Annotated in this window: 51 protein-coding genes (2 of these 51 cut by a window edge); 25 read left to right on the forward strand and 26 right to left on the reverse strand. The window is 48.3% G+C overall.

Features of this window, described 5'->3' with window-relative positions; translation table 11 throughout:
- From IAQ59_RS16970 to IAQ59_RS16985, 4 genes are all read left to right on the forward strand, one after another.
- On the forward strand, positions 1-109 hold the 3' portion of the coding sequence (locus tag IAQ59_RS16970; protein ID WP_209332034.1) for a Rossmann-like and DUF2520 domain-containing protein. 680 nt of this gene lie to the left of the window's left edge; the window shows 109 of its 789 coding nt (coding positions 681-789); the start codon falls outside the window, past its left edge; the stop codon is at positions 107-109.
- 70 nt (positions 110-179) lie between these two features.
- The gene (locus tag IAQ59_RS16975) at positions 180-668 is read left to right on the forward strand and encodes a cytidine deaminase (RefSeq protein WP_209332035.1); all 489 of its coding nucleotides are present in this window, start codon (positions 180-182) and stop codon (positions 666-668) included.
- Between the two features lie 359 nt (positions 669-1,027).
- Complete coding sequence (locus tag IAQ59_RS16980; RefSeq protein ID WP_245189674.1) at positions 1,028-2,233, forward strand: CehA/McbA family metallohydrolase domain-containing protein; 1,206 nt, start codon at positions 1,028-1,030, stop codon at positions 2,231-2,233.
- Between the two features lie 123 nt (positions 2,234-2,356).
- Positions 2,357-3,406, forward strand: coding sequence for an amidohydrolase family protein (locus IAQ59_RS16985; protein ID WP_425342619.1), 1,050 nt, complete (start codon positions 2,357-2,359; stop codon positions 3,404-3,406).
- 84 nt (positions 3,407-3,490) lie between these two features.
- Here IAQ59_RS16985 and IAQ59_RS16990 read toward each other — a convergent pair whose 3' ends face one another.
- The 6 genes from IAQ59_RS16990 to ubiE all read right to left on the reverse strand — a co-directional run bounded on the left by IAQ59_RS16990 (position 3,491) and on the right by ubiE (position 8,421).
- Entirely contained in the window at positions 3,491-4,069 is a 579-nt protein-coding gene (locus IAQ59_RS16990) for a flagellar hook assembly protein FlgD (protein WP_209332037.1), read from the reverse strand.
- Positions 4,070-4,567: 498 nt separating this feature from the next.
- Complete coding sequence (locus IAQ59_RS16995) at positions 4,568-5,338, reverse strand: ThuA domain-containing protein (protein ID WP_209332038.1); 771 nt, start codon at positions 5,336-5,338, stop codon at positions 4,568-4,570.
- A 39-nt stretch (positions 5,339-5,377) separates the two neighbouring features.
- Positions 5,378-6,046: a M15 family metallopeptidase gene (locus IAQ59_RS17000; RefSeq protein ID WP_425342620.1), complete on the reverse strand. Its 669-nt coding sequence runs from the start codon at positions 6,044-6,046 to the stop codon at positions 5,378-5,380.
- 98 nt (positions 6,047-6,144) lie between these two features.
- Entirely contained in the window at positions 6,145-6,906 is a 762-nt protein-coding gene (locus IAQ59_RS17005; protein ID WP_209332039.1) for an SDR family NAD(P)-dependent oxidoreductase, read from the reverse strand.
- Positions 6,907-6,973: 67 nt separating this feature from the next.
- Positions 6,974-7,750 (reverse strand): type IX secretion/gliding motility protein PorT/SprT, encoded by a 777-nt coding sequence (gene porT, locus IAQ59_RS17010; RefSeq protein ID WP_209332040.1) that lies wholly within the window; start codon positions 7,748-7,750, stop codon positions 6,974-6,976.
- The gene (gene ubiE / locus IAQ59_RS17015; protein ID WP_209332041.1) at positions 7,699-8,421 is read right to left on the reverse strand and encodes a bifunctional demethylmenaquinone methyltransferase/2-methoxy-6-polyprenyl-1,4-benzoquinol methylase UbiE; all 723 of its coding nucleotides are present in this window, start codon (positions 8,419-8,421) and stop codon (positions 7,699-7,701) included. The genes porT and ubiE overlap by 52 nt, the downstream gene beginning before the upstream one ends.
- A 118-nt stretch (positions 8,422-8,539) precedes the next feature.
- Here ubiE and yihA point away from each other — a divergent pair, with 118 nt between their 5' ends.
- From yihA to IAQ59_RS17030, 3 genes are all read left to right on the forward strand, one after another.
- Positions 8,540-9,142, forward strand: coding sequence for a ribosome biogenesis GTP-binding protein YihA/YsxC (yihA, locus tag IAQ59_RS17020; RefSeq protein ID WP_209332042.1), 603 nt, complete (start codon positions 8,540-8,542; stop codon positions 9,140-9,142).
- A 67-nt stretch (positions 9,143-9,209) separates the two neighbouring features.
- Complete coding sequence (locus IAQ59_RS17025; RefSeq protein WP_209332043.1) at positions 9,210-9,653, forward strand: DUF5606 family protein; 444 nt, start codon at positions 9,210-9,212, stop codon at positions 9,651-9,653.
- An 8-nt stretch (positions 9,654-9,661) separates the two neighbouring features.
- On the forward strand, positions 9,662-9,979 hold the full coding sequence (locus IAQ59_RS17030; protein WP_209332044.1) for a hypothetical protein: 318 nt from the start codon (positions 9,662-9,664) through the stop codon (positions 9,977-9,979).
- Positions 9,980-10,025: 46 nt separating this feature from the next.
- Here IAQ59_RS17030 and fbp read toward each other — a convergent pair whose 3' ends face one another.
- Entirely contained in the window at positions 10,026-11,036 is a 1,011-nt protein-coding gene (gene fbp / locus IAQ59_RS17035) for a class 1 fructose-bisphosphatase (RefSeq protein WP_209332045.1), read from the reverse strand.
- A gap of 51 nt (positions 11,037-11,087) precedes the next feature.
- On the opposite strand from fbp, the gene IAQ59_RS17040 reads away from it, so the two are divergent.
- A complete protein-coding gene (locus IAQ59_RS17040; protein ID WP_209332046.1) occupies positions 11,088-12,353 on the forward strand; it encodes an aspartate kinase in 1,266 nt (421 codons plus the stop codon).
- A gap of 5 nt (positions 12,354-12,358) precedes the next feature.
- Here the strand turns inward: IAQ59_RS17040 and IAQ59_RS17045 are convergent, their stop codons facing one another.
- Both IAQ59_RS17045 and IAQ59_RS17050 read right to left on the reverse strand, forming a co-directional pair.
- On the reverse strand, positions 12,359-13,231 hold the full coding sequence (locus tag IAQ59_RS17045) for a fructosamine kinase family protein (RefSeq protein WP_209332047.1): 873 nt from the start codon (positions 13,229-13,231) through the stop codon (positions 12,359-12,361).
- Positions 13,215-13,709 (reverse strand): low molecular weight protein-tyrosine-phosphatase, encoded by a 495-nt coding sequence (locus IAQ59_RS17050; RefSeq protein ID WP_209332048.1) that lies wholly within the window; start codon positions 13,707-13,709, stop codon positions 13,215-13,217. Before IAQ59_RS17050 ends, IAQ59_RS17045 begins: the two co-directional genes overlap by 17 nt.
- 395 nt (positions 13,710-14,104) lie before the next feature.
- Between IAQ59_RS17050 and IAQ59_RS17055 the strand changes: the two genes are divergently transcribed.
- Complete coding sequence (locus IAQ59_RS17055) at positions 14,105-14,314, forward strand: YgaP family membrane protein (protein ID WP_209332049.1); 210 nt, start codon at positions 14,105-14,107, stop codon at positions 14,312-14,314.
- 13 nt (positions 14,315-14,327) lie between these two features.
- Positions 14,328-15,053, forward strand: coding sequence for a thioredoxin domain-containing protein (locus IAQ59_RS17060; RefSeq protein ID WP_209332050.1), 726 nt, complete (start codon positions 14,328-14,330; stop codon positions 15,051-15,053).
- 56 nt (positions 15,054-15,109) lie between these two features.
- On the opposite strand, the gene IAQ59_RS17065 is transcribed toward IAQ59_RS17060, so the two are convergent.
- From IAQ59_RS17065 to IAQ59_RS17110, 10 genes are all read right to left on the reverse strand, one after another.
- The gene (locus IAQ59_RS17065) at positions 15,110-16,153 is read right to left on the reverse strand and encodes an aldo/keto reductase (protein WP_209332051.1); all 1,044 of its coding nucleotides are present in this window, start codon (positions 16,151-16,153) and stop codon (positions 15,110-15,112) included.
- 273 nt (positions 16,154-16,426) lie between these two features.
- On the reverse strand, positions 16,427-16,708 hold the full coding sequence (locus IAQ59_RS17070) for a four helix bundle protein (RefSeq protein WP_209332052.1): 282 nt from the start codon (positions 16,706-16,708) through the stop codon (positions 16,427-16,429).
- Between the two features lie 6 nt (positions 16,709-16,714).
- Positions 16,715-17,119 (reverse strand): hypothetical protein, encoded by a 405-nt coding sequence (locus IAQ59_RS17075; RefSeq protein WP_209332053.1) that lies wholly within the window; start codon positions 17,117-17,119, stop codon positions 16,715-16,717.
- Between the two features lie 180 nt (positions 17,120-17,299).
- The gene (locus tag IAQ59_RS17080) at positions 17,300-20,656 is read right to left on the reverse strand and encodes an Eco57I restriction-modification methylase domain-containing protein (protein WP_209332054.1); all 3,357 of its coding nucleotides are present in this window, start codon (positions 20,654-20,656) and stop codon (positions 17,300-17,302) included.
- A complete protein-coding gene (locus tag IAQ59_RS17085; protein WP_209332055.1) occupies positions 20,653-21,669 on the reverse strand; it encodes a hypothetical protein in 1,017 nt (338 codons plus the stop codon). The genes IAQ59_RS17080 and IAQ59_RS17085 overlap by 4 nt, the downstream gene beginning before the upstream one ends.
- Positions 21,670-21,673: 4 nt before the next feature.
- On the reverse strand, positions 21,674-21,871 hold the full coding sequence (locus tag IAQ59_RS17090; protein ID WP_209332056.1) for a helix-turn-helix domain-containing protein: 198 nt from the start codon (positions 21,869-21,871) through the stop codon (positions 21,674-21,676).
- A gap of 279 nt (positions 21,872-22,150) precedes the next feature.
- Positions 22,151-23,209 carry a magnesium/cobalt transporter CorA gene (corA, locus tag IAQ59_RS17095; protein ID WP_245189675.1) on the reverse strand — a complete coding sequence of 353 codons (1,059 nt, stop codon included), beginning with the start codon at positions 23,207-23,209 and terminating at the stop codon, positions 22,151-22,153.
- A gap of 65 nt (positions 23,210-23,274) precedes the next feature.
- Positions 23,275-23,682, reverse strand: coding sequence for a YciI family protein (locus IAQ59_RS17100; protein WP_245189676.1), 408 nt, complete (start codon positions 23,680-23,682; stop codon positions 23,275-23,277).
- 89 nt (positions 23,683-23,771) lie between these two features.
- Positions 23,772-24,641: an alpha/beta hydrolase gene (locus IAQ59_RS17105; RefSeq protein ID WP_209332059.1), complete on the reverse strand. Its 870-nt coding sequence runs from the start codon at positions 24,639-24,641 to the stop codon at positions 23,772-23,774.
- A 203-nt stretch (positions 24,642-24,844) separates the two neighbouring features.
- Positions 24,845-27,007, reverse strand: a complete 2,163-nt coding sequence (locus tag IAQ59_RS17110; RefSeq protein WP_209332060.1) for a glutamine synthetase III family protein — start codon at positions 27,005-27,007, stop codon at positions 24,845-24,847.
- A gap of 359 nt (positions 27,008-27,366) precedes the next feature.
- Between IAQ59_RS17110 and mtaB the strand changes: the two genes are divergently transcribed.
- The gene (gene mtaB / locus IAQ59_RS17115; RefSeq protein ID WP_209332061.1) at positions 27,367-28,686 is read left to right on the forward strand and encodes a tRNA (N(6)-L-threonylcarbamoyladenosine(37)-C(2))-methylthiotransferase MtaB; all 1,320 of its coding nucleotides are present in this window, start codon (positions 27,367-27,369) and stop codon (positions 28,684-28,686) included.
- Positions 28,687-28,755: 69 nt separating this feature from the next.
- Here the strand turns inward: mtaB and IAQ59_RS17120 are convergent, their stop codons facing one another.
- Entirely contained in the window at positions 28,756-30,075 is a 1,320-nt protein-coding gene (locus IAQ59_RS17120) for an amidohydrolase (RefSeq protein WP_209332062.1), read from the reverse strand.
- Between the two features lie 139 nt (positions 30,076-30,214).
- Between IAQ59_RS17120 and IAQ59_RS17125 the strand changes: the two genes are divergently transcribed.
- Entirely contained in the window at positions 30,215-30,637 is a 423-nt protein-coding gene (locus tag IAQ59_RS17125) for a c-type cytochrome (protein WP_209332063.1), read from the forward strand.
- A 95-nt stretch (positions 30,638-30,732) separates the two neighbouring features.
- Here the strand turns inward: IAQ59_RS17125 and IAQ59_RS17130 are convergent, their stop codons facing one another.
- The gene (locus IAQ59_RS17130; protein ID WP_209332064.1) at positions 30,733-31,605 is read right to left on the reverse strand and encodes a helix-turn-helix domain-containing protein; all 873 of its coding nucleotides are present in this window, start codon (positions 31,603-31,605) and stop codon (positions 30,733-30,735) included.
- A 342-nt stretch (positions 31,606-31,947) separates the two neighbouring features.
- On the opposite strand from IAQ59_RS17130, the gene IAQ59_RS17135 reads away from it, so the two are divergent.
- The gene (locus IAQ59_RS17135; protein WP_209332065.1) at positions 31,948-32,118 is read left to right on the forward strand and encodes a hypothetical protein; all 171 of its coding nucleotides are present in this window, start codon (positions 31,948-31,950) and stop codon (positions 32,116-32,118) included.
- Positions 32,119-32,142: 24 nt separating this feature from the next.
- On the opposite strand, the gene IAQ59_RS17140 is transcribed toward IAQ59_RS17135, so the two are convergent.
- The 3 genes from IAQ59_RS17140 to IAQ59_RS17150 form a co-directional block, all read right to left on the reverse strand.
- The gene (locus IAQ59_RS17140) at positions 32,143-34,836 is read right to left on the reverse strand and encodes a T9SS type B sorting domain-containing protein (protein ID WP_209332066.1); all 2,694 of its coding nucleotides are present in this window, start codon (positions 34,834-34,836) and stop codon (positions 32,143-32,145) included.
- A gap of 364 nt (positions 34,837-35,200) precedes the next feature.
- Entirely contained in the window at positions 35,201-35,953 is a 753-nt protein-coding gene (gene yaaA, locus IAQ59_RS17145; protein WP_209332067.1) for a peroxide stress protein YaaA, read from the reverse strand.
- A 3-nt stretch (positions 35,954-35,956) separates the two neighbouring features.
- On the reverse strand, positions 35,957-41,152 hold the full coding sequence (locus IAQ59_RS17150; RefSeq protein ID WP_209332068.1) for a T9SS type B sorting domain-containing protein: 5,196 nt from the start codon (positions 41,150-41,152) through the stop codon (positions 35,957-35,959).
- A 53-nt stretch (positions 41,153-41,205) separates the two neighbouring features.
- Here IAQ59_RS17150 and IAQ59_RS17155 point away from each other — a divergent pair, with 53 nt between their 5' ends.
- The 3 genes from IAQ59_RS17155 to IAQ59_RS17165 all read left to right on the forward strand — a co-directional run bounded on the left by IAQ59_RS17155 (position 41,206) and on the right by IAQ59_RS17165 (position 44,406).
- On the forward strand, positions 41,206-42,282 hold the full coding sequence (locus IAQ59_RS17155) for a PorP/SprF family type IX secretion system membrane protein (protein ID WP_483414095.1): 1,077 nt from the start codon (positions 41,206-41,208) through the stop codon (positions 42,280-42,282).
- Positions 42,283-42,297: 15 nt separating this feature from the next.
- On the forward strand, positions 42,298-43,536 hold the full coding sequence (locus IAQ59_RS17160; RefSeq protein ID WP_209332069.1) for a M48 family metallopeptidase: 1,239 nt from the start codon (positions 42,298-42,300) through the stop codon (positions 43,534-43,536).
- A gap of 84 nt (positions 43,537-43,620) precedes the next feature.
- Complete coding sequence (locus IAQ59_RS17165) at positions 43,621-44,406, forward strand: phytanoyl-CoA dioxygenase family protein (protein WP_209332070.1); 786 nt, start codon at positions 43,621-43,623, stop codon at positions 44,404-44,406.
- A 75-nt stretch (positions 44,407-44,481) separates the two neighbouring features.
- Here the strand turns inward: IAQ59_RS17165 and IAQ59_RS17170 are convergent, their stop codons facing one another.
- Positions 44,482-45,540, reverse strand: a complete 1,059-nt coding sequence (locus IAQ59_RS17170) for an NAD(P)H-dependent glycerol-3-phosphate dehydrogenase (RefSeq protein WP_209332071.1) — start codon at positions 45,538-45,540, stop codon at positions 44,482-44,484.
- Entirely contained in the window at positions 45,512-47,215 is a 1,704-nt protein-coding gene (locus IAQ59_RS17175) for a 1-acyl-sn-glycerol-3-phosphate acyltransferase (protein ID WP_209332072.1), read from the reverse strand. Before IAQ59_RS17175 ends, IAQ59_RS17170 begins: the two co-directional genes overlap by 29 nt.
- A gap of 201 nt (positions 47,216-47,416) precedes the next feature.
- Between IAQ59_RS17175 and IAQ59_RS17180 the strand changes: the two genes are divergently transcribed.
- From IAQ59_RS17180 to IAQ59_RS17220, 9 genes are all read left to right on the forward strand, one after another.
- A complete protein-coding gene (locus IAQ59_RS17180; RefSeq protein ID WP_209332073.1) occupies positions 47,417-48,391 on the forward strand; it encodes a polyprenyl synthetase family protein in 975 nt (324 codons plus the stop codon).
- 342 nt (positions 48,392-48,733) lie between these two features.
- Positions 48,734-49,183, forward strand: a complete 450-nt coding sequence (mraZ, locus tag IAQ59_RS17185; protein WP_209332074.1) for a division/cell wall cluster transcriptional repressor MraZ — start codon at positions 48,734-48,736, stop codon at positions 49,181-49,183.
- A complete protein-coding gene (rsmH, locus tag IAQ59_RS17190) occupies positions 49,176-50,081 on the forward strand; it encodes a 16S rRNA (cytosine(1402)-N(4))-methyltransferase RsmH (RefSeq protein WP_209332075.1) in 906 nt (301 codons plus the stop codon). The genes mraZ and rsmH overlap by 8 nt, the downstream gene beginning before the upstream one ends.
- Positions 50,082-50,083: 2 nt before the next feature.
- Positions 50,084-50,470, forward strand: coding sequence for an FtsL-like putative cell division protein (locus IAQ59_RS17195; RefSeq protein WP_209332076.1), 387 nt, complete (start codon positions 50,084-50,086; stop codon positions 50,468-50,470).
- The gene (locus tag IAQ59_RS17200; RefSeq protein ID WP_209332077.1) at positions 50,467-52,572 is read left to right on the forward strand and encodes a penicillin-binding protein; all 2,106 of its coding nucleotides are present in this window, start codon (positions 50,467-50,469) and stop codon (positions 52,570-52,572) included. Before IAQ59_RS17195 ends, IAQ59_RS17200 begins: the two co-directional genes overlap by 4 nt.
- Positions 52,572-54,035: a UDP-N-acetylmuramoyl-L-alanyl-D-glutamate--2,6-diaminopimelate ligase gene (locus IAQ59_RS17205; RefSeq protein WP_209332078.1), complete on the forward strand. Its 1,464-nt coding sequence runs from the start codon at positions 52,572-52,574 to the stop codon at positions 54,033-54,035. The genes IAQ59_RS17200 and IAQ59_RS17205 overlap by 1 nt, the downstream gene beginning before the upstream one ends.
- Positions 54,035-55,246, forward strand: a complete 1,212-nt coding sequence (mraY, locus tag IAQ59_RS17210; RefSeq protein ID WP_209332079.1) for a phospho-N-acetylmuramoyl-pentapeptide-transferase — start codon at positions 54,035-54,037, stop codon at positions 55,244-55,246. The genes IAQ59_RS17205 and mraY overlap by 1 nt, the downstream gene beginning before the upstream one ends.
- Position 55,247: 1 nt before the next feature.
- Positions 55,248-56,603, forward strand: coding sequence for a UDP-N-acetylmuramoyl-L-alanine--D-glutamate ligase (gene murD / locus IAQ59_RS17215; RefSeq protein WP_209332080.1), 1,356 nt, complete (start codon positions 55,248-55,250; stop codon positions 56,601-56,603).
- Positions 56,600-57,671, forward strand: the 5' portion of a protein-coding gene (locus IAQ59_RS17220) for an FtsW/RodA/SpoVE family cell cycle protein (protein ID WP_209332081.1). 98 nt of this gene lie beyond the right edge of the window; the window shows 1,072 of its 1,170 coding nt (coding positions 1-1,072); its start codon is at positions 56,600-56,602; its stop codon lies beyond the right edge, outside the window. Before murD ends, IAQ59_RS17220 begins: the two co-directional genes overlap by 4 nt.

Genomic DNA, 57,671 nt, shown 5'->3' on the forward strand with positions numbered 1-57,671 from the left:
GGATACGCTCGAAAACCACCATCAATTTCTCCAGTTTGACGAAAAATTGGCAGAAATTTATCGCTCAATCTCCCAACATATACTGGACACTTGGTCTTCTGAGGGCTAGATCCGTGGCAAGACATTTCTCCTGATGAATCAAGTAGGATATTCCCTTTGCACAACAGAAATTAAGACGTATGGCCCAAAAGAAAATCAGACAAGTCAGTGAATTGCACGAATTGACGTTAGAAGAGTTGGATCTCCCACGACAATCCTTGGTTTCGGCCGCCCAAAAAGCCGTTGAAAAAGCGTACGCACCTTACTCCCAGTTCTTAGTCGGGGCTGCGGTTTTATTGGACAATGGCATCGTGATTTCAGCTAATAATCAAGAAAATGTCTCCTTTCCCGTTGGAACCTGCGCAGAACGGCTTGCACTGGGATATGCGTGTGGTCAGTATCCCGCAGCCAATCCGCTAAAAATCGCTATAGCTGCGCGCCGGATGGAAACCCCCTCTACCTATGCCGCTGTCACCCCCTGCGGCATGTGCCGCCAAACCATCAGTGAGTACGAGGTTCACTTCGGACAGGAAATGGAAATACTGATACTGACCCCCAACCAAACGGTACTGGTCAGTGATGGAGTCAAGCATTTGCTACCCTTTAAGTTTGAAGATCTAAACCGTTAACTCTATGAGCACCTACTACCAAGGGAATGTGCGCTGTCGATTTCACAAATCCTACCTGTGCTCATCAAAACCCAACAGCCGTACCCGCGAAATTTGGCTGGTTCTGCATGGCTATGGGGAACCGGGATGAATTACTTACTCCTGAAAAGAGACAGGAACAGGAAGCCCTTTGGGCACAAGTAGTGCCAAACAATCGGCTTGTAAAAACATACGATGGAGGTCATGAATTAGACGATCGGTTGCTTTGCGAAATTTTCGACACCTAAGGGGGCTATTGATCCGTTTGTGTTAGTTGCCTGTTCAGATTAGGAAAAAACTTATTATATTGAAAGGCTAATAAGACCTAACCGATTCGAAACATGCTTTTCAAAACACCGAATTTTCTTCTATTTGCGGCATTTCTTGCCTGCATGCTACAGGGCTGCGGAGAAGCCGAGGTAGAAGATACCAGAAAATGGTACAAGGGGAACTTGCACACCCACTCTTACTGGAGCGACGGAGACGAGTTTCCTGAAATCATTATGGACTGGTATAAATCCCATGACTACCATTTCGTGGCCTTGACAGATCATAATATTTTCGCCGAGGGTGAAAAATGGGTGACGATCAACGAAGACAGTGTATACCAAGAAGCTTTTCAGAAATACTTGAAACTATACGGCGAAGAGTGGGTAAAATACACAGAAGACGAGGGCACCCTACAGGTACAATTAAAGACCTATGCCGAATATGCGCCGTTATTTGAAGAAGAGGAAAGGTTTTTGATGATTCCCGCACAAGAGATATCTGATGGATATAAAGGAAAACCACTGCACCTAAATGTCACCAACCTGGATAAAATATTTCTCCCAACAGGCGGCGAAAGTGTAGCCGAGGTACTCCAAAACAATATTAATGCGGTTTTAGAACGTAGACGGGAAACCGGCCAGCCTATGTTGGTACACATCAACCATCCCAACTTTCGCTGGGCCATCACGCTACAGGACATAGTCAAGCTCAAAGGCGAGCGCTTTTTTGAAGTTTACAATGGACACCCCCAGGTTCATAATATGGGAGACGGCCTGCGAATGGGCACCGAGCGAATGTGGGACTTTATCAACATTGCCTATATTCAAAAAGGACAGCCGCTACTTTTCGGCTTGGCCACAGACGACAGCCACAATTACCACCGCTTGGGGAAGGAATTTAGCAATTCCGGACGGGGATGGGTCATGGTACTTGCTGACTCGCTAAACCCAGGGGCATTGATAGACGCACTGGAAGCTGGGGACTTCTATGCTACTTCGGGAGTGAACTTGGACAAGGTGAGCTATCGAAACAATTCCCTGTACGTAAAAGCGAGCGAAGAAGCCGGTGTAACCTACACCATTGAATTTATCGGATGTAGGGAAGGAGAACGTGAAACGGAGGTTTTGGCTACAGTAAAGGAATCGGAGGCAACATTTGACCTAACCCCTGACCTACTATTTGTCCGGGCAAAAGTCACTTCGAGCCGAAAACAACAGAACCCCGTAGAGGATATGGTATTTGAGATGGCCTGGACGCAACCGGTTAGACCATCCTAAATCAAGTAGCCTTATTCCACCATTTCCAAACCGAGCTTCATTCAACTCATGACAAAAATCCTCCCCCTGATCCTTCTGTTCTACGGTGTATCTGCCTTAGACCAATTTTTACTGGGACAACAAATGGATTTTGAGGACTACGATCCTATTTCCACGTTGGTAGTTCCCGAAAACCCCGTATACCGGGCCAAGTTCCCCTTTGTCGACATACACAGCCATCAATCCAACGTGACCCAAGAGCGAATCAACCTCCTGCTACGGGAAATGGGAGAGTTAAACATGGCTACCATGGTCAATCTGAGCGGGAAATCCTTTGCCCGTGGACGGAGTGAAATCGACGCACAGGAATACCTAAATTCCATGATCCGGCGCTTCAATGGTGTGGCACCCGGTAGGTTTGTCGTCTTCACCAATCTTTCATTCGAAAACTTCGGCAGTGCTGACTGGACCGCCAAAGCCGTGGCCGAGCTGGAAACTGATGTAGAAAATGGAGCCAAAGGGCTCAAAATATTTAAGAATCTAGGTCTCTCTGTAAGAGATATTGACGGAAAACGGGTGCCGGTAGACCACCCACACTTGGACCCCGTGTGGGCCAAATGCGGCGAATTGGGCATTCCAGTACTGATTCACTCTGCAGATCCTGCCCCCTTTTGGGAGCCTATGAATGCGGAAAATGAACGGTGGCTAGAGCTAAAGATCCATCCGGGAAGACGTAGAGGCGCCGATAATCCCGCTCCCTTTGAGCAGATCATCGCAGAACAGCACCGTGTATTCCGAAAGCATCCGACCACCACCTTCATTAATGCCCACATGGGATGGATGGCCAATGATTTGGACAAGGCCGCCAAGCACTTAGACACTTATCCGAATGTGAATTTCGGTATTGGGGCGGTAATCGCCGAATTCGGCAGACAGCCAAGGAAGGCGCGTGAGTTTTTCATCCAATACCAAGACAGGCTATTGTTTGGAAAAGATGCCTATAACAAGGAGGAGTTTTACACTTACTTTCGCGTACTGGAAACCGAAGACGAATATTTTCCCTATTACAAAAAATACCACGCATTTTGGCGTATGTATGGCCTGGGCCTGCCGGATGAAGTCTTGAAAAAAGTATACTACAAAAATGCGCTTCGGATCATTCCTAACATGGATAAAAGCCTATTTCCGAACTAACACCAAAAAAGCAGTCCGATTGAAAAGAATTGCCCCACCCTATTCCGGATTTCATCCTTAGGGTGGGGTTCCTTTTTAGACAGGTTAAAAGTGAAAGATTTTGGTATGGCCGTTGGCATCTTTTACCTCCAAATATACCTGGTCTACCGTGGTATCTGCTAGCCGGTAATCCCTGGAAAAACCCGCATATTCCTCCACATAATCTGAATTGATTTTCCGTAGGGTACGATTATCGTAGAAAGTGACTTCCGTACCAAGCGTTTCAATGCCAATCACGGTAAGTGAAATCACGTTGGAACCTTTGGCCTTTGCGAAAGCTACCAAGGCTTTGTCAAAGGCCTTTTTTGAAGTTACAGGAAACGTCACGGCATCTTCCTTGTTGCTCACCTGTACACGGTACTCCCCTTCCGGTACTTGGGTTAAGTTAAACGGAACGGATACCGGTTCATTTGCATGAAACGACACCTTGTCGATCATTTTTCCCTTCTCATCGTAGATGGAAACGGTAATTTTTCCCACCCCCTCTTTTAAGATCAGGTTGAAGCATTGGTCTTTAAATTCCAGCACGGCTACTTCCTCCAGCTTTCTGTCTGGGAAGATCGGATCGGCAAATGAGAAAGTAGCTACTGCAAGCGCAAGAAATAAGGTCATCAGCGTTTTCATAGTATTAGCGTTTTTTGGTTGACTTGTTTGATTTTGTTTGACTCACCCATTGCTAATGCCATACCATGTCCCAACCTCCAATACCTGATGCGCCTGAAAATGGATTATCCCGTATAGCGGCCGTACTCCTTTACACATCGAATTGCGCCAGATCTGCTTTGACTAATTGTCACAAAACCGAACACTTGTACAAAAACTGTTTTCCAAACGATACACATTTTTCCTAAAAACCTGATTTTCTTCCCTTCAAAAAGGTTGCACCACGTGACGAAAAAAAAATGAATTTATTTATTGTAACCAACTCGCATTCTATCGATTAAAAAATGTATTGTATTAAATCCGAACACATTACTGTATCAATCCGACACATTTCCAGTCCGAGAAAATAATTGAAGGGATGCCGCAAGCCGACACCAAAGCATAAAAAAACCTCCGTGTTTGGTGACCGATCGAATCCGGCCAACTCACACGGAGGTAAACCACAAAGAGGCCTACTGATTAAAACGGTCGTCCTAATGCCGCATACCAAATCCCTCCTAAAATATGTGTAAGGAAAGATTCATCCTGAAAGGCCTCGTCCGTATGTCCGAGCCCTGTATAAAATATCCTCCCCCCGTCAAATACGTGGTACCAAGAAATCGGATGATCCACCATTCCCATAGACTGTCCATTTCGCTGACCTACATCATAGGATGTTTCGTCCAGCTTTACCAATACATTGACATTTTTATTGAAGTTTTTGAACGCATACCATTCATCGGTCATCAACCAGTTTTCTTGTAAATGGTAGGTAGACGGATGGTTTCTGTTTACTACTTTCAATCTAGCGGTCTGCTGATGGGGATGGTGTGCAAACTGGGCACCGATCATGTCATTATACCATTTCCAGTCATATTCCGTGTCCGTGGCACTGTGGATACCAACTACCCCTTTTCCACTTTGGACAAACTCCTGAAATGCGGCCTTCTGCGCATCATTAAAAATGGTCCCGGTCGTACTCATCAAAATGATCACATCGTATTTCTCCAGCTTCTCCTTAGTAAACTCCGCCTCATCCTCTGTGGTATACACCTGAAAGCGGTGCTTGGACGCTAATTTTTTGATGGCCATCACGCCATCCGGGATAGACTGATGACGGAATCCCTTGGTTTTGCTAAAGACCAGTGCCCTAAATTGCCCTTGAGCCTGACTTTCATTGGTATGAAAAGCCAGTATCGACAGCATGAAGATTACAAAGGACAGCGCCTTCATTCGAAATTTTTTGTTCATGGGTATTGTTTTTAGAAACTGAGGTCGATTATACAATTATTATTCTACAATTTCGAATTTTTCTGCGGCAACTTTTCGGGTAAATGCGTCAAAATGCCACCACTCCGAGCCTATTCCGCTAAATCCAGCACCGCTCATCACTTCACGCAGTAATTCACGGTTTTGGATATGCGCCTGTGTAATCTTGCCCTCCCGAAGCATCTGATCCTCTCTGTCCGGGTACGCCGGATACCCAAAAAAATCATAATGTGTACCCAGGTCCAAAGCTTCGCCCGTTTGCTTGTTGGCAAGCGTGAGGTCTACCGCTACCCCATAGTTATGCAAACTCCCCCGCCTCGGATCCGCTACGTAGAGAGGCTTTAGGCTATCAGGTTTATCTAAATTATCCCAAAGAATCCACTGAACCGATCGTGGCCGTACGCCATCATAAACCAAAAGGGTCAATTCAGCATTTTGCTGCTGTAGTAGGTCGTAAGCAGTCTTTAGCATCTGCGCCACCTCAGGCTGCAGGTAGGCATTTTCCAAATCGCCATATACATCCATTCCGAAAAAATTATCGGTGGTGGAATATTTCAATTCTACCAAAGCCTCTGGAATGACCTCTTGAACATTGGCTAAACCCGCATCAAGGAGCCGCTGCTCCAACTCTCCCACTACTGCCACGGTAGCCGGAACATTTTGTACTCCCCGATCCAGACTTGGCGACACCTCTTCCACCGAGGGAGACCCATTTACACTGGCTCCCCCCGGGCTGGATGGCCCACAACTTACTGCCAATAAACCGATGAACAATAGCTTAACCTGCTTCACGACGGATTCCGGTTAAAGACAGTGGCACTTGCTTGCGCCAGTGGCAGGAGCAACACGTCTGCCATGACCACATGCCTGGGCCGGGTGACTGCGAAGGCAATGATCTCTGCTACATCATCGGCTGTAAGCGGATCGAAGCCATCGTACACGCCCGATGCCCTATCCGCATCTCCCTTGAATCGCACCAGCGAAAACTCGGTCTCCACTGCTCCAGGGTGTATGCCCATCACTTTGATACCATGGGGATTCAGGTCCACCCGCATGCTCTTGGTGAGGGCATCTACTGCATACTTCGAAGCGCAGTACACGTTACCTTTTGGGTAAATTTCCTTTCCGGCTATGGAACCGATATTGATAACCTGCCCACTCTTACGTGTTACCATTCCGGGTATGACGGTCTTGGAAACATAAAGCAACCCTTTTACATTGATATCCATCATGGCATCCCAATCTTCTACCTTCCCTTCGTCTATGGTATCAAGTCCGTGGGCATTTCCCGCATTGTTTATCAGGACTTCGATTTCTTGCCACTCCGTGGGAAGGGAACTAAATGCGCGGGTTACTTCCGACTGATCCCGCACGTCAAACGATAAAGACCAGTAAGGAGTGCCGGTGGGAAGGGCCTCTGCCAGCTCACGCAACCGTTCCAGCCGCCGGCCACAAGCCAGGATCGCATATCCCGCCTTTGCCAAATGGATGGCTGTCGCCCATCCAATACCGGAAGTCGCACCGGTAATACAAGCTATCTTTTTTTCCATGCTTGAATTTAAAAATTTCTCCGAAGGGATAAAATTCTAGCATGCCTAAAAACCGAACTGGGAGAAATTATTGAAAATTTAAGTATAGCGTAATGCTCTTTCGGCGTATGTCACTGATCGAATCGGTAACCCTTGGGTCACCAAATCCAGGTCGGTAAAGATTTGTCAAGCCATGTGAAAAGCGGATTTCGGGAGAGAATTTGAAGTACTTAAAATAAAGGTCAAACCCCATTCCCATCTCCAAGGCTACATCCCTACCCCTTAGAACTACCGGATCCTCATCTGCTTCCTCCTGATTTTTGGTGCGCAGCTGCCCGTTTACGCCACCGATAAAAAACATGCGGGTATTGTTAAACCGCTCGGATTTATACTTGAAAAGTAAGGGCAATTCTACCAAGGTCTCCTCGGTCATCAGCGGAACGGTATTGATCCCAACTCCTCCGGCTACGTTGGAAGCATCCGTAAAAACCTGCACATCGGTCTTATGCTCATAAAAGCCTACCTTCGGGGTTAGCATAATATTCACCTGATCGTGCAGCCGGGTGGTCACCAAAAAACCCAAGGCAAAGCCTGGGGAAAAGGAAGTCATCACCGCCCGGACATTAGACAATCCGGCATTTGCAGGATCCATAAAGGCATCGGAATATTTTACCCGCAGGCTGCTGCTATGGGCGGCCAAAAAGAACCCATAGGATATAAACTGGTCATCGTTTCCTGAATGGTGAATGGCAATATGCCTTTGCTGCGCGTAAAGGCCGTTGGATACTATTGAGAATAGGAAGATTAAGAAAACTATTTTTCCCCTACATAGATGGAGCTTATTCCGAACGTGAGTGGTGTGCATGTTGTGTTTTTGAAGCCTACCCTTTCCAGTATATCCAGAAAGTCCTTGCCGTCCGGAAAAACCTGTACAGATTCCGGAAGATAGGTATAAGCGGCATTGTCTTTTGAAACAACCTTTCCAATTTTTGGTAAAATATATTTAAAATAAAAATTATATGCTTGCTTCATCGGGAATTTTTTGGGTTTGGAGAATTCCACGATGACCGTTTTGCCCCCGGGCTTTAAGACCCGACGCATATCCGCCAATCCTTTTTCCAGATTTTCGAAGTTCCTGACACCAAAAGAAACGATGACAGCGTCGAATTTATTTTCTTTGAACAGCAACTTTTCCGAATCCCCCAATTGCAGCTCGATGCGATCATCCAACTTTCGCTTCTTGAGCTTCTTTCTCCCCTCAGAAAGCATTCCTTCAGAAATATCCACTCCGATTACCTTATCGGGGTTGAGGGCCAATGCCTCAATGGCAAAATCCCCCGTCCCGGTGGCAATATCCAAAATCAACTTCGGTTGGTCTTTCTTTAGTAGGCTAACAGCCTTTTTTCGCCAGATAATATCTATACCTAAGCTTAACACGTGGTTTAGCAAATCGTACTTCTTGCTGATGTTATTAAACATGTCAGCCACCTGCTCCTTTTTACCACCTTCTTTATCTTTGTAGGGAACTACTGTCATATCGCTTATTTGGACGTCAAAGTTACTAACTAAACCCTAGCTACGGAAAAATGTTAAAGATTAATTGGTAGGCCTTGTTTAATTAGAAAAGCTTACCTTTGTGCAAAAATCCAGTACGATGATCAAGCAAGCGAAATTTTTAATCAGCAACACGGACTATAAAAAGTGTCCTTCTCCCGACAAGCCGGAGTTTGCCTTTATCGGTAGATCCAATGTTGGCAAAAGCTCGCTCATCAACATGCTTTCCAACCAAAAGAATCTGGCAAAGACCTCTGGAACTCCAGGTAAAACCCAGTTAATCAATCACTTTATCATAGATAACAACTGGTATCTGGTCGACTTACCTGGCTATGGATTTGCCAAGGTAAGCAAAGTCCTGAAAGCAGAATGGGATAAAATGATCCGAGAATACCTTACCCAAAGGGATAATCTGGAGGCGGTATTCATCCTGATAGACAGTCGATTGGATCCCCAAAAGATTGACCTGGAGTTTACCTATTGGTGTGCCGAAAGGGGCATTCCCTTCGCACTCGTGTTTACCAAAGCCGATAAGCAGTCAGTCACCAAAACCAAAGCCAATGTGGACAAATTTCTGGGCGAGATGAAAACTCTGTACGGAGACTTGCCTGACCACTTCGTGACCTCGGCAGAGACCGGAATCGGAAAAGAAGACCTGATTGCCTATATTGAAGAAAACGTGGCCGAATTCTATCAAAAGTAGTCTCCACAACCCCACTAAGGGACTAGCCAACATACATTAATTATACCGTAATTACATTTATTGCATCATGGAATTTAAAGAATTAGCTACCGTATCCGGAAAACCGGGCCTTTATAAAGTCCTGAAGCCTAGCCGTAGCGGCGTCATCCTAGAATCACTGGACGAAAAAAAAGCCAAAATGGTCGTAGGAGCCAGTCAGCGTGTATCCCTGCTTAGCGAAATTTCCATCTACACCCTGACGGAAGAGGGATCTACCCCGCTTCACGAAGTGATGAAAACCATCGAAAAGGAATTCGCTGGAGACACCGGCGTGCAGGATGCCGATAACGAGGAACTGAAAGCGTTTTTAAAACACGTACTACCCGACTATGACGAGAATAGGGTGTATGTTTCGGATATCAAAAAACTGATCAATTGGTACCACCTCATCCGGAATAAGGCACCAGAAATGCTGACGGACACCGAGGAAAGCCCCACCGAAAATCCGGAGGGAAGTTCCACAGAACCCTAAACACTGCCTTGAATCCTGAGGAAAAGGCGCTCTGGGCTGCCTGTGCAAAAAACCTGCAAAAGCAGCTTTTTCTCCCGGATACACCTTCAAGTGTGTCACGGGAGGACTTGGCTGCATTTATTTGCCCTGCGATCAGTCGGATGCTAAATCAGGACATGGATAGCCTGCTGCAGCTTTGCTATCGGGTAGATTTGGGCGAAGAAAAACTCAAGCATATCCTGCACCACTCCCCGGTAGCTTGCCTGGCGATGGACCTGAGTCTCGCACTGGTAGATCGGCAACTGCTAAAACAACGCCTTCGGGCGACCTACGGGGAGGGGCTTTAAGGAGTGACTGAGGAGCTGAGATTCACCTTTTCCCTCGTCCCAAAGCTCAAAGTTGCCCCATCAGTTCCTCCACCAAGCCTTTGGAACCTATAAATAGGGGCGTTCGTTGGTGCAGCGTTTCAGGTTGTATTTCCAGGATACGTCGGCTGCCGTCGGTAGCCAAGCCTCCAGCCTGCTCTACTATAAATGCCAACGCATTGGCTTCGTACATTAGTCGGATTTTGCCACTCGGATTCTTTGAGGAAGCAGGATACATGTAAATGCCTCCCTTCAGCAGATTCCGATGAAAATCAGCGACCAAGCTGCCGATGTAGCGGGAAGTCCTGCCCTTGCGCTTACAGGTATTCAAAAACTCCACCACGCCCAGGCCTACGGTCGGAGTAAGGCCGTCGTTGATCGTAAAGATTTCACCGGAAGCCGGTGCCTGAATACTCGGATGCGAAAGAAAAAATTCGCCAAGTGAACGTTCATACGTAAACCCATTCACCCCACTGCCGGTGGTATACACCAACATGGTGGATGAACCATAGAGCACATAGCCAGCAGCGACTTGCTTCACCCCGCTTTGTAAGACATCTTCGGGCGCAATGGAAGATCCTAGGGGCGTCACACGCCGGTAGACCGAAAAGATAGTGCCTATGGACACATTTACATCTATATTGGAAGAGCCATCCAGCGGATCAATCGCTACCACGTATTTCCCGGTCTTGTTTTGCAGATCGATGACCTCATCGTCTTCCTCGGACACAATGGCACATACCTCGCCGCCTTTGCTCAATGCCCGAATAAAGCGGATATTGGCCACGACATCCAATTTTTGCTGTTCTTCTCCCTGCACGTTGGTATGTCCGTAGGCCCCTGTGACGTGCGACAGTCCAGCCCTGCCGATTTCCCGCGAAACGATCTTGGACGCCAAGGCAATGTCCCGCAGTAACTGAGAAAGCTCTCCGGTGGCATAAGGAAAATCGTCCTGCATGCTCTTGATAAAGCGATCCAGGGTCACTCCCACGAAGTATCCTAACGAGGAGGTGTCTTGTATGTAAGGTTTGGTCTTCATAACTTTGATCGAATTTACGAAAAATTCCCGTAATCAACGCATTCCTCCCACATGGTCCAGCCCTTTGTCTTTAAATTTGGCGGTGCTTCCGTCAAAGATGCCCCTGCTTTTCAACACGTCGCAAACATCCTTAAATCCAGGTGGAAAAATGGTCTAGTGGTCGTCGTTTCAGCCTCGGGTGACACTACCGACCACTTGGAACGGATCATCGAAAAAGCCTATGGGGAAGCTACCTATGACACTGAACTAGCCGATTTGGAAAGCTACCATCAGGCAATCTGCGCATCGCTATTCCCGGCAGACCATGGCATCTTCAGCCAGGTAGCCAACTCCTTTTCCCAACTCAAACGAAAGCTAGGCAGCGATCTCAGGACGGAAGGGAAGGCCTTTTTATACGACCAAACCATCGTCTTTGGCGAACTGATCTCCACCCGCATCCTGCAGGAATATCTGTGCATGAACGGCCTGTTTTGTGTATGGCAAGATGCCCGCGAACTCATCGCGACCGATTCTACCCACAAGATGGGAAAAGTAGACTGGGTATTGACCATGCAACGATGCCGAAAATACCTGTCTCCAAAATTGGAAGACTATCCGGTAATCACGCAAGGATTCATGGGCAGCGATTGGCTCGGAAACACCACCACGCTGGGCCGCGAAGGGTCGGACTTTACCGCAGCCATCCTTGCCGTAAGCTTGGGAGCCAAATCGGTCTCAATATGGAAAGATGTCGCCGGCATCCTAAACGGAGACCCCGATCTCTTTCCGGACGCCATTAAGTTTGATCACTTGGATTTTGAAGAAGCCGCCGAAATGACCTATTTCGGCACCAAGGTGATCCATCCCAAAACGATCAAACCACTGGCGAAACAGAAAATACCGCTTTATGTCAAATCTTTTGTGAATCCGGATCTTCCGGGCACCGTGATAGGCAGCTTCGAAGACCATCCTAAAATCCCGATCACCATCATCAAGTCCAAACAAGTTTGGATTACCTTCCGGGTTAGGGACCTTTCCAAAGTGGGGGGATTCCACTACGAGGAAATTTTTAAAACCGCCAAGAGTTTCAATTGGAACATCAATTTACTCCAAAGTAGTGCGGTGACCATACACCTAGTGATCGATCAGCCCGAACAGATGCCTGACCCGCTACCAAAACAGCTATTGGAAACATTCCATGTTCAAAAAACAGAAAACCTTCGGTTGGTTACCGTGAAAAATTACGATGATACACATGAAGCAACCTATAGAAATGAATCAAAAGAGGTATATCTGACAGAAAAAAGCCCAAATACTTTGCAAATGCTGCTGCGATAGGGTGCTTAGGATAGGCGCTCCACCACCCGAAGGATACCAGGAAGGTAGCCTGTTCCAAATAAATTCAGATGGACCAACAAAGGATACAGGTTGTACACATCCTTTCTTTCTTCAAATCCGGGCTCCATGGGGAAAAAATCGTTGTATGCCTCATAAAACTCCTCTGAAAAACCTCCAAAAAGCCGGGAAAATGCGATATCCATCTCGCGATGACCATAATATACCGCAGGGTCTATCAAGACTGGGTTCCCTTTCGTGGTCCTCATGATATTGCCAGACCACAGATCCCCGTGCAGCAGAGCGGGCTTCTCACTGGGAAAAAATCCCCAAAGAGCCGGGTAAATAGCCTGTACTTTTTGTACGATTTCAAGAGAAATCAACTGATGGTCATGCGCCCGTTGCAGTAAGGGTTCCAACCGTTCATCGATGAAAAAACTAGTCCAGTCTGGGTGTGACTCGTTGCGCTGGGGCAAGATGGCTATGTAGTTTGGGTGATCGAGACCGAAACCTGCCTGAGTTGCCATATGCAGCTCTGCCAAGCCTTCGGCCAGCGTTCTCCAGTAATCGGTGGACTGAGGTCCTTGCCTCACCCATTCCGTCACGAGGTAATTGGTCCCCTCTACCTGTCCAAACCCGTATACCACCGGGACAAATAAAGAGGTATGGCGGGCCATCAGCTCCAGGCCATGCGCCTCCTCCCGAAAGATATCTCCGTTGGCTTCGTAGTTGAATTTTAGAAAAAAAGCCCCCCAGGAAGTCCTTAAAAGAACCGCCTGATTGGCATTACCCGCAGCAATCAAGGCGTATTTTTTTAGGGAAATGTCTTGGCCAAACACTTTGAAAAGAATGGCCTCAAAAGAGTCATTGGGGTTTTCCATGGATACTTGGAAGGTTCTCCAATTTGGCCAAAAACTGATCTAACGACGCGTCCAGTATTCGATATACTTCCTCAAAGCTACCCAAACCACCGTAATAAGGGTCAGGCACATCCGTAAATGAAGCGTCAGGGGCAAACTCACTCAATAAGTAGATGTGGTCCGTCTTTAGCTTGTACCGTTGACCAAGCTTCACGGTGTTCTGGTAGTTGGAGGTATCCATGGCTACCAAATAATCAAAATTCCGAAAGTCACTCCGCTGTAGCTGCCTTCCTCGGTGGTTGATCGGAATTCCGTACCTATCGGCACAAGCCAATGTCCGCTCATCGGGAAGCTCACCGATGTGAAAATCCGACGTACCACAACTGTCCGAACAAACCAAGCCACTCAATCCACGGGCAGCTACCTTGGCGTTAAAAATCGCTTCCGCCAAAGGCGAACGACAGATATTTCCCAAACAAATAAATAATACCTTAACCATTAAAGGGTGTTTAATAAAAGCGTGGTTTTCACTAGCGCCAGATCGAGCTTACGAAAGGAATAAAATTACACATTTTATTAATTATCCTCCTTATCGATACGCCATTTCTTGTTCACATTTTACTTGATTCTCTATTTCTGCACACTATATGCACAAAAAGCGCTCCAATTAACCCCTGGGAACCAGGAATTTTAATCCGAACAACCCCAAAAAACCCGTTTTAAACCCCGCCAGCTTTGGTTCCCTTCTACTTGCCACAGGGGTGCCGAAGCAAAAAATTTTTCCTTTTGTAACAAAAGTACCTGTTTTACTCCGAAAACATCCCGATTATTGCACTAATCAACGGCCCTTCTTCGAAAGAATGTGGCTTATCCAACACCTAAAATCGATCTGTGATGCAACAGAATATCGGAAAAATTGACAAAGTTATCAGGCTGTCTATCGCACTGTTGATTGCCCTTTTATACTTTACAGGAACCATTTCAGGCACGCTCGCCATCGTACTGGGTGTCGTTGCGGCATCTATGGTAGTCACTTCGCTGGTCGGCTTTTGCCCACTGTATTGCCCATTAGGAATCAATTCCTGTAAAATCAGCAAAAAATAAAACTATTTTTGACATGTATAGAATCGCGATAGCCGTCACGTTCTGGATCAGTTTAAGTTGTTCGCCCAGACAGCAACAGGAACAACAAGTCAGCCAAGCGAACGAAAAAACCGAGTACACCGCGGTTGAATTCAACGAGCTCATACAAAAGACCGCCAACCTGCAACTGGTGGATGTCCGCACACCGGAGGAGTTCCGAAAAGGACACATTGAACATGCCGCTAATGTAAACATCAACGGGGAGGAGTTTCAGGATCAAATACGTGCCCTGGACAAATCAAAACCAGTATATATCTACTGCCTGAGTGGCGCAAGAAGTAAAGCTGCCGCCAACTACCTGAGGAAAGAGGGGTACCAAGAAGTCTATGAAATGCCGGGAGGAATCCTCGAATGGAGGAATGCCGGCCTTCCCGAAATTGTATTGGAAAAACGGGAAAGCGGTGGGATGACCTTGGCCGAGTACCAAAAACTACTCCAAACCGACAAACTAGCCTTGGTGGATTTCTATGCAGTCTGGTGTGCTCCCTGCAAAAAGATGGAGCCGTATTTGGAAAAAATTTCCACGGAAATGGCAGATAAAGTGACTGTGATCCGAATAGATGCCGATGACAATCCAGATTTATGCAAGGAACTGGGTGTTTCCGCCCTGCCTGTACTGAAGCTGTACAAAAACGAAGACTTGGTCTGGGAACACGCAGGGTTTATCGAAGAAGAAGGGGTTCGGAGCCAGTTAAATTAGACCGGCCACCGAATAGTCCCGTTGACCTTGTTCGCCGAAGCGCCTATTCCTTTCGGTTAGCCGTAGAAATTCGGTGTGGGATTTAGCGTTTTGTTCTTCCATTGGTGCCAATAGGGATAAGCTGGTGGAACCTCGCTTGCTTCGTCTAGCCGCTTGATTTGATCGACTGACAACGCCCAACCTACCGCGCCCAGATTCTGCCGGAGTTGCGCTTCATTTCTCGCACCAATCACCACCGACGAGACCGTAGGTCTGCGAAGCAGCCAATTGATGGCGACCTGCGCGATGCTTTTTTCGCACTCCTCCGCAATTTCACCTAGCACGTCCACCGTACGGTAAAAAACTTCCTCATTTACCACCATCTCGGGAATAGGACTACCACCCTGGGCAATTCTTCCTTCCTCAGGTATGGGGCGGTTACGGCCATATCGGCCTCCCAACCTACCCGCAGACAAGGGAGACCACACCAATGCGCCCACTCCCTGATCCAATGCCAGCGGCATAAGCTCCCATTCATAATCCCGATTGGCCAGCGAATAGTACACCTGATGCCCCACGTAGCGGTTCCAAGCATACCGATCCGATAAAGCAAGGGACTTCATCAGGTGCCAACCGGAAAAGTTGGATGCCGCAAGGTACCGGACTTTCCCACTTTGTACCAAGTCATCCAACGTCCGAAGCGTTTCCTCCACCGGCGTGACCCCGTCAAAGCCGTGCATGTGGTAAATATCGATGTAATCTGTGCCTAAACGCTTCAAACTTCCTTCAATTTGCCGCAGAATGTGAAACCGGGACGAACCTTGGTTATTGGGACCCTCGCCAAAGGGAAACGTAGCCTTGGTAGAAAGCAGCAGCGACTCGCGGCCCCTGCCGGCAATCGCCTTTCCAAGAACTTCCTCTGCAAGGCCACCGGAGTACACATCCGCCGTGTCAAACAAATTAACGCCTGCTTCCAAGCAGATATCGATCAACCTCTTGGCCTCGTCTACTTGGGTTTCACCCCAGGCTTTAAAGAAGGCATTGCCGCCGCCAAAGGTGGCAGTTCCAAAACTTAAAACGGGCACCTTGAGGCCCGATGCTCCCAGAAATCGGTATTCCATGGTAATAAATGGTTTACATATGATCAAATAATACATCCTATGGCTTGCCAGTGAGTCCATTGCGCCAAGGTGGGCAGCCAACCCGTACCAATCGCTATGGAAATGGCGAAACAACGCACTGACTTGCCAATTTACGGCATACCTCCGAAAAAACCGGAATAAGGCGGTTTAATTTGCGAAGAATGACTGAGGGGTCAACACCACCTAGGCAAAAAAGTTTCGGCCCGTACCCTTCTTGGAATTTCAATCTGAGTAAATGGGCTGGTAAGCTCGCTATTGACTGCCGATATTACCGGAGCGGGCCGTCCGACTAAACCGTCGAAGTGTGAACTTAGCCGGTAATTCGGCCGCACGCTGCTTCGGGTTAGCTTTTGTAGTTGCTTTTAGCTTCTCCACCCAATAAGTTCTTTCGTTTATTTCCTTTTGAGCAATAGCCATTTTGTAAACGAGACCATTTTTGGTTTCCGACTTTTTCTGTTTTCTTACCTTCGCTACCTCACTTGTACCAGCGCGAAGAAATTGCTTGCTGATCACAAATTCCCTCTCTTCCACCATTAATGATTAACTCATCGGCTTGATCATACTTTCTATAAACGCTACTTCCTCCGCACTCAATTGGTACTTTTTGTACAACTGCCGGTCTATTTCGGGAATGGATTTGGTCCAATCGATGTCTGAGTTGGGGGTAAAGTCTTGGAGGGGAATATTTTGCCAGACACTTTTAGGATTATCCTGTGTAACTTTTAAAGTCCCAAGCAGTGCACGGCACAGTTTAGTTTTGATATATTTTAAACAGTTTTGTGCCTCCGTTTGACTTTCAAAAGCCCCAATCTGAATAAAAGATTCCGTACATCCTGTTAGTGGCTCACCTAACATTGGTGTACTTAAAGTTTCTCCAAATGCCCCCGTTCCATTCGATTTTGGAATAAACAATTTCCACTTTTTTAAATTAATATCAGATATCAAGTCCTCATTTACATACCGTTCTATTCTTCTGTTATCAATTAATCCTATAATTTTTACCTGATGTGTATTGTCTTTTTTTTCTGAAAATTTCTCTTGATTAGTTGTAAATATACTAGATGGAAAATACGATCGCTGCCTATTGTGACTATCGAGAAATCGCTTTGTACGTGTTCCACCTCTTTAACCAATAATTATTTCGAAACCACCGGATTTAACTTTTTTGAGAATCCCCCGTAGTACATTATTTCCAACAAATTTACCACCAAGTCCACCACTGGGATTTTTTTTGCTCCAAAATGTAACACAAACGCCCCCCTTTATGTCTACACTCGGGAATATATTTTGTGAGTCTGGCTCATAGAGGGGGATGCTTAGGTGAGGGTCATTCAACATCATTTCATTCCACTCTTTTGGGGTTGCACCCGCATTAAAAAGAAATCGAGCCGGGTGAATTAAACTTAAATAATCTGGTTTTAAGGATTTTGAAACCTCAAAAAACAAATGATAAAGAGGCTTGGAAAAATTCGTACCAGTTGTTTCCTGATAAGGCGGATTGCCTACGATTGCGTTAAATTTCATGTCGTTGTTGCTATTTGCTTTCCAGTAAGATTGTCCCTTTTTGATTTTTGCTATAAACTTTTCTGGACGTTGGGTAATTTGTCGCACCATGTCTTCAAAATAGTGCGTGTTTACTTGTGCAGTTCTAAAACCTACCAAGGTGCGTTTGGTAATGCTTTTCGCCATGGGGGTTTTGCAGAGTACAAACACATTTTCCGCTACGGTCTTATCCCACAATTCCTGCTGTTGTTCCACCGTGAGCGTATTGGGTGCTGCCGTTGGGTATTTTTCCTTGATTCGCTTTCTAAAAATGGAATAGGCTACATACAAAGGGTACAGACCCGATTTGGAATTGATTTCTAAAATTCGGGAATCTGTGGCAAAAACCTCATCGGTTACTTCGCCTTGGGTAACATATTTGGGTTGAGAGATGGTTTTTTCACGGTTTTCATCCAAAAAGACATAACCGCCCAAACAGTCGCCCAAGTGCATGTTCACCACACGCCAAGGCGTCAATACGGTTTCTTTATCGGGGTTTCTAAAGGTGCCGAAAATGTGGGTGATGCGCTCAATGCGTTCTTCTATGGTCACATGGTCGGTGGCACGAGCCAAAGCTCGGATGCGTTTGCCTGCTGCACGGAAGACATCCGGCTCGTAGTACTTTTTGAACTTTTTGAAAGTGGCTTTATCTACGTCTTTGGGCATAAACTCTTCCCAAGATTGGTCGTCCACCAAATCCGTAAAGTTGTCTATGGTCAATTCGTTTTCTTCATTTTTAACATCCGCTCCATAAATCAACAAAGGCATACGAATAGAAATGCCACGAAGAATAGAAACTGCGGTATCTCGCATTTTTTTCTGTTCTTTGTAGCGTTCTAAAAGTTCGTTTTCTTCGGGGCTGAGTTCTTTTTTCTTCTTCTTTTGAGCTTGTTCTATTTGCTCGTAATCTTCTTCTGTAAAGCCTTGCTTGTTTATTTCTATGTCCTTGCTTTTGGGCATGGCTTTGGTGCTGCCGATTATTTTTTTCAATCCATTGAATTCCTCTACTTCCACATCATCCAATTGCATCAATTGGTCTCTGTTGTACAGATGCTGGTCTTCAAATCCATTGTTTACCACCCACTCGATATACACCTTTTTGAGCTGTTCGAGCATTCCGTTCACGTCATAATCCCTCATGCGAGAACCGTCAAAAGCGATGATGGGGCAGAAGTTCAGGAACTCACCCATGATTTTGCGGTCTTCGCCTGTGGTCTTACCTGCCTTGGCAGAAACTTTAGCCGTTTCGGCAATCACTTTCAGCGTTCGGTCAGGAGCAAAGTCAAAAACAAAGCACTCTTCCTTTACTTTACCATTGATAGTAGCAGGCGTTTGTACTCTGAAAATGGTTTGCATATAGGCAGAAGCCGAAGTATTGTGTGAGCCTGAAAGCATAAAAACAGCCGTCCATGCTTTTACCGAAACCCCCGTGGTTAGCCGTCCGCACGAAAGCGTAATGGTGTAAGTTTCATGTGGATTGTCGCCAATGGCTTTTTCTACTTTTTTAAGAGCTTCTTCATTGGCTTCTTCTTCATCACCATCACCTGCCACATTTACAATGTCAAATTGACCAAAAACAGGGTGGGTTTTTAGCATGGAACTTAATGCTTTGGCTTCCTTTACGCCAGGCACCATCCAAAGCGAATGCCTGAAATTATCCCGATATGCTTCTGTTGAATAGGGGTAATTGCTTTCAGCATCAGATTTACAAATGAGGTTTAGGAATGAAAACACGTCTTTCTCATGGAGAAAACTTCCTATTTCGTTCACTCTAAAAAACTCACGGAAATTGAACGCTACTTCTTCGTCAATGTAGCCGTGTAACAGTTTGCCAAGGTCGTACGTAAAAATATTGAGTTTTGGAAGAGATGCATAAGGGTTTGGGTCGCCAAAGTGAATTTTATCCCAATCGGCTTTGGCTTTTTGCTCCATCACATAATCCCAAGTATAGATCTCTTCCTCTTGGTAATTGTCCAGTAAATTGAAGGGAGTTCCTGAAAGGTGAAGCACCTTTGTATTTTCTTTCTTAAGCTCTCTAAGTACGTTTGTTCCTAGTTCAGTTTGTGTGCCTTCATGCGCTTCATCTACAATCACAAAATCCCAAGTTGTTCCAAAGATTTCATCATTTTTATTGAAGTTGCCACCTACCAATTCCGAACCTCTTAGGTCTTGCATAGATGCAAAATAGATGTACTTGGAATTTCCTTTTTTACATTCACGTTCGAGGGTTGTAAATTGGTCTCCTTTATTCTTAGAACCATATCTGAATGGATATCCCGGCTCATAAAAAACCTTTCCAAAATCATCAAACCAACCCTTATCAACAACAGGGCGGTGAGTTAGAATAAGGGTTCTGGTGAATTCATGTTCCTTTACAACTTGAAGAGCAGAAAGAGTTTTTCCAAAACGCATTTTTGCAAACCATAGCATTTCGTTTCCTTTTTTGAACTGCTTTGCGGTTTTTTCAATCGCTTCTTTTTGTTCAGGTCGGAATGCAATAGGGTTTTGGGTTTCTGAAATTTCACTGGCATGCAGGGAATCGCGTCCTTCTTTTACGGCTGCAATGGCTTTTTTTACCGTTTCAAGGTCAGTGATGAACCACTCATTGGCTTTGTTTTTAGCATCAAATACTTTCTTTTCTATACCTGAACGCGTAAGCACATTATGCACTTCATGGTCAGAAAAAGCCTTGAGTCCATTTTTGCCATTGTAAATGGTTAGTTCTGTATAAAGCAAGTCATAGGCAATTCCTGCCGTTTGGGTGTATTGGTCTATACGCTGTTTGGCAGCTTTGTTAAGTGCTTTACTGTTCGGTTCTAGGCCCCAAATATTTTCATTGTCGGAAGTGGCTTCTCCAATTTTCAAACATCCACTATGCGCAGCATCGTTTATGCGAAAAACATAGATCAACTTGAGCTTTAAAGAGGATGTAAACTTCATTTTCCACGATAGTTTAGAAGGTCAACGAACCTGATTTTTTTACCCATCCTGCCTGTTTTAGAGTCTCTATTTGACCAGTCTTTTATCCAGCAATATGTTCCATTATGTCTTAACATATTGCTATCCATACACCCTTTACAAAAACCATTTTCAGTTTTAACATTACCAAAGAGGTCAATGTCTGTTATATTTATAGTGCCGCAAGAGTTAGGAATCACTCCCTTTAATCCATCCATCTGCCAGACATTCCAAGAAATAATGTAAGCTATATATTTAATTGATTTTAGTAATGTCTCTTTACCAAATTTGAAACTATAATTTTCTATAAATGTCATAAGCATGGCTTCTCTTGCGAGTAGTAAGCTATCGCCTTGCCATTCAAAAGCATAGGTGCTTTTATACGCTGTTTGTGCTGCCTTTAACCACTCTCCTGAGCTATGAACATTTTCGTTTATTACCCTTAGTTTCCGGTCTAAAATCCCAATTCTGTTTTGAATAGGAATGAATTCTCCCGTTGTACTGTCATATCGACTAGTGATGTAAGGAGCTTCTCCACAAGCAATTTCTAACCGTGTATCTCTCACATAGCTAATCCAAGTTTTGCCTTTCGGGAAAGTAATTTTATCTGTATTTACCTCCCAACCTTTTGTTCCGTCAGACAAGGTTTTTTCATGATTAAAAACTCCTTCCCTTTCAAACCAAGCATTATCAATTAGATTGTTTTGAGCGTTGCATATCCACAAAGGGGTAAACACTTCGGCCATTTCCTTGGATCTGGACTGTTGCAAAACCTTGTCTTTATGCACTCTCGGCATAATGATATTGCCGTTTTCTCCTGTAATTAACTCTGGAAGTATGTAGGCATTAGAATTGTAGGGCGCTCCAAGATGTTCGTAGTTTTTGGTAGCCCAAAAAATATTGTTTTGAGTCGTGTGGTCACGAAGTAATATTTCGAGTATGTCAGGGTACTGAGCAACTAATTCGTTTTCTAATATGTCGATTCCTGTTCGCACTCGTCTATTTTTTTTTATTGGACTTTAAAAGTTCCTTTACATCAATTTCAAGGATATTTGCTATTTCAAAAAGGATTTCAAGTCTTGGCTGTTGTCGGTTTTGCACATAGCCGTTCACCATGTTATAACTCTTTCCGAGCTTGTCAGCCAACCAAGTTTGTTTAATTCTTTTTTCTTCTAGCACTTCCTTTATTCTGTTCATTTCCGTATAAATTTAAATCACTAAAATAGCCGAAATTTTGCTTTTTATCTCATTTTTCAATATACTTTTGATTCGCTTACTTGTCAATCTGTCCGAGAACCGGCAAAAAAATAAGGCTTTTCGGTTTTTTAGTTTGGACTATGCGTGTCAGCACCAACCAATTGTGTCTATTTACGCGTTGGCTAAAACTAACCTGCTCCACCAGAACAAAATACCCCGAGTGGGGTATTTCATAAGGTGCTTTTTCTACCGAAACGCTCCTGCAACGTCCTCAGTCGCCTAAAGCCACCTCCTACCCTTAAAAAAGTACAACATGCCTAGCACCGCCACAAACATCAGCCCCATCACGATAAAGTACCCGTAACGCCACCGCAACTCCGGCATATAGTCAAAATTCATCCCATATACCCCCACGATAAAGGTCAGCGGGATAAACAGCGTCGCGATGATCGTAAGCACCTTCATCACTTCGTTCATCTTGTTTGAAACGCTGTTCATATACAGGTCCAGCAAGCTGGCAGAAATATCCCGCAGCACTTCCACATTTTCGATCACCTGCACCGTATGGTCGTACAAATCCCGGATGAAAACATGGGCACTCACCGGAAGAATCGGATGGTCCATCCGCTCGAAGCGACCCATAACCTCCCGCAGCGGAAAAACAGACCTTCGCAGGTGTATCGTCTCTCTCCTCAGCACATGCAGCCTTCCCAAGGAAGCCCGGGTAGGCCGTAACAACAGCTCCTCCTCCAACTCCTCAAAGCGCTCCCCAAGGTTTTCCAAAATAACAAAATAATTATCCACCACCGAATCCAGCATCGCATACAGCAGATAGCCTGCACCACGACGACGGATTTGGCCCTTTCCTTCCCGAAGCCGCTTTCGAAGACCATCGAATACATCTCCACTGCGCTCCTGAAAGGAAATCAGCACATTGTCCTTTAACAAAAAGCTAAGCTGCTCATCGATCACCTCCACACCACCACCGCCTACCATAAACATCCGCACGACCGCATGAAGGTATTGATCATGCTCTTCGATCTTTGGGCGCTGCCCCACACTCAGTATATCCTCCGTCGTCAGCCGGTGTACCTGCAGGTAGTCGCACAGCGCTTCTATCACGCCTATTTCATGCAGCCCATCCACGTTGATCCAGGTAACCCCCGCGGTTGAAGCAAGCTCCTGTATTGCCTCCTGCACGGAACTGAGCGATTTTTCTTCGTAATAATCCCCCTCAAAACGAATAAGCGAAATCAAAACATCCTCCATTTTCCGCTCACCGGTAAACAGCAACGTCCCAGGCGCCATCCCTGCCTTGGATTTTCGTTTGTGTTTCATCTTGGCCATCGGATAAAAATCTAGTTTCGCATCTATTTTGGAGCCGGACTATCTTCGAAACCGCATCACGGCTTCTCCTTCCACAGTTTGTCCGCCAGCTCTAAATAGGAAGGCAGTGCGGCAGAACCATACCAGGGATACAGCGAAGCTTTCAGTATCCCCTCCGCAATCGCGGGATCGTCGGCCAGCCACTCCTGTACCTGATCCACATCGCCGCTGTCAAAAATAAACAACCCTCGCATGGCATCTCCGTTTGGTCCAAAAGGACCGGCTACTAGTAGCTTACCCTCCCTAGCCAAGCGATCTATATTGGCCATGTGTCCGGCAAAGGCCGCCGCCACCAAGGCCTGATCGTCCGGACTCCGGTCTCCAGTGGTCAAGAGTACAAAGGTGTACATCTTCATGCCATAATCATCCGCGCCCAACTCCCGGGCCAAGGCCTCATCGTACTGAGGGTTTTGATCCTGCGCCATGCTGCCAATAGGAATTAGCAGTCCTGCCAGAAGAATATAAAGATAGCACCTCACTTGCATATGGAATGGTTCTGCGTTTTCAGTATTCGTTAGCGTTGGTGAAAAGCCTCGGACACAAATGCCAATACATCCGGCAGGGCACTGCGCCAATAGCCCCAGGTATGTCCTCCATCACGTATCCGGAACTCATGGGGAACTTCCTTTTTGCGCAGGGCGATGTGAACCAAGCTGTTTCCTTCGTATAGGAAGTCGTCATCGCCACAGTCAAAATACCACCTGACGGACTTCATTTGATCCAAAGAATTCAATTCAATCTGCCTCAGTGCCTGATGCCGGTCATAATAGGCATCCAAAGAGGCGGCACTGTTTATCTTCGCGCCACTGTTTTCCAAGGCCTGGCGGAATTCCTCTTTTGGCTGACTGCGCAGGGCCGCGCTCAGGGGGGCAGCAGAGGAAAACATATCCGGGCGGTGCATGGCATAAAAAAACGAGCCGCCTCCACCCATGGACAGTCCGGCTACCGCTCGGTATCGCTTCGCTGCCTTGATGCGGTACGTCGACTCAATAAAGGGAATAAACTCCTCAAAGAAAAAATCCTCGTAGCGCCATTCCCCATTCACATCGTTGAAATAGCCCCTTCTCCCGGTATTGGCGTCCGGCATGACGATGATCATCGGAGTTGCTGTCCCCTCGTTGATCGCCTTGTCGGTGATGTGCTGCACCTCCCCAAACTGCACCCAACCGGTTTGATCGTCTCCTCCACCGTGCAGCAGGTACAGGACCGGATAACTACGCTCTGAGTGATCGTAGCCGGGAGGCAGGTAAATGGCGTATCGGCGCTCCATCTTCAGAAGGTCACTCTGAAGGGTGAGGTTATCGTATACCCTGCTTTCTTGTGCTAGCACGGACAATAGCGGGAGAAACGCAAAAATCAACGTGGAGACGTGTAGGTTCTTCATGGGGTTATCTGATAGGGGTTTATTGGAACAAAAGGACATTTCCTAAAACCCCAATATAAGGATATTTTCTTGCCCGAACCACCTGATCAAAAAATATTACCTGCCAACGAGTCCCTGCCGACCTCCTTTTTGGAGCGCCTATGAGAAAAAGAACCTCCCTCGAAAAAAAAACCGGCCGATTGCTCGGCCGGTTGAATAATCCATTACTTTATAAACAGCATCTCGCGGTATTTCACGAGCGGCCAAGATTCGTTGTCTACCAACAACTCCAGCTTATCCACCGCGTACCGGATTTTGTCAAAGTAAGCTTCTTTCACATCCGTGCTGTACAGCTTCGCCTTTTTAGCGATATCTTCCTCTTTGTTGATTCGCTTTCTGGCCTCGATCATCTGCCCTACGTTCAGTTTCAAAGACTCGATGTGTTTGCTCACCTGCTCAATGGTTTCTATCGCCGCGCGGTGGTCCAATCCGAGACCTTTGAGGCCGTTGGCATTTTCGATCAGCTTGTTCTGATACTGAATCGCGGTAGGAATGATATGGTTAAGCGCTAGGTCACCCATTACCCTGGATTCGATCTGTACCCGCATGATGTAGTTTTCCAAGCGGATCTCGTGCCTTGCGTGAAGCTCCTTCTCGTTGAGAACCTTATGGCGCTTGTAGAGATCAGCGGTCTTCTTGGTCACCAAGGTATCCAAGGCAAAAGGTGTGCTCTTCAGGTTGGATAGACCTCTTCGAGCAGCTTCTTCGGCCCACTCATCGGAGTATCCGTCTGCTTCAAAGCGTATATCCTTGCTCTCTTTGATGTATCTGCGCAATACATCTACAATGGCAATCTTTTTCTCCTTACCTGCCTCCATCTCCTTGTCGATGTCAACTTTCATTTCCTTCAGTATATCTGCAACGATCACGTTCAGCGCTGTCATAGGGCCTGCAGAGTTGGCACTGGATCCTACTGCACGGAATTCGAATTTATTACCAGTGAAGGCAAAGGGCGAGGTACGGTTACGATCGGTGTTGTCCAGTATGATTTCCGGGATTTTGGTAAGACCGAGCTTCATGTACATGTTGTCACCTTTCTCGATTTTCACGTTTCCGTTATGCTCCAACTCGTCCAAGACGGAGCTAAGGGTAGATCCGAGGAACACGGAAATAATCGCCGGAGGTGCTTCGTTGGCACCTAATCGGTAATCGTTGCTCGCAGATGCAATGCTGGCCCTTAGCAGGTCGGCATAGACATATACCGCTTTGATCGTTCCTACCAAGAAACACAGAAACTGCAGATTTTCCCTGGCTGAGTTGCTAGGCTGGAACAGGTTGACACCCGTATCGGTAATCAGTGACCAGTTGTTATGCTTGCCACTACCGTTAAGTCCGGCGAAGGGCTTTTCGTGAAACAACACTTTGAAACCATGTCGGTCGGCCACCTTTTCCATCAAGTCCATCAACAACAGGTTGTGGTCACAGGCCTTGTTGATTTCCTCAAACAAAGGAGCCACTTCGTACTGACCGGGAGCCACTTCATTGTGACGGGTTGAAACAGGGATACCCAATTTCCACGCCTCGATCTCGAAGTCCTTCATGTATTCCTTCACGCGCTGCGCAATGGATCCAAAGTAGTGGTCGTCCAATTGCTGTCCACGGGCGGGATTGTGTCCAAACACCGACCGGCCAGACATCACGATATCAGGACGGGTAGAATAAAGTGCTTTATCGATTAGGAAGTATTCTTGTTCCACTCCCAGTGAAGGGGTTACCTTTTTCACGTTTCGGTCGAAATACTGACAAATGTCCACCGCTGCGTGGTTGATCGCATCCGAAGAACGGATCAACGGGGTTTTAAAATCCAACGCCTCCCCGGTGTAAGACACGAAGATGGTTGGGATACAAAGGGTTTTGTCGTAGATAAATATGGGGGAACTTGGATCCCACGCGGTATATCCCCGCGCTTCAAAGGTCGTTCGGATACCGCCACTAGGAAAAGAGGAGGCATCCGGCTCCTGCTGTACCAACGCAGAACCCTTGAATTTCTCCATTCCGGAGAGGGCATCAAAAAACGTATCGTGCTTTTCAGCTGTGGAGCCTGTCAACGGTTGGAACCAGTGGGTGTAGTGCGTGGCACCCTTGGCCATTGCCCAACTCTTCACCGCGGTAGCTACCTCTTCCGCAGTGGACATGTCAATTTTTGCTCCCTTTTCTATCGCACCGGCAACTCGCTGGTAAACGGAAGGAGCCAATGCTTCCCGCATTTCCTTCAGACCAAATACCTGAGATCCGAAGTAATCAGAAATCTTTAGAGAGGGTGCTTCAGAGGTCACGTAGGACCGCTCCTGCACCTTCATAAGCGCTAATTGTCTTAATGTTGCCATCGTTGAAATTTGTGGTTTAAAATTGATACACAAAAGTAGAAAAATATCTCATAAAACAAGTAAATGAGTGGAAATTCGAGCTGATTTTCTCCAAAATTACACTTTTTGTAAAAAAATAGCGCCCAAAATCAAACCAAGCCCTGTTTTTCGAGGGGGTTTTCGGAAAAATTGCGAAAATTGAAAACTTCGGCAGAATGCGTACCTTTGCAGCCGGTTTATGAATCAAGCCGCTTTGAAATCGCGCATGAAGCAAGCGACACACAATTTGATGACTATCCACCATGCGACCTGCCTGCCGCAGGGATTCCATCCCGATAAACCGGAACATGTTGTGACCGCTGAAAAACAATTATAAACAGATGAAACGAGTCGCCTTCTACACACTGGGTTGCAAATTGAATTATTCCGAAACCTCCACCATCAGCCGTATGTTTGAGCAAAAGGGCTATGAGAAGGTCGGTTTCGAGGAAAACCCCGACATTTTTATCATCAACACCTGCTCGGTGACGGAAAATGCCGACAAGAAGTGCAAGAAGATCGTAAAGGAGGCAAAAAAGATCTCCCCCCACGCTTACGTGACCATCATCGGCTGCTATGCCCAGCTAAAACCGCAGGAAATAGCGGAAATAAAGGGCGTAGATGCGGTATTGGGTGCTGCCGAGAAGTTTAGGCTGATCGAGCTGCTCGACGATTTTGCGCATGCCCAAGAAACCAAGGTCCTGGCCTCCGAAATCCAAGATGCCGACACCTTCCACGCCTCCCACAGCATGCACGACCGCACCCGCACATTCCTAAAGGTACAGGATGGGTGTAATTATGGCTGTGCCTTTTGCACCATCCCTCTTGCCAGGGGAAAAAGCCGTAGCGACAGCGTGGCCCAAGTCGTAGCCACGGCACAGGGCATCGCGGACTCCACTGTAAAAGAAGTCGTACTCACCGGTGTAAACATTGGCGACTTCGGGATTCAGGAAGGGAAGCGCAAAGAACGGCTCTTCGATCTGGTCAAAGCGCTCGACGAGGTAGATGGTATCCCACGTTTCCGGATTTCCTCAATCGAACCAAACCTGCTGACGAATCAGATCATCGAATTCGTGGCCGGTTCAAAGCGCTTTGTGCCGCATTTTCATATCCCCCTGCAATCCGGCAGCAATACCATCCTGCGAAAAATGGGGCGGCGCTACCTACGGGAACTGTACGAGGATCGTGTAGCCAAGATCAAACAGTTGATGCCGCACTGCTGCATCGGCGTGGACGTGATAGTGGGATTTCCGGGAGAAAGCGACGAACTGTTTCTGGAGACCTATCAATTTTTAAATGAACTGCCCATCTCCTACCTCCATGTCTTTACCTACTCCGAAAGGGCCAATACGCGCGCCGCGGAGATGGAGGACGTGGTGCCCATGAAAAAACGAAACGAGCGCTCTAAGATGCTGCGCATTCTTTCGGAGAAGAAAAAGCGGAAGTTTTACGAAGAGAACTTGGGCAAAACCTGGAAAGTACTCTTTGAAGAGGACATCGAAAACGGCATGATGCACGGGTTCACCGAAAACTACGTACGGGTAAGCGCCAAATACGACCCCTTGCTGATCAATGAAATCAAAACCGTCACCCTGACAGAAATCAACGAGCAAGGCGTGGTGAATGTAGTCGAACCTGAGGTCGTATTCGAAAAGCACTGATCGATTATTTCCTGCTATTTATTAGTCATTTAATCGTTAGATAGAGTCCTTTGGGCTTACCTTTCCAGATCAAATTCCGCTTTGCAGGAAATCAACGGCAAGGTGGCTCAAGGCCCTCACCCCGAGTATCAACCCACTTTCATCGAGGAAAAAGTCCGGCGTGTGGTGGGCCGGGGCCTTTAAAGGATCTCCATCGGCCGGCATCCCGCCCAAAAACACAAACAGTCCTGGCTTGGCCTGCTGGTAAAAGCTAAAATCCTCTGCACCCGTGATCAACTCATGCTCTACCAATCTTCCCGGTCCTGTCACGCGCTCCAGGGTGGGCAACATTTTGGCCGTCAGACTGGGGTCGTTGTAGGTAACGGGGTACATTTTCCGAATGTTGACTTCCGCCTGCGCTCCGGCACTTTGGGCAATGCCTGCGGCTATCTCAAAAATCCTTCGGTGAACCAACTCCTGCTGGGCTGCACTGTAAGTGCGGATGGTGCCGATCATCTCTACATCCTCCGGAATGATGTTGTGCCGGACTCCCCCGTGCATGGACCCAATGGTGACAATCGCCGGGATCTCGGTCACATTGACGCTACGGCTTACGACCGTTTGTAGTCCAAGGACGATCTGCGAGGCGGTTACGATGGGATCTACCGAAGACCAGGGGTAGGCTCCGTGTGCTTGCTTGCCAATTACCTTTATTTCCAAGTTGTCCACGGCTGCCATGGCAGGACCGGATCGGTACTTGATGGTACCTACGGGTGTCTGGGAATTGATATGCAAACCAAAGATAGCGTCTACGTCCTTCATGACGCCCTCCTCCACCATTTGCTTGGCTCCCCAGGTGTCCAGGTCATCCATTCCTTCTTCTGCCGGCTGAAATATAAACTTGACGGTGCCGGAGAGCTCGCCGCGAATAGAAGCCAAGGTCTCCGCAACGCCCATCAATATCGCCACATGGGAATCGTGCCCACAGGCATGGGACACCCCCACTTCCTGCCCGTTATACATGGCCGTCTGGGTAGACCTAAAGGGTACATCCACCCGCTCGGTCACCGGAAGGGCATCCATGTCCGCCCGCAGGGCGACCGTAGGCCCAGGTTTCCCACCTTTTAATATCCCAACCACCCCCGTGACGGCAACTTTTTCGGTTACTTCCATTCCCAACGACCGCAGGTGCCCTGCCACAATGGCCGCTGTACGGACCTCCTGGTTCCCCAGCTCCGGATGCTGGTGAAAATCCCTTCTCCAGGCAACCACCTGCCCTTCCAGCGTTTCGGCTTTTTGGTCGATGGCTAGGGATAAGCTGGACTGGGCAAGAGCCGGAGATACCCCGGCTAATCCGAGCGTGATGAAAAGTAAACATACACAACTGGCAGAGAAAAGAAAATGCTTCATAGGAATACGGAATTCATTGAAAAGGAAAGTTACGGATTGGGCACTAGTTTTCCAGCATCTTTTTGGGATTTAATAAAGGATGTTTTAATCTTTTTATGTTAGATTTGCGTAATATCAAATTAAAATGCTTCTTACTACCATGAACTGTTTTTGTCGGACTTCCTTTTTGATACTGCTTTTTGCCTTTATTGGCTTCGGGTGCGGGGATTCGAACGGCAATGAAGTGGAACAAGCGGCCAATATACCAAAAGATTATATCCGGGCGATAGCAGGAGAAGATGAGGAGGTGCCGCAGGAACTGATCCAACGGGGGGAAGTCCTTATCGCTTACTCGGATTGCTTCGAATGCCACAAGCGGGAAAGCCGATCAAAGGGCCCTTCCTTTTCCGACATTGCCAAACGGTATCCCCGCCGGCAGGTCTATATAGACCTTTTGGCACGCAAAATTATATCAGGCGGTACGGGTTCCTGGGGCTACCCGGTCATGTCGCCCCATCCGCAGATCGAATTTGAAGATGCCCAAGCCATGGCCACCTATGTGCTGTCCATAGGCAATAGATAAAAACCGTTGCCGGATCCATGAAATAATGGCCTCCTGCCCGTTTTCTACATGACTATACTCAAAAAATATTGTTTAAAGACGAAATGATGGTACAGCTAGCCATCACTGCTGAACCTACCTTTGTTTTTTACCAAAATCCGCTCTACCCCTTGGTTGATCACGAAATGGGTTCTCAGGTATTGCCTGGGAGTTAGGCCGGAGAAATCCTTGAAATCCTTGTGCAGGTGGGAGCCATCCGTATAGCCGTGGGCCACCACCAACTCTAATAGGTCAAACTTTTCTGCGGCATGCATGGCGTCTATCAGCGCATTAAAGCGTACGATGCGGCAGAAAAGTTTTGGCGAGATGCCCACTTGCTGTTTGAAATGGATCTGAAAGGTACGCTTTGACACGCGAACTCCACAACCCTTCGCATCGAGGGCAAGATCCCCTTTTCGGCGGATTATTTCATCGCATATCGAAGAGACATCCAAGCATTGCTTTTGTGCACCTCTCCGCAAAAACCAAGCTGACAACAGGGCATCAAGTCCCGTTACCCAGCCATTAGGGCACTGGGAAGAGGCAAACAGGGTCCGAAGTTGCTCCTTCAACCCGGACAACCCAAGCTGCTCCAGATCCACGATTTTATCCGTCAGCTTGTCGACCGGCCCTCCTAAGAAATAAAAAAGACCGGTAGGTGTAAACACAATAATAAATGACTTAAACCGACCCACGTTATAAGCATAGCCCACACGGCTCATCTGCCCAAACAGGAGGGGAACACCCGCTTCAAAATAATGCCTATCCAGTGGTGTGGGATAGGCAAGGAAGTTACCTTCGGATACTTCGATGGGAATCGTCAAGGCTGCCGTACCCTTTGGAGAAAAAATCGGAGAATCAGGTACAACGTAATCGTATTCGAAGAGCATATACCCGCTGACGTAGGGGCGAAGGGAGGAGTGTACGGGAAAAAAGGTAAGGTTATGCATCGTTAGTGGGTGTTCAATTATTTATCGATAAAACCAAAATACGCAAACAACGAAGTAAATACAAGCAAAAAAATAACCGATCCCTATAACTGATCCGATTTTAGCTAATCTAGCAGCCTTTAAAAACTGCGTTTACCCTGATCTTTCAAAGGGCCGTTAGCCTGTCCCACCAATACAACTGGCCTAAAAATTGATAACCATCCAACCAAAAACAATGACAAACCTATTGATTAATGTAAATCAGCACCAATCTAACCCATTGCCACAATTCGGTGCATTTCCTACTTTTCGTCATTTAAGTGTTTGAGCACCTATGCTTTATAAAAATTATTTTTACTTACCATGAAGGGCTGGCTTGGAACCTTGTTGTTTGCCCTGCTGCTCGGCGATGGACTGGCGCAGACCATGGATACGGTGTTTTTGGCCAGGCAGGCCCCTATTGTCGGGAAGCTAAAAAGAATCCGATACGGAACCTCCATTTCAAGGGCGAAAACATTGATTATGGCATCGTGATCCATATCGGCTACACCTTCTAGCCTACTTGACCACTATCAGAGATCGCTTTAACACCTCGTCCAATCCTAAACTGGCACTGCGATATCGTACCACCACTGGATAGGTCCCAACGGAAACGGGGCTACCATTCAGTATGCCGTCCCAAGTACATACCGGCGTTAGGGATCCTGAAACCGAATTTTTGCTGTAATAGATGAGCTCCCCGGTCCGTTGAAAGATAAACACTTCTACTTCATCGATCCCCTCATTGGCATACACCCTGAAATCTCTACTTGGTTCACCCGCCGCCATCGCATCGGTCATCCGGATCATTACCACGCACCCTTCAGTGACTTCAAAAGCCTTGGTTTGCTCACATCCTTCCTCCGTGAATACACGTACCTCATAGGCTCCCGGGGCAGGGACTGTCAGAGCCAATTGATCGCTAATCAGCTCTCCGTCTAAATACCACTCCGCGGTAGAATACCCTTCTACCGTTAAGGTAGGAAAAATGCCCTCGTCACTGCATATTTCATAGCTGTCATCCAGAGATATGGGAGCTGGGGTAACCCTTTCCAGTACAAACTCTGCCGTACCCAACCTGCAGCCTATTTCATTTCGCACCACTGCTTGGTACAAGCCTACCTCTGTCACATCGATGGATTCCAGGTCGTTATACTCCAGCAACCAAACCCATTCTCCCTGATCATCCTGCCTAAACCACTCGATCGCTCTGACCACCTCGGGATCCCCAATGCTCAAGGACAGGGTGCTGAACACATCCTCCCCGCAGAAAGGAGTAGCTTCTATGGCTACCTCGGTAGAACGCAACGGCACCACTACCTCAAACGGCACCGGGGTCACTTCACAGGAACTACTGGCACGTGGTTGCACCTCCAGGGAATAGTTTCCCGGCGAAGGAGGAAAAAACTGGGTACTCCGCCCAACGATGGTACCGTCCTCTGAATACCAGCGAATAAAAACCTCATTCACGTTTCTGTCATATAGCTCAGCAGTATACATTTGCCGACCCGAACAATCCACCTGTCTGAAGACGGGCTCAAACTCCACGGGTTGACTTACCACCACTTCGAAGGTGCGGGTTCGTGGACAAGTTGTAGCGTTGGCGTCAGAAGCGGAGCCGGTTAAACGATAGGTACCGCTTTGATCGATGGTGAAGCCATCACCGGTCACTCCTCCTACTTGGGTCCCATCGGGTCGCGTCAGGGTGTAGCGTAGCGGCTGTGTACTCTCTGGCACCAGTTCATACGAAACACATACACGAAGGTCTGCCGGAACCGAAAAATCGACCTGTCCGGTTCCCTCCACCTCATACACCGTTGCACCGGTACTGTTGCAATTGGATCCATCGCTGATTTCCACCTCATACGATCCGGCCGGCACTGGAACGGTCAGCTCCGTGGTATTGGTAAATGCGCCGGCATAATCCCGGCCTTGCGCACTGATGACCCTATACCTTCCAGATTGGGGAGTACCCATAAAATCAATCAATAACGCCCCCAAGTTAATATCCGAAGCCGAACAGGTTTGATCAACGGCCGTTACGGTAAACGGAATTGCCTCGTCCAAGTCGGAGTTCCCTATCTGAATATTCCTGGAAAAGGTACAGTTTCCTACCCTTCCTGTGACGAAATAAATCCCGGGTTCCAGATTTTGAATAATGCGGGTAACCCCCGCTCCCAAGTTGTTAATCGTTCCCTGCCCCCCCGAAACAGTTATGGCATCCAATGGCGTAGTGACAGCTATTTGAAAAGATCCGTTGGCCACCCCACACCCGTCGGAATCCTGTAACTTGGTGAGTGAAAAACCACCCGCACCCTCCACAACCTCTAGGTTAAACCGTTGCTCAACGGAGCACCCGGGTCGATCAGGGTCGTCCACGTTGAAAAAAATCGTATATTGGCCTACTCCATCCAAACGATCGGTATTTAAGTCCAAGGCAAAGGCATTTCCAAGGGATGTAATTCCGCTTTCCCCCTGCTTTTGATAGGCCCATCGAGCCAGCACCGGGATATCCGGCGTATAAAACACCGATTGTCCCAGGCAAGCTCTGACCGCTGACGCTTGCACCTGCACTTCAATGGAAGGCCCCACAAATGTACTAGCCGTCACCTCACAGGCCTGCGAGACCACCCGTACATAATACCTGCCCGGCTCGGTGGCCAAAAAACTGTTTTCAGTTCCCAAAACCTGTCCCTGAGTCCGATACCACTCAAACGAAAAGCTGTTGAAATTCGGTTCATTGGGATCAATGGCAAACATGCGGACAGGGTCATTTCCGCAAAAAACGTAATCTGGCCTAAGGACAAAACGGGGGCCACGCTCCACCACCACCTGTTGAGAAGAACGGAAAAAATTTTGGTCATCGCCTCTTATCACCTGTAAACTAACGGTATACACGCCTTCCGAAGTAAAGGGAAATTCAATTTCTTGAAAATCCGCTCCACCGGTCTGATAATAGACCTCCTCTCCCGCAGCATCGGTAATGCTCCACACATAACGATCGGTACCAGGATCTCCAGCCCCAAAAAACGTGGCAAAAAACGCCGAACCGGTCAAACAGATTGCAGTTGGCCCCACCAGCTCCGGATCTTGCTCGGGCCGTGCCTGAAACGTCCCTGAAATCTGCGAAGGAAACTCCCAAACAGTGACTAAACTGGCGAAACCTACCGAGAGAAGGATCGTGAAGAGGCTCAGACTAAACCCTAGTTTCATGTACTAATCAGTATATTATGTTCTACATGTGCCACTACTTTTCCCGATTCAGGCGGATGGATGAGACGCTCCAGATGCCGATCTCCATTTACACTGCCTGGTATGCATTCGGTAGGATTTCCGGAAGGTCGCGGAACAGCAATAACAAAATCCGTACCCAAAGATAAATCCATACAGGGCTTAATAAAAAGTCAAAGCTGTAATTTCAACCAACTTCCATCCTTTATTTAGGTGGCATGCAGCCCAAGTGAATCAAGACATTGCTTTCCTACAGAACTTCGTAAAAAATTGCAACTGCCATTCAAACCTATCCTTTAACGCGTACATTTTATTTAAATGTAATAGAAAACCTGACCAAACTACGTCACCGTACGAAGACCCATTCCTCTTCGCTGCTCAAGGTATCGGCATATTCGTACCCCTCTTCCTGAAAGGTCTTCAAGGCCTCCGGATTGGTCAGACGGTTTTTGATCGCAAAATCCGTCATCATCCCTCGTGCCTGCTTGGCAAAAAGTCCGATCACCTTGTAAGTGCCATCTCTATATTCCTTAAACGTTGGGGTGATGACCTGTGCCTGTAGGCTGCTACGGTCTACGGCCTTAAAATACTCCTGAGAGGCCAGATTGACCACTATTCCCGCCTCTGCAGCTTCGTCTAGGGCCTTGGCAATCTTACTTCCCCAAAAGCTGTATAGGTCTTTGCCCTTCTTATTTTTCAGCTTCACCCCCATCTCCAATCGATAGGGCTGTATCAGATCCAAAGGCTTTAACAAGCCATAAAGCCCGGAAAGAATACGCACATGCTGTTGTGCAAATTCAAAATCAGCTGCTGTGAAATTAGCCACATCGATCTTGGTATAAACATCTCCCTTAAAAGCCAATAAGGCTTGTTTGGCATTTTCTGCTGAAAAATCATCTTCAAAGCGCTGATAACGCTCGTGGTTCAATTCAGCCAAATTATCACTCACGTGCATTAATTCCTTGATGTCCTTTGGCTTCTTTCTTTTCATAATGGCCACCAGTTCCTTTATTTCTCTTTTGAAATCCGGACTGGTGCGTAGTTCTATCGGGCTTTCACTTAAGTCCAGCGTTTTGGCTGGCGAAATTAAAATCAACATAATTTACTCAATTACAACTATTGCTTTTCGTATGGTTTGATTGATTTGTTGCTGCTCATTACTAAACCTTACAACCACGGGATATGTTCCCACGGGAACCTTTTGCCCATTTACGTATCCGTCCCAAGCGCACCATGCCACCTCCTGCGAGGGATTGGATTCCTCACAGTAAAAGATCAACTCTCCCCACCGGTTATATATAAAAACTCCCAGCAAATCAATGGGACCCTTTGTGTAAACCACAAAGTTTCGGGTTGGGCTACCCGGAATGATCGCATTCGGAAAAGTCACGTTGATTTCGCAGTCCTCTTCCACTTCAAACGGAGCCACAAATTCACATCCAGCCTCATCCAAGACCCGCAACTCATAAGAACCTGGCAACGTGGGAGTAAACTGTGGCTCGGTGCTCAGTTCCTCTCCGTCCAATACCCAGGAATAGGAGGCAAACGCACCACCTATCAGCTCGGTAAGATTCCCATCCAACGGACAAATAACGTATCTGGGATCCAAAATCGGCGCCGTACTGTTTGACTGCAAAATCTCGATCGTCTCACTACCCAAGATACAATCAAACTCGTTGTAAAGCCGGACCTCGTACCTGCCTGCCTCGGCGACGGTAATCACCAAATCCTCTTCTCCTACAATCTCCGTTAGCTCGCCATCCACTTCCCTAAACCAAGCAAATCTGTCTACGGAAAGAAAATCACCGGACGCGGTAATGCTGGTAGAAAGTACCTCACCGCACAGATTGGGGCTAAATAATTCCACCTCTACGGTATCCGAAAACTCGCCCACCACCACTTCGCTAGGAGCCGGCACCACACAGCCCCCCACATCGCTGACCGCTACCGTGTACCGGCCGGCAGGCAAATCGATGGACAAGGCGACCTGTGAATCCAACGTACCAGTATACACCTCACCGTCATCCAGACCCACCACTTCGTATGACCCGGAGGCCGGGCCATTGGGAAATACCAAGTCTATACCACCCGGCAGCGACCCCTCCGGCCCACATCCCTCGTCCCTCACTTCAACCTCAAAGGTAACATCCGAAGGGGGGTTGGCATTTTCGATAATGGCTGCCTGAGAAGTAGCGCAACCATTGGCATACCCAATCAACGTGTAAACACCGGGCTGCAATCCGTCCAATACCTGTATGTCGTTTGCCAGCACATCGAAGAACACGAGATCGAGCTCGGGCACAAGCAAGCTGTCCAGTAAAACCTGAGGCTGGACTTCTAACGAGCCATCCCCTATCTCGCAGCTTTCGGCCGGTGAGACAGCGATGACGTCAAAGGCCGGACCGGCATTTACCCGCAAAAACGCAGATCGCTCAAAAACGCAGGTACTGTCCAAAGGATCGGCAGTAAGAAAGAACAACTCGTAATCTCCGGCTTCTTCAAGGATGCTGGTTTCCAACGTCAGGGCCAGTGTATCGGAAAGTGCGATGCGATCCGATGATCCCTGTAGTTGAATAGACCAGGATCCGGCCACCGGCGTATTCGGCGTAAAATTGACCGTCTCGCCCAAGCAAACCTCCTCTGCTGACTGATCAATTTCAAATTCAAATGGAGGTCCCACAAAGACGGACCTGGAAACAGGGCAGGCCTGAAACAGCTCCGGATCAACATCCTCGGGCACGCGATAGGCTACAGTAACCGTATAGATGCTTTCCTCGGTAACTTCCAAGATATTCTGGTCACCCAAAATGTCTCCTGCCGCATTGACCCATTGAAACACATACTCGTCTATTCGTGGATCTTCGGGATCCACTGCCAGCAGTTCCAATACCGAGTCACCGCAGAGTGCGATGTCGCTGGGAAGAATCAGGTCCGGGGAATCAACCACCTCCACTTCCAATCGAAATAGCTCATCCCAGGGTTCTCCACAACGGTTTACCTCCAATTCTACCGTAAATATACCCGCAGTCTGGAATTGGTATTCCAGATTTTGCAGATCTTCGCCACCGTTTAGAAACTCATCCACGACGGTTCCCTGTTCATCGTAGATCCTCCAATTGTACAAATCAATATCCGGCTCTCCCCCACCTTCAAACAGCCCCACGGCCCCTTCTTCGGCACCAAGGCATAGCCTGTCCGGACCCGACAACCCTGGGTCAGGAATACTGGAACCCGATTGCTGCACAAAAGCCGGTAGCCCTAAGTTGGTGGTTCCGGGCATCGGCTCCACCCCATCTTGATTAAAGGTACTCGGGTTACAGGCATTGCCCGGTAAAATCTGACCAATGCGGTTGGACCCAACCACGGCTGCGTAGATTTGTCCATCCGGCCCTACCTGCAAGGCACCGAGATCCAACCCCGCAGTCTGATCCACCACCGCTCGGCTGTCTAGTATACACTGCTCGATCGCCGCCCGCCCCTGTGCCGTATCAAAACACTCTTGGCAGCGTGTAGTAACGGGATTGTCCGGATCGGTTTCGTCGGTATCCTCCACGCTTTGCAGGAAGAATTCCTCCACGCCGGGGCCTCCATTTCGATAGGAAACATAGACCCTGGAGTTATCCGAAGAAAACTCCAATCCATACACTTCCCCATCGGTGCCCAAATCCAACAGGGCAAATTCTGTCAATTCCCCGGTATTTTGGTCAAAGTCGAAGATCTGCAGCTTATTTGTGCCCCCATCCACGTAGGTGACGGCCAGCTTGGACCCGTCGCCGGCAAACTTCATCACCCCGGTACTGCCGCCAAACCCGTGTACCCCACCTACTGAGTTAAAAACCGGCTGACCGATCCCCTGCCCAGATACCGGGTACATTCGGAAAGTATTGTTCCCTACTTCGTGAAAGGCCACCCACGTGGTATCACCGGCGTTAAGAGCTGCGGAATGTTCAGTGCTGGAACTGAACAGAAAGTTATCCTTTGTAACCACATTGCCGATACCCTCCTGGTTATCTCCCTTGATATCGACCATGGAAAACTTCACTTCGCTCGTCCCATTGGCTCCCGTTTGGGTAGTAAACAGGTAAAACAACGTTTCATCTGAAGAAACCGGCACCGCCAATACACTTCCCGCAGAGAGATTGTCTCCTCCAATGTCCAGTCCGTTTTGCATAGGGTCTCCGTTCAGATCCCAAACCGTTTGCCCATCGGTGTAAAAAAGTACCTGCCCTGCCTGATCCGATACCGTCGTGACCCCTGCGGGGATATTCTGCGGATGGGGATTTGCAATCGGCCTGGGGGTGGGGGCTTCCGGGTCATCCGGATCCGGATTAAAATCCAAACCAGCCCCATCACCAAAATACCAAATGTTATTGGTCTGATCTTGTACATCCCACATTTGAATACGAATACCTGCGTACGAATAACAGGTAGACCCTACCTCACGCACCAATACCCAATAATACCCCGGGCGACACACCTCATTGGGCGCTTCAGGCCCCCAACCCTCTTCCCGCTTGTTGGACCAAAAATACTCGTAATTACCCCCCTGCCCTCCCCCACCGGGACCACCAATGCCTGGGTTTCCGATACCGGGTATTCCGATACCGGGTCCGCCTATACCCGGACCACCTATACCGGGCCCACCAATACCGGGCCCACCAATACCCGGTTGACCGGGTTGCCCTCCTTGACCGCCCTGACCTTGGCCGCTTTGCACGTCCACGAGTGGCATCAAGTCGATACAAGCCGGATCACAAAGTGTGGTGTCTGCAGGGTTAAACTGGACTTGTAAGTCGTTCTGCTGAAAATTGATCGTTTGGGTGACTTCACTGGTTTCCCCATTCGCAAAGGTGACGGTCAATCTAACGGTTACTTGTTGTTCTGCTGTAGCCTCCCGGGGTAACAGTAGGTGTTCCTTCGTCAGGTCCAGCTCGATCTCCTCCCCTTCTTCATCGACCAATGGAGGTAAAATTTCCCAATCAAAGCTTACGGGACGGTAATTGAGGGGCGTAATTTGGCTGGTAAGCAGCAATGGATTGTTCATACAGGGATCATCTGGTTCCCACGTAAAAGCAACCTTAGGTCCCACATCTATGGTAGGTGTAAATACCGTAAACACCGTGCCGCAAAAATCTGCCCCCTCAAAAGGGTCCGGTTCCCCCTCTAGGCCGATCAGGGCCTCCTCGTCCGGGTTGCTGATCCTACCCACAAACTGCGGCCCGCCCTCTGTCTCCTCGTATATATAGTACAACTGCCCATCGGGCCCCACCCGCAAGTCATAGATCCTGTAACTGGCGTGACCCAAATCAACGGCCAATGGACCGCTCGGGACAGGGGTCTCTTCCTCATTTTCCCCTTCTTCTGGAAACTCATCGGCCTGGGTACCGTCCGTACGAATTCTGAAAATCCCGTCACCCCTGGAAAAATAAACCATTTCTCCGTTTGGAGAAAAAGCAGCTCCTTCTATAGGTTCTTCCCCTCCGGTATCATCTAGCGGCAGGGGATCTCCCAAGGTCCCTGCACTGGCATCGAAATCAAACACCAACAAATCCTCCCCGGTATCCTGCGGAATAACGATCAATTTGGCCGTATCCTCGTCAAAAACAAACGCTTTGGGCGTTATGTCCAGGGGAATACTTTGAAGCGAGGTGAATTGACCGGTCGTTTCCTCAATCCTAGTGAGCATGAGGTTGCCGTTGTTATAGCTGACCAAGTGACTGGCGGAGGTGGGGGTCTTAAGGACTACAATGGCCCCCTGTGCCTCACCCAGACTGCCTCCAGCGGTAACCGCACCGGCGGGAGGCTGATTTACCGGCGCCCCGCCCTGATTATTCATGTCCACGATGTTGTATTCCAGTTCGCCGGAACGGTTGATAAAAAACAGGTAAAAGGTACGGCTATCAGAGATGGTAGGATTAAAATCCTGTACAGCGATAGCTACAGATTGCCTGCCCGTCTCGTCCCCTCCAAGCTCTCCAATGATTCCCTGCATGGGTTCATTCAGGTAGTTATACACCAAGGCACCGTCCGTATAAAAAAGAATTTCTCCGGAAATAGGGTCTACTGCCATGGCTGTATTACCTTTGCCAAGGACAATGTTTTGGGACAGGCTCTTTACCCGGGCCGTGCCATCTTTTCCGAAGGACAGGTAGTTGTTATCGCTTCCTTCGCAATAGCCAAAAATCCATTCATTGTTATTAAATCCCTGACCGTAACCAGCATGGCTCTGAAAAAGTAATAAGATCAATGCCGTGGAAACAAAAACAGCATGATTTATGTAGTTAGGAAGAGATTTCATAATTTAACAGCCGCATTAAATACGCTTTAAGGCGGCAAACCGTTTATTACCTGTTGAGTATTCAATTAACGAATAAATCATTGTTTAAGTCGCAATTAAATAGAGTTTTTTTCAGCCTCCTGTTTATGGTATTGGCATCCAAATCCTTTGCCCAAGACCCCCATTATAGTCAATACTATGCGGCTCCCTTATTTCTTAATCCCGCTTTTACAGGATCTGAATTGGCTACTCGGGTCGGTGTCAATTACCGAACGCAGTGGCCCGGCTTGGATGCCAACTTCAATACCTTCTCCGCATACATCGACACCTACCTGGAGGAATATAACACCGGTGTGGGTTTTCTGGCCACCAACGACGTAGAAGGTGCCGCCGGACTACACTCCACTTCGCTCTCGGGCATGGCCTCCTACGAGTTGCGTTTGGCGGAAGGTGCCTACTTCAGACCCGGATTCCAAGCCACCTACATGCGAAGGGATATCGGTTTCTATGAAAACCTGGTATTTGCCAATCAAATTAATCCCAACAATCCCTTTGGCCCCATCCTTCCGGGAACGGAATTAGCGGGCTTCGGCGAGCCGGTAAATCTGTTGTCCCTCTCCTTGGGCGGTCTCTTTTTTACAGAAGACTTTTGGGTGGGATTTACAGGCCATCACATTAACCAACCCAATCAGAGCTTTGTTCGAGACGGCATCAGCAACTTGCCCTTGAAGTACTCTTTCCACGCCGGATACCGCATCTCTCTCGGGCAAGGGCCTATGAAGCGGGATTTTACGCATACCTACCGCGAAAGGTACTTTACCCCAACCGTAAACTTCAAAAAACAAGGCCCCTTTGAACAATTGGATGTAGGAGCCTATTTTTACATGGAGCCGATTTTGTTTGGGCTTTGGTATAGAGGCCTTCCCTATAAACCTGTGGAGCAACAATCCAACCGGGATGCATTGGTTCTGATGGTAGGTTTTAACCTACCATCCGGATTGAATATAGGCTACAGCTTTGACTACACGGTTTCGCAGCTTGGGATTCAATCCGGGGGCGCGCATGAAATCAGCATCTCCTACGTGATCCCTCGGAAAAATCCCGGTGCTCCCCTAAAAAGGTCGACCATTCTTCCTTGCCCTAAATTTTAACCTAAACGTCCCATCATGGATCCAAGCACGATAACCTACCTATTGATAGGTATTATCTCGGTGAATTTCATCTCTTCCAAATGGCTAAGTTGGCTCAACATCCGCCAGAAGGAAGGTGCGATTCCGGAAACCATAAAGGAGTATGTCACATCCGAAAAGCTGGCAAAAACCCGCGCCTATCAGCGGGCAAATTTCAATTTTTCGCTGTTTGCCGGTGCTTTTTCATTCGGGATTACACTGGTATTCCTATTTGTGGGGTTTTTTGGTTGGCTTGATGATTACCTCAGTCAATTCATCGCCCACGACCTTTGGCTTCCCGTTTGCTATTTTGCGGTCCTGTATATTGGTTCTGACCTATTGGGAATACCCTTTGACTACTACCATACCTTTGTGATCGAACAGCGCTTTGGCTTTAATCAGACCACGGTGAAAACCTTCTTCATGGACAAGCTAAAGGGGTATCTGCTTTCCATCCTTATCGGGGGAGTGCTATTGCTCACGTTTCTCCTGCTGGTCCAATACATGGGTGAAGCCTTTTGGTGGCAGTTTTGGATCGTAATAGGCTCATTCATGATCTTGGTAAACGGCTTCTTTTCCAGCTATATCCTACCCCTATTCAATAAGCTAACTCCCTTAGAAGACGGGGATCTTAAGCAGGCCATCCTTTCCTATGCCAGTGGGGCTGGGTTTCCTTTAGACAATGTATTTGTCATAGATGGAAGCAAACGGTCCTCCAAAGCAAATGCCTTTTTCTCGGGCTTTGGCAAGCGAAAAAAAGTGGTCCTTTACGATACCCTTATCGCGCAGCACACGACGGACGAAGTCGTAGCCGTACTAGCCCACGAGATTGGACATTTTAAGAAAAAACACATCCCGCTAAACATGGCGCTAGGAATCCTACAGACCGGACTGATCCTCTATGTGCTGTCGCTTCTTATCTTTAGCGAATCCCTAAGCATTGCATTGGGTGGTTCCCACATGGCCGTGCACCTCAACTTGGTCGGCTTTACCATGCTGTTCTCTCCCCTTTCCGGGTTGATCGGCGTGTTGATGAACCTACTCAGCCGCAAACACGAATTTGAGGCGGATGCCTTTGCCCGGGACACCTTTTCGGGAGCACCTCTCGCCCTGGCTTTGAAAAAACTATCCGTCAACAACCTCTCCAACCTAAACCCGCACCCTTGGTATGTCTTTGTGAATTATTCACATCCCCCCCTGTTGCAACGATTGGAACGACTGGAAAGCAACGGCTAAAAACAGGCCATGCTTGCAAGATTGAAGTACTTTCGATTAAATTTGACTACAGCACGAACAACAATAGCCCAACCCGTAAATGCCATGGACAGCAAATCTGCACTCACCCTACTCGGAGCAACGGAAAGCCTCCTGACCCAAGAAGAAAAAGACTTTCTCGATGAAAACGGCTATCTCAACCTGGGGAAGATCCTAGATGAAGATCAACTAAACGCCATCCGTGAAAAAATCCATAACCTCTTAGAATCGGAAGGGGAAATGGCGGGAAGTGAACTGGCCGAATCACCCTTTATCCGCCATCCCAAAGAAGCCGGAGCGGACAGACTCGGAGATTTGGTCAACAAAGGCGAGGAGTTTGATGTTTTTTACACACATCCTCGGGTGCTGTCTGCCATCCAACATGTCTTGGGAACAGACCTAAAACTCTCCTCCTTAAATTACCGTGCGGCAAAACCCGGAGCGGGCCTCCAAAAGCTCCATGCCGACTATCCGGAAGCGGTACCCGCAGGGGATTTCAGAGTATGCAATTCCATTTGGCTACTGGATGACTTTTCCGTGGCCAATGGAGCCACCCGTCTTGTTCCCGGAACCCACCTAAGCCAACACCTCCCCCAAGATGTTATGGACAACCCCATGGATGCCCATCCTGAAGAGCAGGTCATCGAAGCAGAGGCCGGTTCGGTCGTCATTTTCAATTCACACACTTGGCATGGAGGGACCCAAAACCACACTGCCAATCCAAGGCGCGCCATACACAGCTACTTCTGCCGTAGGGATCAACCACAGCAAAGCGACCAACGACGCTACCTGAAGCCGGAGACGTTAAAGCGCATAGGAGAACCAGGTGCTGCCATCTTGGATGTATTGTAAAAACAGTACCGATTGTACAACCCACACGTAGGCTTACCAACCAATTCCTCCTGAATCGCTGATTGTCGTTACCGATCAGAGGAAATCAATGTCCACGTTAAACGGATATTTCATAAGGTACTGAAGCGCCGTTTCCACCTTAAATGATTCAAAAAGCACCTTATATAAATTCTCGGTGATAGGCGCCCGCAGATCGGTGCTCTCCAGAAAAAGTTTGATCAGCCGCACCGTATTGATGCCTTCGGCCACCTCTTCCATATCTGCCACGATATCGGTGAGTTGTTCACCTTTGGCGAGCCTATACCCCACAGTGAAATTTCTCGACAGGGTAGAATTGCAGGTAGTCACCAAATCCCCTATTCCTGCTAGACCAATAAAGGATTGCGTGCTGCCCCCCAGGGCATGGCCCAAATAAATCAATTCTACCATTCCGCGCGAGACCAGCAGGCCTTTGGCATTTTCCCCCAATCCCAAGCCGGAAAGAGCTCCCGCGGCAATGGCAATGGTGTTTTTTAGCACCCCGCTGAGTTCTACACCGATGATATCGGAATTGCCGTACACCTGAAAGTTATCCGACCGTAGTAATCGCTGTCCCTCCAAGATCACCTCCTTGTAGCGACTGGCCACTACCGTGGCGGCAGGCTGCCCGAGCATGAGCTCCTTGGCTAGGTTAGGGCCGGCTAGGCAGCCTACCCTCACTACAACGGTTTCATCCAGGATCAATTCACTCATGGTGGAAATATTCTCCCGGCCAATTCGAGTTACCTCTTCAATCGTCTGACCTTCGGGCAGGTTAAGCGACAATCCCTTGGTGCCATGGATCAAAAAATGGTAGGGATGCAGAAAAGGGGCAAAAACGCGCATCACTTCTCGAAAACCACCTGAGGGTATCATGGGAAACAGGATATCGCACCTGTCACAGATTAGCTCGGGGTCATTGGTCCCCACCACGGAGGGATCAAGTGCCCTGCCTCTAGCCGTATGGGTGGCGTTAATTTCGGCGACCACTTCGGGATCTCTAGCATATACCAACACCCGATTTTTTTCCGCCAGCAAATTGGCAATGGCAACACCAAAGCTACCCACGCCGATCACCCCCACGGGTTTATCCCTTAAAAAGCTTTTCGAGCTCATAGCCTTGCAGTCTGTTGTGGTAATAATATAACAGGTTCATATCCTCCGTTAGAATCACATTCGATTTGTTTCGAACCAAGGGTCTCTTTGCGTGATACATGCCCACATTTTCCAACCCATGCTGGATGATGCGTTCAATGTCATCGTTTAGATGGGGTGCCATATGTACCTTTCCCGCCTCCTTCAACTGTCGAATACCGCTCAATACGCGCTCGCAAGCTGACTTGAAGTCCTCATATGGGATGGCGATATCTTCCTCAGGCAACTTCAATAAGCTGAAGAAGTCCAGCTTTCGGTTTGCCCGCTTGATCAGGTTAAAGGCAGTGAAGGCGACCAAATGGCTGCTAAAAACCCGGTTGATTTTATGAAACTCTTCCACGATCCGTTCGCCCAGCGCTTTGGTATATTCCTCTTCCCGTTGTGTATCTACGGTAACTTGTCCACCCGATACAAAATAATCCCTGGAGTCCACTATCCTGCCATGCTTGTCCATACTTCTTCCTTCGGCATCCACGTAGTTGCCCATGATGTCCATGGCTCTGCCGATGGAAACCGATATATCAGAGCCCTTTGTGAAAAATTTCACCAAAAACTTGGAGATCTTGTAGGAAGTTGAAAACTCGTCCGACTCCTTGTAATACCGCTCTTGACCGGTGAGGTTTAGGTGCTCATGAATTAGACTGGGAGCTTCCAGTACAAAGTGGTAGTTGATCGTCACAGGCACGATGAATATTTTTCCGGACACATCGTTTAGGCCTTTTTGAAAATTGATGCGCTGTGCTTCCACGGCAGTGCTGAGCAATCCAAGTTTCAGCTTCGATTCAATATTGCCGCTTCTGGAGCGCGTACCTCCGGGAAAAAACAAACTATGACACCCAAACTGTATGGCTTCGCAGGAATAGGTTTTTAGCGTCTCTATATATACCAGGTTCTTCTTCCGTCGGTCTACCTTATAGGCCCCGAGTGCATCCATAAAGTAGGCAAAAATCTGTATATTAAACAGATTGAGCCCGGCACCATAGATGAACGGCGGCAAGCCCAACGTACTGATCGTCCACCCTATCAGGATGCTGTCCAAATTGGAAAAATGGGTAGGCACCATCACGATGGTCCCTTTGGACGCCAAATCACGCAATTGATCCGTCTCGCCGATGATTTGAATCTTATCCTGTAGGCTGTATTGATTGCTGAAAAAAGACTTTATCCCCTTGACCCTTGCTGCATTGAGCAACCTGGAGAATCCAAAGGTGACCAAACTCCGGGTCATTTTGTAATGGGCATGTTTGAAATTTCCGGCAATTTCCTCCACATAGCGTCGCACGATGGTCTCTAAGATCTCCATATATGCGCTCCGCTTATCATCAGGAGTAAGCTGCTGCTCCTTTTCCACCGCCAGTAGCGACGACTTGATCTTACTCCAAAACAAGGGCTCATCGTCCGGATCTACCAGCCAGGGATTTTGCTTCAAGCGCATCCGTTCCCGGTAAAGCACCGTTTCCAGTTCTTCCTTCAGGTGGTGGGGCTGATTACCCGTGGATTCCAAAATCCGGCCTACACTGGCATCGGTCACCTGCTTGATAAACGCCTTCCGGTCTTTGGCAAGCTTCACCACCGGCCACTCATCCTTGCGGGGAAGAATGGGTTCGTAAGCACGTTTTATATAGTCGTCGGTCAAGTTTCTCGAAGTTTATGGACACAAAGATAACAAAATCCCATCCCCTCCTTGCTAAAATAGCCCCGTTGATGAAGGATTTAAAACACCGCAAAGAAATTTTCCCTTGGTTTTGGATTTTTCCGCAGACGCTGAACAGAATATTCAGGAATGCGGTTTTGTCAATGACCGAATAGGTCGTATTATTGCAGCACCATAGGCCAAATGAAGCAGGATTTAACACAGATACAAGCGCCGATTGCCACGGAAATGGCTGATTTTGAAAAAAAGTTTCGTGCTTTTATGAAAAGCAAGGTGAAACTTCTGGATCATATCACCTCCTATATCGTAAAGCGAAAAGGCAAGCAGATGCGTCCCATGTTTGTGTTTCTGACTGCCGGTGTATCGGGTGGTATCACCGAATCCACCTATAGGGGCGCTGCCCTGATCGAACTGCTCCATACGGCCACGCTGGTGCACGATGATGTGGTCGATGATGCCAACTACCGCCGCGGATTTTTCTCGGTGAACGCCCTGTGGAAGAATAAGATCGCCGTATTGGTGGGTGACTACCTGCTGTCCCGTGGGTTACTATTAAGTGTAGACAACGGTGATTTTGAGCTGCTTCGGATCGTTTCGCACGCTGTGCGGGAGATGAGTGAGGGCGAACTGTTGCAGATCGCCAAATCCAGAAACCTGGACATCACGGAAGAGGTGTATTATACCATTATCCGACAAAAGACCGCCAGTCTCATTGCCTCCTGCTGCTCTGTAGGTGCTGCTACGGCGCAGGGAGATCAGGCGCTGATCGAAAAAATGCGATTATTTGGCGAAAAGGTAGGCATGGCCTTCCAAATCAAGGACGACCTCTTTGACTACGGCCAAGATGTGGTGGGCAAGCCGGTGGGCATAGACATCAAGGAAAAAAAGTTGACCCTACCCCTGATCTACTCCCTCAATAATGCTTCCTGGCTAGACAAGAAACGGATCATCTACCTGATTCGCAATAAGAACGAAGACAAAAAAGCGGTAAACGAGGTTATTTCCTTTGTGAAGGAGTCTGGTGGACTTGCCTACTCTGAAACGATCATGAATAATTTTTATCGGGAAGCAATGGATATCCTCCACGAACTTCCCGCTTCCGACTACAAGTCATCCCTTGCTGCGCTGGTAACCTACACCATCGAGCGAAAAAAATAATGCCACTCCGCCCCATCCATTTTAGAGACCTGGAATTTTATGGGATTTCCCCCCACTTTGACTAAAATACTTGAAATCCAATTTCCTATCTACGAATACCAATTTGCACACTACCAATCCAACTGGGCGATTTTAAGGGCCTCTATTGGACGGTATTCTCGTCTCTACCTGCCACTAACCGCATGAAATTCAGCAGGTAGCAGGATCATTTTTTTTACAAAAAGATTGCGTTGAACCAAACTTTTGGATACTTTTATATGCAAGTGGTAAAAAGTGGGGGATTGTGGTAGATAGTGTTTGAGTATTTATTACTTTTGTCTTTGCGGAAATTTTTGAAAAGGTATGGGACTCTTCATGGGAGATTATTTATGTAAACTTGACGCCAAAGGGCGGCTGGTTCTCCCTGCCAGATTAAAATCCGCGCTTCCCGAGTCACCCAACAACGAGCTATACCTACGCAAAGGCCTGGAGAGTTGTCTGATTTTAAGGACGCACTTGGAAGCAAAAAAAGAATACAGCCGATTGGCCAACCTGGACGACACCGACGAAGACGTACGAAACTTCAAACGGGCCTATTTCCGGAGAGAAATCATCGTGGAGATGGACAGTGCGGGACGCATACTGATCCCTAAAAACCTATTGGCCTATGCCAAGCTGGAAGATTCCGTAAGTGTGGTGGGCATCGGTAATCACATTGAAATATGGAACACCGAGCTATTGGACACCAAGGAAGAAGAGGTATTGATTGATTATGCCAAATTAAACAAGGCACTGCTAGGAAAAAATGGATAACACCACCTATCATATCCCCGTCATGCTAGATGCATGTATCCAAGGGCTCCACATTCAGCCCAATGGAGTTTACGTGGACCTCACTTTTGGTGGAGGGGGACATTCCCGTGCGATTTTGGCGCAGTTGGAGGGTGGACACTTGTATGGGTTTGACCAAGACAGTGATGCGCTGATCAATGTGCCCGATGACAACCGCTTCACCTTCGTGCAGGCCAACTTCCGCGACTTGAGGCGCTACCTAAAGCTCTATAATGTCTTAAAAGTGGACGGTATACTAGCCGATTTGGGCATTTCATCCCATCAGATTGACGAGCCGGAACGGGGTTTTTCGACCCGCTTTGATGCCGATCTGGATATGCGCATGAATCAGTCGGGAGACCTCTCCGCTGCCACCATCCTAAACGGCTACGACGAAACCGAGCTGCACAAAATTTTCGGTCAATACGGAGAAGTTACGAACGCCAAAAGCCTGGCAAGGGCCATCGTAGCCGAGCGGGCCAATACCCCCATCCAAACGATCGCACACCTAAAAAGGCTACTGGAGAAGTTTGCTCCCCGTGGCAAGCAGCACAAGTATTTTGCTCAGGTATTTCAGGCACTACGCATCGTTGTGAACGACGAGCTGGGTGCGTTGAAAGAAATGCTGGAACAAAGCGCAGAACTGCTGAATCCGGGCGGCAGGTTGGTCGTGATGAGCTACCACTCACTGGAAGATCGGCTGGTCAAGAATTTTATTCAAAAAGGGAAGTTTCAGGGAGAAGTAGAAAAGGATTTCTATGGAAACCTCCAACGCCCGCTAAATCCCGTGAATCGCAAGGCAATCACTGCTGACGAAGCGGAAGTAAAACGCAATAGCCGGGCCCGAAGCGCAAAACTCAGAATAGCAGAAAAAATCTAGGTATGGCAGGCAATACGTTCAAACAAAAGATGAAAGGTAACTCCGGTGCAGCCACGCCACGGGGGAGATACAACCTGTTTGCATTTATCGAGCGCAAACTAGCTCTTACCGGAATATTTGGAGAAGGCATTCCCGTCGGATTGGTCCCCCCATTTCTCTATGCGGCACTGCTGGCATTGATATACATCTGGAGTAACCACAAAGCAGAAAACACCATTCGGAAAATCGAGGCCCTACAGCAGGAGGTGGAAGATATCCGGGCGGATGTAACCACGCTGGAGGCCGCCTTCATGTATGCGAGCAAACAATCGGAAGTAGCCAAGAAAATTGCCCCCATGGGCATCGAAGAAATAGATAAGCCACCCTTTAAAATTATCGTTGAGAAGTGAACATCAAGCGGTCTATATTATTTCGGGTAAGAATTGCGTTTCTCCTCACCACCCTACTCGGTGGTGCGATCTTTTATCGGATCAGCACCATACAGCTGGTGGACGGGGAAAAATGGCAGGAGATCTCAGAAGATATCCACCTGCAATACCGACCGGTTAAGGCCACTAGAGGAAATATCTACAGCGGCGACGGCAGCCTATTGGCCACTAGTCTTCCCTTCTACCGGGTAGTGCTGGATCCGTCAATTGCCAAAGAAGAAAAATTTCGTTCGGGCATAGACTCGCTTTCTTCCCTATTGGCGGGTTTTTACAAAGACAAATCCGCCACTGCCTATAAGCGGTTGATCTTGGATGCCAAAAACAGCGGTAAAAAATACCTGATACTCAATCGCAAACACATTGGCTACCAGGAAAAACTCGCCATGATGAAATGGCCCATACTCCGCGACGGACGCTTGGGCGGAGGCGTTATCTTCGAAAAGGTGGATCAGCGGTACCGCCCCTTCAAAAACCTAGCAGGCCGTACCATCGGATTTCTGAACGAGGACCAGTACGGCGTGGGGATTGAATACAGCTTTAACGAATACCTCCAAGGGCAAAATGGCGAAGCCCTCTTTCAAAAAATAGCCGGAGGAAGCTGGAAACCCCTGCACGATGCCGAGGACCTAAAACCCGAGGACGGATACGACATCACCACTACCTTGGACATCAACATACAGGATGTGGCCGAATCAGCGCTGCTACGTCAGCTGATGAATAAAAATGCGGAATTTGGATCCGTCATCGTGATGGAAGTGGCCACCGGGCACATCAAAGCCTTGGCCAATTTGGAAAAAAACAAAAACAGCTACGGGTACGGAGAATACTATAACTATGCGGTGGGCGAGCAAGGCCTGACAGAACCCGGATCCACCTTTAAGTTGCTATCTATGATCGCCCTACTGGAGGAAGGGAAAATAAGCCTGAACGACAGCATAGATACCGGAAATGGCGTGTACAAGTTTTATGACCGCTCCATGCGGGATGCAAAAACGGGGGGATTCGGAAAAATCACGGTAAGGGAGGTTTTTGAAAAATCTTCCAATATCGGCGTGTCCCGTCTGGTCAACGAGCACTTCGGTGCCACTCCCACCAAGTACCTCCAATATGCCTCCAAAATGGGCCTGGATCAACCGCTGGGATTTCAGCTAAAGGGAGAAGCCATCCCATTTTTCAAAAAGCCCGGCACCAAGACCTGGTATGGCACCACACTGCCCTGGATGTCCATTGGCTATGAAGTGAAAGTAACCCCCCTGCAAACCCTCACCCTTTACAACGCGGTGGCCAACAACGGGCGAATGGTAAAGCCCATGATCGTGCAGCGCATTTCCCGGGGCAATGCGACCGAAGAGTCATTCGATACCGAGGTGATCAATAAGCAGATTGCCTCTAAAAAAACCATCCAACAGCTTCAGTCGCTTCTGGAGGGTGTGGTGGAAAATGGCACCGCGCGAAACATCCAAAACGACAACTACAAGATCGCCGGAAAAACCGGTACAGCCCAAAAACTGGTAGGAGGAAAGTATACGCAGACCTATTACACGTCCTTCGTAGGCTATTTCCCTGCCGACAAGCCAAAATACAGCGCGATCGTGATCATCGATAGCCCAAAGGGATTCCAAGCGTACGGGGGCGACATTTCTGCACCCGTGTTCAAAGAAATAGCAGATAAAATCCACGCACAGGATCTACAAATGGATCCGGAGAAAAAAGTAGTGAAAAACGAACAGCCTTATGCAACGGACCTTCCTTACATTCAGGCGGGCTTGACCGAGGAACTTCAGATGCTTTGCAATCGATTCGGCATCTCGAACCACTACCAGGAAGAAGAGCGCTGGGTAAAGTCCCGTGTAAGCAATAAATCGATTCAGTGGGTGTCCAATCGAGTGGTCAATCAGCGCGTGCCGGACGTTTCGGGCATGACTCTCCGAGATGCATTGCATATCCTAGAAAATGCCGGACTACGGGTACAGTATACGGGCAAGGGACGGGTAAAAAACCAATCCCTTAATGCAGGAGCGACGATATCCAAAGATCAAATCATAAAACTGACGTTGGGTTGATGAAACGCTTAAAAGACATATTGTATAAGGTGTCCCTTATCTCCGCCAAAGGAGACATGGAAACACCTATTTCCCAAATCACCTTTGACAGCCGAACCGTTGCCGAAGGTGAGCTGTTCGTGGCCATTCGGGGTACGCAGACCGATGGACACACCTACATCGAAAAGGCCATCGAAAAAGGATGCACCGCCATTGTATGTGAGCAGTTTCCTAGCGAACTGGCAGATGCCGTCACCTATGTACAGGTCACGGATTCCTCCCGCGCCTTGGCTTGGATGGCTGCCAACTTCTATGAGCATCCGTCCAAAAAACTGAAATTGGTCGGCGTGACCGGCACCAACGGCAAGACCACCATGGTCACCCTGTTACATCAACTCTATCGTGAGCTCGGTTACATGGCGGGGATGCTCTCTACCGTAGAAAACCGGATAAACGACAAGGTCGTAGCTGCCACCCACACGACCCCAGATGCCCTATCCATCAATCGGCTGCTCGATCAGATGGTGAAATCAGGCTGCACCCATTGCTTTATGGAGGCCAGTTCCCACGCCATCGTGCAGGAACGCACCGCAGGTCTCGCCTTCAAAGGCGCAGTGTTCACCAACATCAGCCACGATCACTTGGACTACCATGAAACCTTTGACGCTTACATTAAAGCGAAGAAAAAGCTCTTTGACGAACTGCCGCAAGGGGCCTTTGCCCTGGTAAATGCAGACGACAAACGCGGCATGGTCATGGTGCAAAATACCCAAGCAAGCATCTATACCTATGCGCTGAAATATCCGGGAGATTTCAAAGCCAAAATCATCAGCAATACCCTGCACGGCATGGAGCTTGACATCGAAAACCAATCGGTATGGTTTCGGATGATCGGTGAATTCAACGCCTATAACCTGCTGGGAGTGCTGGGTACCGCCTCGATTCTGGGCGAAGAGAAAACCGAAGTCCTGATGCAACTCTCCCAATTGCGAGGCGCCAAGGGCCGGTTTGAGCAGGTGCTGCATAAAGACATCACGGCCATTATTGACTATGCACATACACCGGATGCGTTGGAGAATGTGCTTAAAACCATTCAAAACCTGCGAACAGGCGGCGAAAACCTGATCACGGTGGTAGGCTGTGGTGGCAATCGGGACAAAGGCAAACGACCAATTATGGCAAAGATCGCCTGTCAGTACAGCGAAAAAGCCATCTTTACCTCTGACAACCCCCGCGACGAGGACCCTGCACAGATCATTAGGGAAATGGAAGCCGGCATCAACCCGGTAGATCAGCGGAAGACCCTATCCATTTCCGACCGGCGGGAGGCCATCAAAACCGCCTGCGCCATCGCCCAAAAAGGAGACATCATCCTAATTGCCGGAAAAGGTCACGAAGCCTATCAGGAAATCAAAGGCATAAAATACCCCTTTGATGACAAGGAAACCGTGAAGGAATTATTGAATTTAACCCATTCTGCCTAATGCTATACCATATTTTTGACTATTTGGACCAAGCGTTTGATATACCCGGAGCCGGGGTATTTCGGTACATATCCTTCCGGGCGGGAATGGCTGCATTATTTTCGCTGATCATTACCATCACCTTTGGCAAAGGCATCATCAGCTGGATCCGTAAACAGCAAATCGGTGAAACTGTCCGGGAACTGGGTCTTCAGGGACAGATGGAAAAGCGGGGCACACCGACTATGGGCGGACTCATGATTATAGCTGCCATCATCGTACCCACCCTCTTGTTTGCCAACATATTTAACGTATACATTCTCCTACTTCTGGGCACCACCGTTTGGTTGGGAGGAATCGGTTTTCTGGATGACTACATCAAGGTCTTTCGCAAAAATAAAGAAGGACTTGCCGGGCGCTTTAAAATCGTAGGTCAGGTGGTCATTGGCATCGTAGTTGGCGCCACTCTCTACTTCCATGAAGATGTCGTCATTCGGGAGTTTAACACAGCGGTATCTATTGAGGAAGGCGTGGTGGCCACACCCAGCTTCCAAGATGTCAAGTCACTGAAAACCACCATACCATTTCTAAAAAACAACGAACTGAACTACAACGTGGTATTCGGGTTTTTGGGAGACTTCTTTACGCCGATTCTGTACATTGCCCTTGTGATCTTTATCGTAACGGCGGTGTCTAACGGTGCCAACATTACAGACGGCATCGATGGGCTTGCGGCAGGCACCTCCGCCATCATCGGACTGACCATCGCCATATACGCCTACATCAGCGGAAACGCCATCTTTTCCCAATACCTCAACGTGATGTTTATCCCCAACTCCGGGGAGCTTGTGATCTTCTGTGCGGCATTTGTGGGTGCCTGTGTGGGATTCCTCTGGTACAACGCCTACCCTGCACAGGTATTTATGGGAGACACGGGTAGCTTGATGATCGGAGGGGTGATTGCCGTGCTTTCCCTCACGCTGCGCAAAGAATTGCTGTTGCCTTTGCTATGTGGCATCTTCCTGATCGAATTGCTTTCGGTGATCTTTCAGGTCAGCTACTTCAAATACACCAAACGCAAATACGGTGAGGGCCGGCGGATATTTCTGATGTCCCCCCTGCACCACCACTACCAAAAGAAAAACATTCCAGAACCCAAGATCACCGTGCGTTTTTGGATACTGGGAATATTATTTGCCATCATGGCCCTGGCCACCTTAAAACTGCGATAAGATGATGGAACGAATAGTCATACTGGGAGCAGGAGAAAGCGGCGTAGGGGCAGCCCTACTAGCTGCACATCGGGGCTATCCCGTAATGGTCTCCGACGCGGGCACCATTTCCGAACCCCGCAAAAAGCTGTTATCCGAAGCCGGGATCCCCTTCGAGGAAGGCGGGCACAGCGCGGGGCTTTTTGACCAGGTAGATAGGGTCATCAAGAGCCCGGGAATTCCCTATTCCCTGCCCATGATTCAGGAACTGCAGCGCAAAGATGTCCCCGTGGTAGACGAATTGGAATTTGCCAGCTCCTTTAGCTGCGGAAAAGTGATCGCCATTACCGGCACCAATGGAAAAACCACCACTACCTTACTGACCTATCACCTGCTGAAGGAGGCCGGACTGGATGTGGGTTTGGCCGGAAACGTGGGGAAAAGTTGGGCAGGACAATTGGTGCATGGGGACCACGACTGGTGGGTTTTGGAAACGAGCAGTTTTCAGATCGAGGGCTTTCGTACCCTAAAACCCAAAGTCGCCATCCTACTGAATATCACCCCGGACCACCTGGACCGATACGGTTATCAGCTTGACGCCTATGCGGAAGCCAAGTTCAAATTGGTGGACACCATGGGCCGGGAAGATCATTTTATCTACTTCAACGAACAGGACATCATCCGGAATCGGGCAGAAAGCTGGGAAAGCAGCATACACCGATATCCCATCGCATGGGACCCTACCTATAGCACAAGCCATTTTGTGCAGGACGAGTTGCTGCACATCATCCAAGAAGGCAAAACGGTGCACATTGACCTGGCAGAAACCAACCTGCGCGGAAAACACAATCAAATCAATGCCTTGGCAGCTATCCAAGCAGCGTTGATCGCAGGCCTCTCGGAGGCGCAGATACGCCGCGGGCTAGAGACGTTCGTCAATGCCCCCCACCGAATGGAAGCCGTGGGAACGGTGCAGGGCATCCGGTTTGTCAACGACAGCAAGGGCACCAACGTAGACGCAACCGCCTACGCCCTGTCGGCTTACTCAGAACCCCTCATATGGATTGCCGGAGGGGTGGACAAGGGCAATGACTACTCGGTGCTGCTGCCTCTGGTAAAGGACCGGGTAAAACACCTGATATGTCTGGGAAAAGACAGCGAAAAATTGAAAAAAGCCTTTGGCGGGGTGGTTCCCCGCATCAGCGAAACACAATCCATGGATGAAGCCATCAACTTGGCGGTAGCGCATGGACAACGCGGGGACCTGGCGCTGCTGTCACCCGCCTGTGCGAGCTTTGACCTATTTAAAAATTACGAGGACCGCGGTGATCAGTTTAGAACCGCCGTAAAACGCATGGAAGAAAGGAGGCCATTGTGACCCGCATCAAAAACTGGATGGAGGAAAACCTGAAGGGCGATCCCATTATCTGGGGGATTGTGATCCTGCTTTCCCTTATGAGCATTCTGGTGGTGTACTCCGCCACGGGGTCCTTGGCATACCGTACTGCCGGTGGCAATACAGAACGGTACCTCTTCAAGCACGGGGCACTGGTAATCGCCAGCCTCATCGTGATGTGGGCGGTACACAATATACCCTATAGGTACTTTGCCAAACTCAGCCTGTTGGCCCTTTGGGTAAGCATACCGCTGCTGGCATTCACGTACTTCTTTGGTTCTACTATCAACGAGGCCAACCGCTGGCTGACCATTCCCTTGATCAATCAAGCCTTTCAGCCTTCTGATTTGGCAAAACTGGCGTTGATTTCAGCCGTAGCCGGCATGCTGGCCAAGCGGCAGCGCAACATCGATGACTGGAAACGTGCCGTAGTTCCCATTCTGATTTGGATAGGTATCATCTGCACGTTGATCGCCTTTGCCAACATGTCTACGGGGGTGATGCTGTTGGCTACCTGCATGCTGCTGATGTTTATTGGGCGGGTGCCGGTAAAGTTTCTCGCCATGGTCGTGCTGGTAGGCATATTGAGCCTGACCACAGCCATCTTGCTGGGACAACGGGGGGAAACGTTCTTCCAACGTATTGAGAAGTTTATGAGCGACAGCGACGAGGATCTGCCGTATCAGGCCAAGCATTCCTACATCGCCATCGCTACAGGAGGCATTGCGGGCAAGGGTCCGGGAAAAAGCGAACAGCGCAACGTACTGCCCCACCCCTATTCCGATTTTATCTATGCCATCATCATCGAAGAATACGGCATGATCGGAGGTGCCACGGTATTGTTTCTGTACCTGGCCTTGCTCTATAGGGGCATGCGCGTGGTCGCCATTTCTACCCGCCCCTTTGGAGGCCTTCTTTCGGCCGGGCTCAGCTTTGCGCTGGTCATACAGGCCATGATCAACATGGCGGTGGCCGTAGGGCTGGTCCCGATTACCGGCCTGCCCCTTCCCATGGTCAGCATGGGAGGTACTTCCCTGATTTTCACCGGAA

This window comes from Lunatimonas salinarum, assembly GCF_017811155.1.
GTDB lineage: Bacteria > Bacteroidota > Bacteroidia > Cytophagales > Cyclobacteriaceae > Lunatimonas > Lunatimonas salinarum.

What these genes read in the sequence shown, in the direction of transcription:
- IAQ59_RS17195 (WP_209332076.1), top strand. Translation starts at nt 50,084, where the DNA reads ATGGCAGGCAATACGTTCAAACAAAAGATGAAAGGTAACTCCGGTGCA.
- mraZ (WP_209332074.1), top strand. Translation starts at nt 48,734, where the DNA reads ATGGGACTCTTCATGGGAGATTATTTATGTAAACTTGACGCCAAAGGG.
- IAQ59_RS17120 (WP_209332062.1), bottom strand. Translation starts at nt 30,075, where the DNA reads ATGAAGCATTTTCTTTTCTCTGCCAGTTGTGTATGTTTACTTTTCATC.
- IAQ59_RS16990 (WP_209332037.1), bottom strand. Translation starts at nt 4,069, where the DNA reads ATGAAAACGCTGATGACCTTATTTCTTGCGCTTGCAGTAGCTACTTTC.
- IAQ59_RS17140 (WP_209332066.1), bottom strand. Translation starts at nt 34,836, where the DNA reads ATGAAACTAGGGTTTAGTCTGAGCCTCTTCACGATCCTTCTCTCGGTA.
- IAQ59_RS17110 (WP_209332060.1), bottom strand. Translation starts at nt 27,007, where the DNA reads ATGGCAACATTAAGACAATTAGCGCTTATGAAGGTGCAGGAGCGGTCC.
- IAQ59_RS17160 (WP_209332069.1), top strand. Translation starts at nt 42,298, where the DNA reads ATGGATCCAAGCACGATAACCTACCTATTGATAGGTATTATCTCGGTG.
- mtaB (WP_209332061.1), top strand. Translation starts at nt 27,367, where the DNA reads ATGAAACGAGTCGCCTTCTACACACTGGGTTGCAAATTGAATTATTCC.
- IAQ59_RS17105 (WP_209332059.1), bottom strand. Translation starts at nt 24,641, where the DNA reads ATGAAGAACCTACACGTCTCCACGTTGATTTTTGCGTTTCTCCCGCTA.
- IAQ59_RS17100 (WP_245189676.1), bottom strand. Translation starts at nt 23,682, where the DNA reads ATGGCGCAGGATCAAAACCCTCAGTACGATGAGGCCTTGGCCCGGGAG.
- IAQ59_RS17055 (WP_209332049.1), top strand. Translation starts at nt 14,105, where the DNA reads ATGCAACAGAATATCGGAAAAATTGACAAAGTTATCAGGCTGTCTATC.
- IAQ59_RS17080 (WP_209332054.1), bottom strand. Translation starts at nt 20,656, where the DNA reads ATGAAGTTTACATCCTCTTTAAAGCTCAAGTTGATCTATGTTTTTCGC.
- porT (WP_209332040.1), bottom strand. Translation starts at nt 7,750, where the DNA reads ATGCACACCACTCACGTTCGGAATAAGCTCCATCTATGTAGGGGAAAA.
- IAQ59_RS17130 (WP_209332064.1), bottom strand. Translation starts at nt 31,605, where the DNA reads ATGCATAACCTTACCTTTTTTCCCGTACACTCCTCCCTTCGCCCCTAC.
- murD (WP_209332080.1), top strand. Translation starts at nt 55,248, where the DNA reads ATGATGGAACGAATAGTCATACTGGGAGCAGGAGAAAGCGGCGTAGGG.
- IAQ59_RS17090 (WP_209332056.1), bottom strand. Translation starts at nt 21,871, where the DNA reads ATGAACAGAATAAAGGAAGTGCTAGAAGAAAAAAGAATTAAACAAACT.
- IAQ59_RS17040 (WP_209332046.1), top strand. Translation starts at nt 11,088, where the DNA reads ATGGTCCAGCCCTTTGTCTTTAAATTTGGCGGTGCTTCCGTCAAAGAT.
- IAQ59_RS17125 (WP_209332063.1), top strand. Translation starts at nt 30,215, where the DNA reads ATGAACTGTTTTTGTCGGACTTCCTTTTTGATACTGCTTTTTGCCTTT.
- IAQ59_RS16980 (WP_245189674.1), top strand. Translation starts at nt 1,028, where the DNA reads ATGCTTTTCAAAACACCGAATTTTCTTCTATTTGCGGCATTTCTTGCC.
- IAQ59_RS17170 (WP_209332071.1), bottom strand. Translation starts at nt 45,540, where the DNA reads ATGAGCTCGAAAAGCTTTTTAAGGGATAAACCCGTGGGGGTGATCGGC.
- IAQ59_RS16975 (WP_209332035.1), top strand. Translation starts at nt 180, where the DNA reads ATGGCCCAAAAGAAAATCAGACAAGTCAGTGAATTGCACGAATTGACG.
- IAQ59_RS17060 (WP_209332050.1), top strand. Translation starts at nt 14,328, where the DNA reads ATGTATAGAATCGCGATAGCCGTCACGTTCTGGATCAGTTTAAGTTGT.
- IAQ59_RS17135 (WP_209332065.1), top strand. Translation starts at nt 31,948, where the DNA reads ATGAAGGGCTGGCTTGGAACCTTGTTGTTTGCCCTGCTGCTCGGCGAT.
- IAQ59_RS17005 (WP_209332039.1), bottom strand. Translation starts at nt 6,906, where the DNA reads ATGGAAAAAAAGATAGCTTGTATTACCGGTGCGACTTCCGGTATTGGA.
- rsmH (WP_209332075.1), top strand. Translation starts at nt 49,176, where the DNA reads ATGGATAACACCACCTATCATATCCCCGTCATGCTAGATGCATGTATC.
- IAQ59_RS17045 (WP_209332047.1), bottom strand. Translation starts at nt 13,231, where the DNA reads ATGGAAAACCCCAATGACTCTTTTGAGGCCATTCTTTTCAAAGTGTTT.
- yaaA (WP_209332067.1), bottom strand. Translation starts at nt 35,953, where the DNA reads ATGTTGATTTTAATTTCGCCAGCCAAAACGCTGGACTTAAGTGAAAGC.
- corA (WP_245189675.1), bottom strand. Translation starts at nt 23,209, where the DNA reads ATGAAACACAAACGAAAATCCAAGGCAGGGATGGCGCCTGGGACGTTG.
- IAQ59_RS17205 (WP_209332078.1), top strand. Translation starts at nt 52,572, where the DNA reads ATGAAACGCTTAAAAGACATATTGTATAAGGTGTCCCTTATCTCCGCC.
- mraY (WP_209332079.1), top strand. Translation starts at nt 54,035, where the DNA reads ATGCTATACCATATTTTTGACTATTTGGACCAAGCGTTTGATATACCC.
- ubiE (WP_209332041.1), bottom strand. Translation starts at nt 8,421, where the DNA reads ATGACAGTAGTTCCCTACAAAGATAAAGAAGGTGGTAAAAAGGAGCAG.
- IAQ59_RS16985 (WP_425342619.1), top strand. Translation starts at nt 2,357, where the DNA reads ATGGATTTTGAGGACTACGATCCTATTTCCACGTTGGTAGTTCCCGAA.
- IAQ59_RS16995 (WP_209332038.1), bottom strand. Translation starts at nt 5,338, where the DNA reads ATGAACAAAAAATTTCGAATGAAGGCGCTGTCCTTTGTAATCTTCATG.
- IAQ59_RS17065 (WP_209332051.1), bottom strand. Translation starts at nt 16,153, where the DNA reads ATGGAATACCGATTTCTGGGAGCATCGGGCCTCAAGGTGCCCGTTTTA.
- IAQ59_RS17180 (WP_209332073.1), top strand. Translation starts at nt 47,417, where the DNA reads ATGAAGCAGGATTTAACACAGATACAAGCGCCGATTGCCACGGAAATG.
- IAQ59_RS17150 (WP_209332068.1), bottom strand. Translation starts at nt 41,152, where the DNA reads ATGAAATCTCTTCCTAACTACATAAATCATGCTGTTTTTGTTTCCACG.
- IAQ59_RS17025 (WP_209332043.1), top strand. Translation starts at nt 9,210, where the DNA reads ATGGAATTTAAAGAATTAGCTACCGTATCCGGAAAACCGGGCCTTTAT.
- yihA (WP_209332042.1), top strand. Translation starts at nt 8,540, where the DNA reads ATGATCAAGCAAGCGAAATTTTTAATCAGCAACACGGACTATAAAAAG.
- IAQ59_RS17165 (WP_209332070.1), top strand. Translation starts at nt 43,621, where the DNA reads ATGGACAGCAAATCTGCACTCACCCTACTCGGAGCAACGGAAAGCCTC.
- IAQ59_RS17070 (WP_209332052.1), bottom strand. Translation starts at nt 16,708, where the DNA reads ATGGTGGAAGAGAGGGAATTTGTGATCAGCAAGCAATTTCTTCGCGCT.
- fbp (WP_209332045.1), bottom strand. Translation starts at nt 11,036, where the DNA reads ATGAAGACCAAACCTTACATACAAGACACCTCCTCGTTAGGATACTTC.
- IAQ59_RS17050 (WP_209332048.1), bottom strand. Translation starts at nt 13,709, where the DNA reads ATGGTTAAGGTATTATTTATTTGTTTGGGAAATATCTGTCGTTCGCCT.